Here is a 57671-nt window from a genome sequence, read left to right as displayed (position 1 = left end):
CAGAAATAGCCCGCCGCCCGCGGCGTAATTCATATTTGTCTCTCTTTTGTACCGATATTCCATGCTGTGCAATTGCCCGAAATATTTCTGGTCACCGGCAGAATATAATATTCACCAGGCGCCGATGTTGTCAGCATTTCGCCGCAAAACGGTAGCTGACATCCCTGATCCGCAGGGGTAGGGATGGGAATATCCGCATGTTATTAAAAAACATAATATTTTCCCTTTTGTTACGTTATGAGGGAGTAAAATGCTGGTTAAGCCTGTCCCGGTTTAGTGCTATCCTGTGTCGCCTGGACTATTCGTGCTATGTCCCAAAATTTTCCTCAGGCGCAGCGTGCAATATAATGATTTATCCTGTTCATTTTCAAATGAAAACATAGAGATATATCGTGATCGCGCCGTGAGACGAAGACCGCGCGCAGCGCGGTGGTCGTGAGATGGTCGCCTGCTGGATGAGATCCCGGGCGTGAATTTGAGAGATATCTTCTTCCTCTCGTAAGAGGAAGCATTGAGAATCAGGCTTTTACGCCTGACAGTTGCGGAGAAAAAGCATGGCGGGAGATGACCGCGAGCCTATCGGACGTAAGGGGAAACCCTCGCGTCCGGCGAAACAAAAAGTCACCCGTCGTCGGGTCCGGGATGAGGACTACGACGATGATTACGATGATGATTATGAGGATCAAGAGCCGATGCCGAAGAAAGCGAAAGGCAAAGGTAATAAACCTCGCCGGAAGCGTACCTGGCTGTGGCTGCTGATCAAGATAGGGATTGTCATTGCGGTGCTGGTTGCCGCTTACGGCGTCTATCTCGATCAGAAAATCCGTAGCCGCATTGACGGCAAAGTCTGGGAGCTCCCGGCGGCGGTGTATGGCCGGATGGTCAACCTCGAACCGGATATGCAGATCAGCAAAAACGAAATGGTGCGTCTGCTGAACGCCACGCAGTACCGTCAGGTGAGCGCGATGACGCGTCCGGGCGAGTATACCGTGCAGGCCAACAGCATTGAGATGATTCGCCGTCCGTTTGATTTCCCTGATAGTAAAGAGGGGCAGGTGCGCGCGCGTCTGACCTTCGACGGCGATCATCTGGAAACGATTGAGAATATGGAGAACAACCGTCAGTTCGGCTTCTTCCGTCTCGATCCGCGTCTGATCACCATGCTGCAGTCGGCAAACGGCGAACAGCGCCTGTTCGTTAAACGCAGCGGCTTCCCGGATCTGCTGGTGGATACGCTGCTGGCGACCGAAGACCGCCACTTCTATGAGCATGACGGCATTAGCCTGTACTCGATTGGTCGTGCGGTACTGGCGAACCTGACGGCAGGGCGCACGGTGCAGGGGGCCAGTACCCTGACCCAGCAGCTGGTGAAAAACCTGTTCCTCTCCAGCGAACGTTCTTACTGGCGTAAAGCGAACGAAGCCTATATGGCGCTGATCGTCGATGCTCGTTACAGCAAGGATCGCATCCTTGAGCTGTATATGAACGAGGTATACCTCGGCCAGAGCGGCGATAACGAAATTCGCGGCTTCCCGCTGGCGAGCCTCTATTACTTCGGTCGCCCGGTGGAAGAGCTGAGCCTCGACCAGCAGGCCCTGCTGGTGGGGATGGTGAAAGGCGCCTCGATTTACAACCCGTGGCGTAATCCGAAGCTGGCGCTGGAACGCCGCAATCTGGTCCTGCGCTTGCTGCAGCAGCAGAATGTGATCGACCAGGAGCTGTATGACATGCTGAGCGCGCGTCCGCTGGGCGTGCAGCCGCGTGGCGGAGTGATCTCTCCGCAGCCGGCGTTTATGCAGATGGTACGCCAGGAACTGCAGGCCCGGCTGGGCGACAAGGTGAAAGATCTCTCCGGCGTGAAGATCTTTACCACCTTTGACTCGGTCGCGCAGGAAGCCGCGGAAAAAGCGGCGACCGACGGTATTCCGGCGCTGAAAAAACAGCGTAAGCTGCCGGATCTGGAAACCGCGATGGTGGTGGTTGACCGCTTTACCGGTGAAGTGCGGGCGATGGTCGGCGGAGCGGAGCCGCAGTTTGCCGGCTATAACCGCGCCATGCAGGCCCGTCGTTCCATCGGTTCTCTGGCAAAACCGGCCACCTATCTGACCGCGCTGAGCCTGCCGAATCAGTATCGTCTGAACACCTCGATTGCCGATGCGCCCGTCACCATTCGTCTGTCGAACGGGCAAACCTGGTCTCCGCAGAACGACGATCGCCGCTTCAGCGGCCAGGTGATGCTGGTGGACGCGCTGACACGTTCGATGAACGTGCCGACCGTGAATCTTGGGATGGCGCTGGGCTTACCGGCGGTAACCGATACCTGGGGCAAACTGGGGGCGCCGAAAGATCAGCTGCACCCGGTGCCGGCCATGATCCTCGGGGCGTTGAACCTGACGCCGATTGAAGTCGCGCAGGCGTTCCAGACCATTGCCAGCGGCGGTAACCGCGCAACGCTGTCGGCGCTGCGTTCGGTGATTGCCGAAGATGGTACCGTGCTGTATCAGAGCTATCCGCAGGCAGAGCGTGCGGTACCGGCGCAGGCCGCTTATATGACGCTGTGGACCATGCAGCAGGTTGTGCAGCGCGGTACCGGCCGTCAGCTGGGCGCGAAGTATCCGGGTCTGCATCTGGCAGGGAAAACCGGGACCACCAACAATAACGTCGACACCTGGTTTGCCGGGATCGATGGTAGCCAGGTGACGATTACCTGGGTGGGCCGCGATAACAACCAGCCGACCAGGCTGTACGGCGCCAGCGGCGCGATGTCCATTTATCAGCGCTATCTGGCTAACCAGACGCCGACGCCGCTGGTTCTGACGCCGCCGGAAGACGTGGTGGATATGGGGGTGGACAGCAGCGGTAATTTCGTGTGCAGCGGCGGGATGCGTAGCCTTCCGGTATGGACCACCAACCCGGATGCGCTGTGTCGCCAGGGCGAACTGATGCAACAGCAGCAGCTGGAGCAGCAGCAGCAGAACAACCCGTTCAATCAGTCCGGGCAGCCGCCGCAACAGCAGCAGCCAGCGACACAGCAGCAACAGCCAGCGAAGCAGGAAAAGAGCGATGGCGTAGCGGGCTGGATTAAGGACATGTTCGGCGGTAACTAACCGCAGGCGATATCAAGCCCTCTGATGCGAATGTATCAGGGGGCTTTTTTATTTATGGTTATTAATTAACAGCAACTTAACCCCACAATAACTGACTGGTTATTATTTCATCCTTCGGTATTCGACGCGGGGCATATCGCTTGCCTTGTATTTAACGTTTCGCCTATTATGTCATTCGTCATAATAATAATTCTCGTTTACGTTATCATTCACTTCCATCAGAGATATACCCATGGCGCGTCCAAAAACTGCTCAGCCAAATCACTCACTGCGTAAAATCGCAGTTGTAGTAGCCACAGCGGTTAGCGGCATGTCTGTTTATGCACAGGCAGCAGTTGAACCGAAAAAAGAAGAAACTATTACCGTTGTTGCAGCACCTGCCGACCAGGAAAGTGCCTGGGGGCCGGCACCGACCATTGCGGCAAAACGTTCTGCTACTGCGACAAAAACCGATACTCCGATTGAAAAAACGCCGCAGTCTGTTTCGGTAGTGACTCGTGAAGAGATGGATGCTCGTCAACCGGTGACGGTCAAAGAGGCATTAATCTATACACCAGGTATTTTTGCGAGCCGCGGTAGCTCGAATACCTATGATTCCATCGCCATTCGCGGCTTTACCTCTGTGAATACTAACCAGTATCTGGATGGGATTAAGCTTCAGGGCGATAACTACAGTGAAGTCTCGATGGACCCGTACTTCCTTGAGCGCGTTGAAGTGCTGCGCGGTCCCTCTTCCGTACTGTACGGTAAGAGTAGTCCTGGCGGCATCGTGTCCATGGTCAGTAAACGCCCTACTACCGAACCTCTCAAAGAAATCCAGTTTAAAATGGGTAGCGACAATCTGTTCCAGACGGGATTCGATTTTAGCAATGCACTGGATGATCAGGGCGTCTATTCTTACCGGTTAACCGGAGTGGCGCATAGTCAGGATGCGCAGCAGCAGATGTCGAAAGAGACGCGCTACGGTATTGCGCCATCGTTTTCCTGGCGCCCGGATGATAAAACTAATTTCACCTTCCTGAGCGTTCTGCAAAACGATCCTTACACCGGTTTTTATGGCTGGCTGCCGCGCCAGGGGACCGTCGTGCCTTACTATGATGCTAATGGTAAAGCGCATAAATTGCCGACCAATTTTAATGAAGGCGAAGCAAGTAACAAGCAAGCGCGTAACACCAAAATGGTGGGTTACAGCTTTGAGCACGGCTTTGACGACACATGGACCCTACGTCAGAATCTGCGCTATACCAAAATCAGTACCCATGAAAAAGGGATCTACGGTACGGGTTATACCGCGCCCGGTATCATCAACCGTGCCTATGTGCAGTCAAGAGAAAGACTAAATAACTTTGACGTCGACACGCAGGCACAGGCGAAATTTGCCACGGGCGAGGTCGATCATACTCTGCTGGCCGGCGTGGATTACATGCGGATGAGCAATGACATTGATTCCGATTATGGCGATGCGCAACCGCTGAATATGCGGGACCCACAGTATGGTAACGATAATTCTAACCTTTATTTTGCCTATGATGTTCTGAACCGCCAGAAGCAGACCGGCCTGTATTTACAGGATCAGGTGGAGTGGAATAAGTGGGTACTGACGCTGGGCGGGCGTTACGATTTTGCGAAAACTTCGACGCTAACACGCGCCAGCAATAGCACTGACACAAAAAACGATGAGCAGTTCACCTGGCGTGGCGGGCTTAACTACTTATTCGATAACGGTATCTCTCCTTATTTCAGCTACAGTGAGTCCTTTGAACCCGTTTCTGGTGCAACGAAAGAAGGAACGCCTTTCGATCCATCGATGGGTAAACAGTATGAGGCTGGGGTCAAATATGTGCCGAAAAATCGCCCTATTGTGCTGACGGCGGCGGTCTATCAACTGACCAAAAATAATAACCTTACGGCCAACCCTGACGATGTGAATTTTTCGGTTCAAAGTGGTGAAATTCGTTCACGCGGCATTGAACTGGAAGCAAAAGCCGCACTGAATGCGAACGTTAACGTGACCGCGTCTTATACCTTTACTGATGCAAAATATACCCACGATACGCAACTGCAGGGCTTACGGCCGGTTGAAGTCCCTCGTAATATGGCATCACTGTGGGCGGACTACACCTTCAATGAAACGGCGCTTAGCGGGCTGACTATAGGTTCTGGCGTGCGTTATGTTGGTGCAACGACCAGCCTTTACACGACGGCGGAAAAAAATAATCAGCCGTTCAGTGTTGCCAGCTACACACTGGTTGATGCCATGGTGAAATACGATCTAGCCCGTTTTGGTATGCCTGGTTCATCTCTTGGGATCAACGTCAATAACATATTCGATCGTGAGTATGTCGCTAGCTGCTACCGTGACTATGCCTGCTACTGGGGTAAAGATCGTCAGGTCGTTGCGACCGCAACCTTCCGTTTCTAATCACTTAATGGGCGCGGTTCGCCGCGCCGTTCACCAGGCCGCCGCTATGCAGGAAAACTCTCCGCACTCCGATACCACCTTTACGTTGGACCGCGTTACCTTCCGCGTACCTGGACGTACGCTGCTGCACCCTCTCTCCTTAACCTTCCCGCCAGGAAAAGTGACCGGCCTGATTGGCCATAACGGTTCCGGTAAATCCACCTTGCTGAAAATGCTCGGTCGCCATCAGCCGCCGTCAGAAGGCGACGTTCTGCTGGACGGACAGCCGCTGGACAGCTGGAGCAGCAAAGCGTTTGCTCGCAAGGTGGCCTATCTGCCGCAGCAGCTGCCTGCGGCCGAAGGGATGACGGTGCGTGAGCTGGTGGCGATTGGCCGCTATCCGTGGCACGGCGCGCTGGGGCGATTCGGCGCGGCGGACCGGGAGAAAGTTGAAGAGGCGATTGCGCTGGTTGGCCTGAAGCCGCTGGCGCACCGGCTGGTCGACAGCCTGTCCGGCGGCGAACGTCAGCGCGCGTGGATTGCGATGCTGGTGGCGCAGGATAGCCGCTGTTTACTGCTGGATGAACCGACTTCGGCGCTGGATATTGCCCATCAGGTGGAGGTGCTGGCGCTGGTGCACCGTCTGAGTCAGCAGCGCGGACTGACGGTGATTGCCGTGCTGCACGATATCAACATGGCTGCCCGCTACTGTGACTATCTGGTCGCGTTGCGCGGCGGGGAGATGATTGCCCGGGGAACGCCGGCGGATCTGATGCGCAGCGATACGCTGGAGCAAATTTACGGTATCCCGATGGGAATTCTGCCGCATCCGGCGGGTAGCGCGCCGGTAAGCTTTGTCTATTGATGGAAAAGACCCATTTAATTAGCCGCCGCCGTCTGCTGACGGCGATGGTCCTCTCGCCGCTGCTGTGGCAATTGCGCGGTGCACAGGCTGCGACCATCGACCCACAGCGCATCGTGGCGCTGGAGTGGCTACCGGCAGAACTTCTGCTGGCGCTGGGGGTGACCCCTTACGGCGTTGCCGATATCCCGAACTATAACCTGTGGGTGAATGAACCGGCGCTACCGGCCTCGGTTATTGACGTCGGGCTGCGCACCGAGCCAAACCTTGAGCTGCTGACGCAGATGAAACCGTCGTTTATCGTCTGGTCGGCTGGATATGGGCCGTCGGCGGAGAAGCTGGCGCGGATTGCGCCGGGAAGAGGATTCACCTTCAGCGACGGTAAACGACCGCTGCGGATGGCGCAGCAATCCCTCAATGAAATGGCCGAACTTATTGGCCGGCAGCAGGCAGCGAAGCGCCATCTGGCGGAATTCGATGCGCTGATGGACAGTTTGCGCCCCCGTTTCGCCCGACGTGGCGATCGCCCGCTGTTGATGATCACCGTACTCGACCCGCGCCATGTCCTGGTGTTCGGCAATAACTGCCTGTTCCAGGAAGTACTCGATCGCTTTGATATCAAAAATGCCTGGCACGGCGAGACCGCATTCTGGGGCAGCGTCAGCGTGGGGATAGATCGGCTGGCCGCTTACCAGGATGTGGACGTGATCTGCTTTGACCACGGTAATCACGCCGAAATGACGCAACTGATGATGACGCCATTATGGCGGGCGATGCCGTTTATCCGCGAAGGACGTTTCCAGCGCGTGCCGGCGGTCTGGTTCTATGGCGCCACGCTGTCGGCGATGCATTTCGCGCGCGTACTGGCCGATGCCCAGGGAGGAGCAGCATGAGATCGCGAATTTCTCCTCTGGCGGTTCTGCTGCTGACGGCGCTGGTGATAACCGCTTTCGCCCTCAGCCTCTACAATCTGCGCGCTGCGCTGCCGCAGAACGAGTGGCGTCAGGCGCTGTGGCAGCCGGATATCGATAATATTGCCCAGATGCTGTTCCACTACAGCCTGCTGCCGAGGCTGGCGGTGTCGCTGCTGGTCGGGGGCGGGCTGGGTCTGGTTGGCGTGCTGTTCCAGCAGGTGCTGCGCAACCCGCTGGCGGAGCCGACCACCCTCGGGGTCGCCACCGGCGCACAGCTCGGGATGACGGTAACCACGCTGTGGGCGATTCCCGGCGTGCTGGCTTCGCAATTTGCCGCACTGGCGGGGGCCTGTCTGGTTGGGGGGCTGGTCTTCGGCGTCTCCTGGGGCAAGCGGCTGTCGCCGGTGACCCTGATCCTGGCAGGCCTGGTGGTCAGCCTTTACTGCGGAGCGCTGAACCAACTGATGGTCATTTTCCATCACGATCAGCTGCAAAGCATGTTCCTGTGGAGCACCGGTACCCTGACGCAAACCGACTGGAGCGTGGCGCAACGGCTGTGGCCGCAGCTGCTCGGCGGCGTTCTGTTAACGTTGCTGTTGCTGCGCCCGCTGACCTTGATGGGGCTGGATGACGGCGTGGCGCGTAACCTCGGGCTGGCGCTGTCGCTGGCGCGTCTGGCGACGCTGATGCTGGCTATCGTGATCAGCGCGATGCTGGTGAATGCGGTAGGGATTATCGGTTTTATCGGCCTGTTTGCTCCTCTGCTGGCGAAGATGCTTGGCGCCCGACGCCTGCTGTCGCGTCTGCTGCTGGCGGCGCTGATTGGCGCCCTGATTCTCTGGCTGTCTGACCAGATCATTCTGTGGCTGACCCGGGTATGGATGGAAGTATCAACCGGTTCGGTGACGGCGCTGATCGGCGCGCCGCTGCTGTTATGGCTGCTGCCGCGCCTGCGCAGTATTAGCGCGCCGGTGATGAATGCCGGAGATAAGGTGCCGGTCGAGCGGCACAACGTGCAGTGGTTTGCCCTCGGCGGCGGGCTGATTCTGCTGCTGGCGCTGACGGCGGCGCTGGCCTTTGGTCGCGACGCCCAGAGCTGGCACTGGGCCAGCGGCACGTTGCTGGACCAGCTGATGCCGTGGCGCTGGCCGCGGATTCTGGCGGCGCTGTTCGCCGGGGTGATGCTGGCGATCGCCGGCTGTATTATCCAGCGTTTGACCGGTAACCCGATGGCCAGCCCGGAAGTCCTGGGGATCAGCTCCGGCGCGGCGTTTGGCATTGTGCTGATGCTGTTCTTTGTCCCGGGCAACGCCTTTGGCTGGCTGCTGCCTGCCGGTAGCCTCGGCGCGGCGGCGACGCTGCTGGTTATCCTGGTCGCCGCCGGACGCGGCGGCTTCTCACCGCATCGGATGCTGCTGGCGGGGATGGCGCTCAGTACCGCCTTCACGATGCTGCTGATGATGCTACAGGCCAGCGGCGATCCGCGGATGGCGCAGATTCTGACGTGGATCTCGGGGTCGACTTACAGCGCTACGCCGGAGATGGTGGTGCGCAGCGGTATTGCGATGCTGGTGCTGCTGGCGCTGACGCCGCTGTGCCGTCGCTGGCTAACCATTTTACCGCTGGGCGGCGAGGCGGCGCGGGCGGTGGGCATGGCGCTGACGCCATCGCGAATCGGTCTGCTGCTGCTGGCCGCCTGTCTGACGGCAACCGCTACGTTGACGATCGGTCCGTTAAGTTTTGTCGGTCTGATGGCGCCGCATATCGCGCGAATGATGGGGTTCCGCCGAACGATGCCGCAGATGGTGATGTCCGGGCTGATTGGCGGCCTGCTGCTGGTCTTCGCCGACTGGTGCGGACGGATGATCATGTTCCCGTATCAGATCCCGGCCGGCCTGCTGTCGACCTTTATCGGCGCGCCGTACTTCATCTATTTACTGCGTAAACAGAGCCGCTAACGTCCGGGGCAAACCGCGGTAGCCCGGATGAGGCGTTTATGCGCCGACTCCGGGCCGTTCAGACTTACAGCTTCGCGAATGCCTTGCGGGCGGCGGCGATGGTAGCGTGGATATCGTCTTCGCTATGCGCCACGGACATAAAGCCGGCTTCAAACGCCGACGGCGCCAGATAGACGCCTTCTTCCAGCATCAGGTGGAAGAAGCGCTTAAAGCGCTCAACGTCGCACTTCAGCACATCCTGGTAGCAGGTGACGGTTTCGGCATCGGTAAAGAAGATGCCAAACATGCCGCCAACGTTATTCACCACCAGAGGAATCCCCGCATCGCGCGCCGCATCCAGCAGACCCTGGGCCAGTTGATTGGTGAGGTCGGTTAACGTTTCGTGGACCCCCGGCTGCGCCACTGCGGTTAAGCAGGCAAAACCGGCCGCCATGGCGATCGGGTTACCGGACAGGGTTCCGGCCTGATACACCGGGCCGGTCGGGGCCAGCGCGTCCATCACTTCACGACGGCCGCCAAAGGCGCCTACCGGCATCCCGCCGCCGATGATTTTGCCCAGGCAGGTCAGGTCGGGAACCACGTTGTAGTAAGACTGGGCGCCCGCCAGCGCAACGCGGAAGCCGGTCATCACTTCATCGATAATCAGCAGCGCGCCGAACTCGTCGCACAGCGCCCGCAGGCCCGGGAGGAACTCCGGCAGCGGCGGGATACAGTTCATGTTGCCGGCCACCGGCTCAACGATAATGCAGGCGATCTCTTGCGGGTACTGTTCGAACGCGGCGCGAACCGAAGCCAGGTCGTTATAGGTGCAGGTCAGGGTATGTTTGGCGAAATCAGCCGGTACGCCCGGGGAGTTCGGCTGGCCGAGGGTCAGGGCGCCGGAGCCCGCTTTCACCAGCAGACAGTCGGCGTGACCGTGATAGCAGCCTTCGAATTTGATGATTTTGTCGCGACCGGTAAAACCGCGCGCCAGACGAATGGCGCTCATGGTTGCTTCGGTCCCGGAGTTGACCATTCGCACCATATCCATGGTCGGGACCAGGTCGGTCACCAGCTCCGCCATTTTGACTTCCATTTCCGTCGGCGCGCCAAAGCTCAGGCCGCGCTCGGCGGCTTCAATCACCGCATTACGAATGGCCGGGTGGTTATGGCCTAATACCATCGGCCCCCAGGAGCCGACATAGTCGATATAAGCTTTACCGTCGACATCATACAGTCTGGCGCCGTCAGCACGTTCGATAAACAGCGGGGTTCCGCCAACGCCGGTGAAGGCGCGTACCGGCGAGTTTACGCCGCCGGGGATGAGTTCACGTGCGGCGTGATAGAGAGTTTCAGATTTGCTCATTGCCATGATCCTGGTTCGTGATAAATGTTTTGCTGGTTATTCTAAGTTATTCCAGGATAGTTATGAAAGTTTTGCCCAATTGAAACAAAGCGCAATGGGAGGATTTTTTTGGCGACGCAGGGCGTGTAGAAAGTTAAAATGTTCCCCCGCATATTTGTATGACTATTGACGATAAGAGTATGAAAGCCGAAGCCTCCTCTTTTGAAGCACAACAGATCGTGCGCTTGCGTCGCGGCGATGTCGTGCGCCGGTTGGTCCAGCGCGACAAAACGCCGCTGGCGGTGCTGCTGATGGCCGCGGTGGTCGGCACGCTGGCCGGGCTGGTGGGGGTCGCCTTTGAAAAGAGCGTCAGTTGGGTGCAGAACATGCGCATCGGTTCGCTGGTGCAGGTGGCGGATCACGGGTTCCTGATCTGGCCGCTGGCCTTTATTTTATCTGCGTTGCTGGCAATGGTGGGCTATTTTCTGGTACGGCGTTTCGCTCCGGAAGCGGGAGGGTCTGGCATACCCGAGATCGAAGGGGCGCTGGAAGAGCTGCGTCCGGTTCGCTGGTGGCGGGTTCTGCCGGTAAAATTTATCGGTGGGATGGGGACTCTGGGGGCCGGAATGGTGCTGGGCCGCGAAGGGCCAACGGTACAGCTTGGGGGCAACGTCGGGCGAATGGTGCTGGATATCTTCCGTATGCGCAGCCCCGAAGCGCGGCATACTTTGCTGGCGACCGGCGCGGCGGCGGGCCTCTCCGCGGCATTCAACGCGCCGCTGGCGGGGATTCTGTTCATTATCGAAGAGATGCGCCCGCAGTTTCGCTACAACCTGATTTCCATTAAAGCCGTTTTCACCGGCGTGATTATGTCGAGTATCGTGTTTCGCATTTTTAATGGCGAGTCGGCGATCGTTGAAGTCGGTAAGCTGAGCAATGCGCCGGTGAATACGCTGTGGCTGTATCTGCTGCTGGGGATGATTTTTGGCTGCATCGGCCCGCTGTTTAATCGTCTGGTGCTGCGTACTCAGGATCTGTTCCAGCGTATTCATGGCGGCGATACCAGGAAATGGGTGCTGATCGGCGGTGTCATCGGCGGGCTTTGCGGCATCCTCGGGCTGACTGAACCGGCGCTGGTGGGGGGCGGTTTTAACTTAATTCCCGTTGCCGCGGCGGGTAATTTTTCCGTGGGCCTGCTGCTGTTTATCTTTATCGCCCGGGTGATAACCACGTTGCTGTGTTTCTCCTCCGGCGCGCCTGGCGGCATTTTTGCGCCAATGCTGGCCCTCGGCACTCTGCTGGGCACCGCATTTGGCATGGCGGTGACGCCGCTGCTGCCAGCTTATCATCTGGATGCGGGCACCTTTGCGATTGCCGGAATGGGGGCGCTGCTGGCGGCCTCCATTCGCGCTCCACTGACCGGGATTGTGCTGGTGCTGGAGATGACCGATAACTATCAGCTCATTTTGCCAATGATTATTACCTGTCTTGGCGCAACACTACTGGCGCAATTCCTTGGTGGTAAGCCCTTGTATTCAACGATCCTTGAACGCACGCTGGCGAAGCAGGCCGCCGATCAGGCGGCAAAAGCGCAGCAGGTTGCCGGGGAGAATACTTGAACGATTTACCAGGGTATTAGATAATGGCTCAAAAGGTCGGGTTATTCTTTAACCGGCCAGAAGTATCAATGGGAGCATAAAATGAGTGATGACGTAGCGTTGCCGCTGGAGTTTACTGAAGCCGCAGCCAAAAAAGTAAAATTCCTGATTGCAGATGAAGAGAATCCAAACCTGAAACTGCGTGTCTACATCACCGGTGGCGGTTGCAGTGGTTTCCAGTACGGCTTCACCTTCGACGATCAGGTTAACGAAGGCGATATGACCATCGAAAAACAGGGCGTAGGCCTGGTGGTCGACCCGATGAGCCTGCAGTATCTGGTCGGCGGTGCCGTCGATTATACCGAGGGCCTCGAAGGTTCGCGCTTTATCGTGACCAACCCGAATGCGAAAAGCACCTGCGGCTGCGGATCCTCATTCAGCGTCTGATTCTCGCCCCGGCAGAGCGTACTCCGCCGGGGGAGATTTTTCTTTGCTACCGTCCGTGATCGTCGAGCGCAAACGTCGGCAGCTTCAGGTGCCAGCGGATTGCCGCGAGCCGAATCAGCAGCGTCACCACCATCCCCATCATCGCCGAATTCTGCAACGAAACGTGAAAGGTGTCATAGGCCGTAGCGTGTACGATACCGCCGATAATACAGGCCGTGGCATAGATTTCAGTGCGTAAAATCATCGGAATCTCGCGGGCCAGAACGTCGCGGATGATCCCGCCGCCCACGCCGGTGACGACGCCCATACAGATCGCGACCAGCGGTCCGCTGTGAGCCAGAAACGCTTTATTTACCCCAATGCCGACAAAGACCGCCAGGCCGACGGCATCCAGCACCGGCAGGATCCATTTAGGCAACCGGCGCGGCTGGCGCACTAACAGAATAGTCAGCATGCTGGTGACCATCGCCACCACCAGGTCGGTCGGATCTTTCACCCAGAATACCGGGCCGTTGGCGAGCGCCATGTCGCGAATGGTCCCGCCGCCGACGGCGGTGACAACGCCGAGCACCAGTACGCCAAAAGGGTCCATACGGAGTTTGCCGGCCAGCAATACGCCGGAGATAGCAAATACGGCGGTGCCAATAATATCCAGCCAATAGACAAGCATCGTCAGTTCTCGCTTAGCGCCCGGTTTCTTAGGCTATTTTCTTCACCACGTTGCATCCGCTCAGCGTTCGCCATTGGCATAGCGCTTCGGCTTTCGTCGCTGGGGATCGAATTATTGATTGTGCAAACAGCGCTTATTTGACCTGTTCGAGCGCAGTGCAGAGCTGTTTTGCGGCGAGGATAATACGCGGGCTTGCGCGCTCAAACCAGTCGCTATGCAACGCAATCAGCGAAATTTTTAACTGGTTATGCCAGTAGCGCTCAACGTCGGGAATTCTGCTGGCATCGCCGGTAATGACGATAGCCTGAGGCTCCCTGGCCAGTACCTGCTCGCGGCTCACCTGGGGCCAGGGAACCTTGCTGGCGGCGAAAATATTTTCACCGCCGCATAGCGTCAGCACCTGATCCTGAATGGAGCCCCGGCTGGTGGTAAAAAGGGGGCTGGTACCGAATTGCAGAAAGACGCGCTTTTTCGGCGTGCTGGCGTAGCGGGCTTTCAGGCGATCGTAGTCATCCTGCAGGCTCTGCGCGGCCTGGCGGGCTTTTTCCGGCTGCGGGCTCCACTGCGCCAGCTGCCGCAGGGTGGTAATAATCTCTTCGATGGTCGTCGTATCGACCCAGACCACCTTGATGCCCAGCGAACTCAGTTGGTTAACCTGCCGTTCGGCATTCCCGCCGCGCCACGCCAGAATCAGGTCCGGTTTTAGCGCCACGATACGCTCCAGGTTCATCCCTTGCCAGCTGGAGACCTGTTCGATTTTACTCGCCTGCGGCGGGTAATCAGAATAGCTGCTGACGCCAACCGGCGTGATGCCGGCGGCAAACGCCAGTTCGGTATTGGCCGGCGACAGCGTGATAACCCGCGGCGCGGCGAAGAGCCACGCCGGGGCCAGCAACAGCAGGGCGGTCAGCGCCCGTTTAAGCGACTTAGCCACGTGCCAGATTCTGCACCAGCTTTTCCACCATCAGCGTGGACTGCTTAGCGGCGACGGCGAGGAACTCGTCGAAGCTCAGATGGGACTGTTGGTCGGCCACGTCGGAAATCGCGCGGACCACGACAAACGGAACGCCGAAGTTATAGCAGACATGGGCAATCGCGGTGGCTTCCATCTCGACCGCAACGGCCTGCGGGAAGTTGTGACGAATTTTCGCCAGCCCGACGGAACCGTTGATGAACGCGTCGCCGCTGACGATCAGGCCGCGTACCGCGTTCAGATTCAGCGCTTCAATACAGCTTTGCGCGGCGGCAATCAGCTTGTCGTCGGCTTTGAAACCGGCCGGACAGCCCGGCAGCTGGCCATATTCGTAACCAAAGGCGGTCACGTCGGCATCGTGGTAGCGCGTTTCGTCGGAGATAACGATGTCGCCGACTTTCAGCGTTGGCGCCAGGCCGCCTGCGGAACCGGTGTTGATAATCACCTCCGGTTTGCACAGCTCCAGCAGCAGCGCGGCGCCCATGGCGGCCGCCACTTTGCCAATACCCGATTTCAGCAGAGCGACGTCGGTGCCGTTCAGCTGCCCGGTATAAATTTCGCTGCCGCCAAGGGTCAGCGTCTGACGGTTTTCGATTTTGTCGCGCAGAAGGGTAACTTCTTCTTCCATAGCGCCAATAATGCCGATTTTCATAGATTTACTCGCGATGTGTCAGGTTTAGTTGCATAGTCTATCATGCACTCAAAGGGAAACGTTATTGCTCGCGCGGGAGAGGCCATGGCAAAAATTGATTTTCGCAACAAGATTAACTGGCGTCGGCGCTATCGTTCGCCGCAAGGCGTCGAAACGGAACGTGAAATCCTGCGTATTTTCGAAAGCGACCGCGGGCGGATCATTAATTCGCCGGCGATTCGCCGTTTACAGCAGAAAACCCAGGTCTTCCCGCTGGAGCGTAACGCCGCAGTACGCACCCGCTTAACCCACTCCCTTGAAGTTCAGCAGGTGGGGCGCTATATCGCCAAAGAGGTCCTCAGCCGCCTGAAAGAACAGAATCTGCTGGAAACCTACGGGCTGGATGCGCTGAGCGGGCCGTTTGAGAGCGTGGTGGAAATGGCCTGCCTGATGCATGACATCGGTAACCCGCCATTTGGTCATTTTGGCGAGGCGGCGATCAATGACTGGTTTCGCCAGCGTCTGGCGCCTGACGACGCGGCCGGCGAGCCGGTAGCGCACGATCGTTGTACGGTTGAGGCGCTGCGTTTGCAGGCGGGACAGGCCGAGCTGAACGAGTTGCGACGCAAGGTACGCCAGGATCTGTGCTGGTTTGAAGGCAACGCGCAGGGCATCCGTTTAGTCCATACGCTGATGCGGATGAATCTGACCTGGGCGCAGGTTGGCTGTATTTTGAAATATACGCGTCCGGCGTGGTGGCGGGGAGCGCTGCCGGCGAGCCACAGTTATTTAATGAAAAAACCTGGTTATTATTTAGCCGAAGAGGGCTATATTGCGAGGTTGCGTAAAGAACTTGATCTGGCTCCTTACAATCGCTTTCCATTAACATGGATTATGGAGGCTGCGGACGATATCTCATATTGTGTGGCCGATCTTGAAGATGCGGTTGAAAAACGTATTTTCAGCGTCGAGCAGCTGTATCAGCTGCTGTATGAGGCGTGGGGACAGCATGAAAAAGGTTCGCTGTTTTCGCAGGTGGTAGAAAATGCGTGGGAGAAATCACGCTCTAATTCGCTTAGCCGGAGTACTGAAGATCAGTTCTTTATGTATTTGCGGGTCAATACGCTGAATAAACTGGTGCCGTATGCGGCGCGCCGGTTTATCGATAATTTACCGAAGATCTTTGCTGGCGATTTTAATCATGCGCTGCTTGAGGATGATAGCGACTGCAGTCAGTTGCTGGAGCTATATAAAAACGTAGCGATAAAACATGTGTTTAGCCATCCGGATGTTGAGCAGCTGGAATTACAAGGTTACCGGGTGATTAGCGGTCTTCTGGATATCTATGAGCCGCTATTAAAATTATCTCTGGAACAATTCAGCTTATTAGTTGAGAAAGATCGGGTGCGCAGTTTACCTATCGCTTCACGTTTGTTCCAGAAACTCTCAACGCGCCATCGGCTAGCCTATGTTGAAGCAATAAATAAAATCCCCGGCGAGGCTGAAGAATTTCCGGCGATGGAATATTATTATCGCTGCCGTCTGATTCAGGACTATATCAGCGGGATGACGGATTTATATGCATGGGATGAATATCGCCGCTTGATGGCGGTAGAATAAGTACAGGTTTTGTAAAGATGGACAATAAATTTTTACTTTTTCCAGTATCTTAATTCCGGAACTTAGCGCGATAAAATGACTCTGATAGTCACATACATAGCAATTTGCGTTATCAAAAATAGAGATTGAGACATCATGAAAAAAACCACGTTAGCAATGAGTGCACTGGCTCTGAGTTTAGGTCTGGCGTTATCCCCGCTCTCTGCGAGCGCGGCAGAAACGTCCTCTTCGGCCTCAAGTACGCAGCAAATGCCAAGTCTGGCTCCGATGCTGGAAAAGGTCATGCCATCGGTTGTCAGCATCAACGTTGAGGGCAGCACCACCGTTAACACGCCGCGGATGCCGCGTAACTTCCAGCAGTTCTTCGGTGATAACTCGCCGTTCTGCCAGGATGGTTCCCCGTTCCAGAGCTCTCCGTTCTGTCAGGGCGGTGGGCAAGGCGGCGGTGCGCCGGGTGACGGCGCTCAGCAGCAGAAGTTTATGGCGCTGGGTTCCGGGGTCATTATTGACGCCGCTAAAGGTTATGTTGTGACCAACAACCACGTGGTGGATAACGCCACGACGATCAAAGTACAGCTGAGCGATGGCCGTAAGTTTGACGCGAAAGTGGTCGGCAAAGATCCGCGTTCCGATATTGCCCTGATTCAGATTCAGGATCCGAAAAACCTGACGGCGATTAAGCTGGCGGACTCTGATGCCCTGCGCGTCGGTGATTATACCGTGGCGATCGGTAACCCGTTCGGCCTTGGGGAAACCGTCACCTCGGGGATTGTCTCCGCGCTTGGCCGTAGCGGCCTGAACGTAGAAAACTACGAAAACTTTATCCAGACCGATGCGGCGATCAACCGCGGTAACTCCGGCGGCGCGCTGGTCAATCTGAACGGTGAACTGATCGGTATCAATACCGCGATCCTCGCCCCGGACGGCGGCAACATCGGGATCGGTTTTGCCATCCCGAGCAACATGGTGAAAAACCTGACCGAGCAGATGGTTCAATACGGCCAGGTGAAACGCGGTGAGCTGGGCATCATGGGGACCGAGCTGAACTCCGAACTGGCGAAAGCGATGAAGGTTGACGCACAGCGCGGCGCCTTCGTGAGCCAGGTGATGCCGGGTTCGGCGGCGGCGAAAGCGGGTATCAAAGCCGGCGACGTGATCACCTCGCTGAACGGCAAACCGATCAGCAGCTTTGCCGCACTGCGTGCGCAGGTTGGTACGATGCCTATCGGCAGTAAAGTCCAGCTGGGCCTGGTGCGTGATGGCAAACCGGTGAATGTCACCGTCGAACTGCAGCAGAGCAACCAGACTCAGGTTGACTCCAGCACCATTTTCAACGGCATTGAAGGTGCTGAGATGAGTAATAAAGGCCAGGATAAAGGCGTTACGGTCAACAATGTGAAAGCGGGGACTCCGGCGGCGCAAATCGGTCTGAAAAAAGGCGACGTCATTGTGGGGGCTAACCAGCAGCCGGTGAAAAACATTGCCGATCTGCGCAAAATCTTTGATGCGAAACCGTCGGTGCTGGCGTTGAATATCCAGCGCGGTGATAGCACCATCTACCTGCTGATGCAGTAATCTCCACGGCTAAACCAGCCCCTTCTCCTCGCGGAGGGAAGGGGCTTTTTTTGATCCTGATTTCGGTTCTGTGATTCCCCCCACAACTCCATACTTCTCTGCGTTCCTTTGTGCATATGCACAATGCGACGTGCGCGTAACTCTTTTATGCTGGTGCCCTGTTCACGGGAGGGTTACATGGCTGGCTGGCATCTTGATACCAAAATGGCGCAGGATATCGTTGCGCGTACGATGCGCATCATTGATACCAATATCAACGTAATGGACGCCCGTGGGCGCATTATCGGCAGCGGCGACCGCGAGCGAATTGGTGAATTGCACGAAGGAGCGCTGCTGGTGCTCTCCCAGGGGCGGGTCGTGGATATCGACGATGCGGTCGCTCGCCATCTGCATGGCGTACGCCAGGGGATCAACCTGCCATTGCGGCTGGAGGGGGAGATCGTCGGCGTTATTGGCCTGACCGGTGAACCCGAAACGCTGCGTAAATATGGCGAGCTGGTGTGCATGACCGCTGAGATGATGCTGGAGCAGTCGCGATTGATGCATCTTCTGGCGCAGGATAGCCGCCTGCGTGAAGAGCTGGTGATGAACCTGATTCAGACGGAAGAGAATACGCCGGCGCTCACCGAGTGGGCGCAGCGGCTGGGGATCGATCTCAATCAGCCACGCGTTGTCGCCATGATTGAAGTCGATAGCGGCCAGCTTGGCGTGGACAGCGCCATGGCCGAGCTACAGCAGCTGCAGACCGCCCTGACCACGCCGGATCGCAACAATCTGGTGGCGATTGTCTCTCTGACCGAGATGGTGGTCCTCAAGCCCGCCCTGAACGCGTTTGGCCGCTGGGACGCGGAGGATCACTGCAAAAGGGTCGATCAGCTGATCGCCCGTATGAAAGAAAACGGCCAGCTGCGCTTTCGGGTGGCGCTGGGTAACTTTTTTACCGGCCCAGGGAGCATCGCCCGTTCGTACCGCACCGCGCGCACCACCATGATGGTCGGTAAGCAGCGGATGCCGGAGAGCCGTAGCTATTTTTATCAGGATTTGATGCTGCCGGTACTGCTCGATAGCCTGCGCGGCGGCTGGCAGGCCAATGAGCTGGCCCGTCCGCTGGTCAGGCTAAAGGCGATGGATAATAACGGTCTGCTGCGACGGACGCTGCAGGCGTGGTTTCGCCATAACGTGCAGCCGCTGGCGACGTCGAAGGCGCTGTTTATTCATCGTAATACGCTGGAGTATCGCCTGAATCGTATTTCAGAACTGACGGGGCTGAACCTCGGGAACTTTGATGACCGCCTGCTGCTGTATATCTCGTTGCAACTCGATGAGCAGCGGTAGACGATAATCCCGGATGACGGCACGCGCGCTTGATCCGGGCTATCGTCGGTGTTGCCCCGGCCGGCATCGCGCCTGCGGGGAGAAAACAGACTTATTTATTGCGCGTCAGTTTTTCCAGATCGGCTTCGATTTCACTGATCTTATGGGTGACGACGCTTTCCAGATGGCGCAGATCGTCAAGGATCTTGCGTTTAAGATCGACTTCGGTGCGATCGCGCTGGCAGATCTGGTCCAGTTCATCGATCACATAGCGCAGATTCGGGCTAATTTCCTGGACTTCTTTATATCCCTGACCGACGCCGTCAGCGACTACGGTTTTGCGCTGGCGTGGATATTTAAACTTGACGCTTTTGGCGAAAAACTCGCCTTTGTCCTTCTGAAAATAGATTTTCAGGATGTCGTTGTTAGCTTCCTGGCGCAGGCTATAGCGATCGATTTCATCAGGATTGGTAATGCCAAGACTTTTCAGATTATCGTACATAACGGTACCTTTGATATCATCATAACCTTTGAATAATTAACGAAAAGATCCATTTCCGCCAGCGTCAGATACAAAAAAAGCGGGATATCTTCCGCTTTTTATTCTGCTTAGTCGATGGTACGCAGCAGTTCGTTAATGCCGACTTTGCCGCGAGTTTTCGCATCCACTTTCTTCACGATGACCGCGCAGTACAGGCTATACGTGCCATCTTTCGACGGCAGGTTGCCGGAAACCACCACCGAGCCCGCCGGAACGCGGCCGTAGTGGACTTCGCCGGTTTCGCGATCGTAAATTTTGGTGCTTTGGCCGATGTACACGCCCATGGAGATAACCGCGCCTTCTTCGACGATAACGCCTTCAACGATTTCTGAACGCGCGCCGATGAAGCAGTTATCTTCGATGATGGTCGGGTTAGCCTGCAGCGGCTCCAGTACGCCACCGATGCCGACGCCGCCGGACAGGTGCACGTTTTTCCCGATCTGCGCGCAGGAACCGACGGTCGCCCAGGTATCAACCATGGTACCTTCGTCAACGAAGGCGCCGATGTTGACATAAGATGGCATCAGCACGGTGTTGCGGGCAATAAACGCGCCCTGACGCACCGCGGCCGGTGGAACCACGCGGAAGCCTTCTTTCTGGAAACGCGCTTCATCATAGTCCGCGAATTTCATCGGCACTTTATCGAAGTAGCGGCTTTCCGCACCGTCGATAACCTGGTTATCGTTAATACGGAAAGAGAGCAGAACCGCTTTCTTCAGCCATTGATGGGTGACCCACTGGCCATCGATCTTTTCAGCGACACGCAGCGCGCCGGAATCAAGCAGAGAAATCACCTGGTTAACCGCTTCGCGGGTTACGGTATCCACATTTGCCGGCGTGATGTCGGCGCGACGCTCAAAAGCGGACTCAATAACATTCTGTAATTGCTGCATTGTTTACTCTTTCTCTTTACACATAAAAGTTCGTTACCCTTTATCGTTTGGATTGAGGGCCTCTGTCAACCGTTGTTGTACTTCTTGTTGCAGCTCATTATTAAGCGCACGCCGGTCCGCCGTCGCGATTATAAATAAATCTTCTACTCGCTCCCCAATTGTCGTAATTCTCGCCCCGTGGAGCGAAATATTGAGGTCGGCGAACACCTGACCCACGCGAGCCAGCAGGCCCGGTTGATCGAGGGCAATCAGCTCAAGAAACGATTTTCTGTCGGTGTGCGTCGGCAGGAAATTGACCTCGGTGACAACGGAAAAATGGCGCAGTTTTGCCGCCTGGCGACGCGGAGCCGGCGGCTCCCAGCTGCGCTGGGTGATAGTCTGCTCCAGACCGTTACGGATCATCTCATGGCGATCGGCGGAGAGCGGACTGCCGTCCGGTTCCAGCACAATAAAGGTGTCCATCGCCATGCCGTCGCGGGTGGTAAAAATCTGGGCATCGTGGACGCTGAGGTTGCGCCGGTCCAGCTCACCGCAGACGGCGGCAAACAGGTAAGGCCGGTCCGGGCTCCAGATAAAGATCTCGGTCCCGCCGCGCGTGGCCTGCGAGCTGAGCAGGATCATCGGTTTGCTCAGGTCGTGTTTGAGTAAATTGCGGGCGTGCCAGGCGAGCTGATTGGGCGTATGGCGCACGAAGTAGTTGGCGCGGCAGCGGTTCCAGATCTGATGCAGCGCCTCTTCGTTAATATTCTCCATCCGCAGCAGCGCCAGCGCCTGCAGCTGATGATGACGCACCCGTTCGCGCATATCGGGGGTACTCTGCATACCGCGACGCAGCTGTTTTTCGGTAGCGAAATAGAGCTCGCGCAGCAGACTCTGCTTCCAGCTGTTCCACAGCGTTTCGTTGGTTGCGCAGATGTCGGCCACCGTCAGGCACACCAGATAGCGCAGGCGATTTTCCGTCTGCACTTCTTCCGCGAACTGTTTAATGACCTCAGGATCCTGAATATCACGGCGCTGGGCGGTGACGGACATCAGCAGATGATGGCGTACCAGCCAGGCGACCAGCTGGGTTTCGCGTGAGTTAAGGCCGTGCAGCTCGGCGAATTTCAGCACATCCTGGGCGCCGAGGACCGAGTGATCGCCGCCGCGACCTTTGGCGATGTCATGGAACAGGGCGGCAATCAGGATTAACTCCGGATGCGTCAGGCGCGGCCACAGCTCGACGCACAGCGGATGGTGGCTGCGGGTCTCTTCTTTGGCGAAGCTTTCCAGCTTCAGCAGCACGCGAATCGTATGTTCATCGACCGTATAGGCATGAAAGAGGTCAAACTGCATCTGGCCGACGATATGCGACCACTGTGGCATATAGGCCCACAAAACGCTGTGGCGATGCATCGGCAGCAGGCCGCGGCTCACCGCGCCCTGGTGGCGCAGCATGCTGAGAAAAATCGCGCGCGCTTCCGGGATATAGCATAGCGGCTGTGTCAGATGGCGGCGCGCGTGGCGCAAATGGCGCAGCGTCGTGGAGTAGATCCCGGTGATGTTGCTGTTACGCACCATAATATAGAACATACGCAGGATCGCCTGCGGTTCACGGATAAACAGCGTATCGTCACGCAGATCGATTAGCGTGCCGCGTAGCTGAAAATCATCATCAATGGGCCGCGGCTTTTCATCTTCGGTGAGGGCAAGAATGGCTTCATCAAACAGCTGGAGCAGCATGTGGTTCAGCTCGCTCACCCGGCGGGTGACGCGGAAGAAATCCTTCATCATATGCTCGATAGGCTGGTTGCCTTCACCCTCATAGCCTAAGCGACGGGCGACGCTGAGCTGGCGGTCGAACAGCAGACGGTTGTCGTAACGCGTCAGCTCCAGATGCAGAGCAAAGCGGATCCGCCAGAGCTGGTGCAGACATTCGTTGAGCTCGTTGCGCTCGGCTTCGGTGAGAAAACCGAAGCCGACCATTTCATCCATGGAGGTGGCGCCGAAGTGGCGGCGGGCTACCCACTGCAGGGTGTGGATATCGCGCAGGCCACCGGGGCTGCTTTTCACATCCGGCTCGAGGTTATAGCTGGTGCCGTGATAGCGCTGGTGGCGGACCTGTTGCTCTTCCACCTTAGCGGCAAAGAACTTCTCCGAGGGCCAGAAACCATCGCTGAAAATATGTTTTTGCAGCTCAAGGAATAGCGCGACATCGCCAATCAGCAGGCGTGATTCAATCAGGTTCGTGGCGACGCTCAGGTCGGATAGCCCTTCCAGCAGGCACTCTTCCAGCGTTCGCACGCTGTGGCCAACCTCAAGCTTGATGTCCCACAGCAGGGTCAGCAGTTCGCCGACTTTCTGCGCCTGCTCATCGGAGAGCTTCTTGCGGCTGAGGATCAGCAGGTCGACGTCGGAGAGCGGGTGTAACTCGCCGCGACCGTATCCGCCGACCGCGACCAGCGCCAGATCGCCGACTGCGCCAAAGCCGTAATCAATCCACAGACGCTGGAGCAGCTGGTCGATAAATTCGGTACGCGCTTCGATCAGCGCCTCGGCAGTCATACCGCTATCGAACGCTTCACCCAGCCAGCGCTGGAAGATATCAAGATGTGCCTTAATGGTGGCACAGTTCAGGTCACCCTGCGGCCAGCTACCTGGGTTATCAGGCTGGACGGAGAGGCCAGGGGAGACAGCGTCAGGTAAAGAGTTGCTCATCGCGTCACCATAAGAAAAAACTATCACCCATAAAAAAGCCGGCGGGCGCCGGCTTTTCGTTATGCTTCGTGCGAGATTATCGCCGGGATGGTGTCATCCTTGCGTAGCGTCAGAATTTCGCAGCCGTTATCTGTCACCACAATAGTATGCTCGTACTGCGCAGACAAGCTCCGGTCTTTGGTTTTCACCGTCCAGCCGTCTTTCATGCTGCGGATCTCTTTCCTGCCCGCATTGACCATCGGCTCGATGGTGAAGGTCATGCCCGGCTTGAGCACCACGTTGGTTTCCGGGGAGTCGTAGTGCAGCACCTGCGGCTCTTCATGGAAGCCGCGGCCGATGCCGTGGCCGCAGTATTCACGCACGACGGAGAAACCTTCCGCTTCCACGAATTTCTGAATCGCCGCGCCGATCGCGCGTAGGTTGATACCCGGCTTAACCATCTTCAGGGCCAGATACAGGCTTTCCTGCGTGATGCGGCACAGACGCTCGCCGAGGATCGTCGGTTTGCCGACGATAAACATCTTCGAGGTATCGCCGTGGAAATCATCTTTAATGACCGTAACATCAATGTTGACGATGTCGCCGTCTTTCAGCAGTTTTTCATCGTCAGGGATACCGTGACAGACGACTTCATTAATAGAGATGCACACGGATTTTGGAAAACCGTGGTAACCGAGGCAGGCGGAGACCGCTTTCTGCTCGTTAACGATATAGTCGTTGCAGATACGGTCCAGTTCGCCGGTGCTGACGCCCGGTTTAACGTAGGGTTCGATCATTTCCAGCACTTCGGCGGCCAGGCGGCCGGCAACGCGCATTTTTTCGATGTCTTCAGATGTTTTGATAGATATAGCCATGGAATGTGTCCAGCTGTGTCGATTTTTTCGACAATAATAAGAGTCAGTCCTGTCAATGTTAACAGTCCGGGTGACCTGCTGCCAAATTGAGAATCATTAAGCGCACTCAGCGTCAACAAGAGTTGGTTTCTGATCCTGTTTTGTGGTATAAAGCGCGCCGGACTTCCGTTCCATTTCGTACTACACAGGATGGACTGAAGCGACAAATCTCACTTTGTGTAAATAACACACACGTATCGGCACATATTCCGGGGTGCCCTTTGGGGTCGGTAATATGGGATACGTGGAGGCATAACCCCAACTTTATCTATAGAGGTTTTAAACATGGCAACTGTTTCCATGCGCGACATGCTCAAGGCTGGTGTTCACTTTGGTCACCAGACCCGTTACTGGAACCCGAAAATGAAGCCTTTCATCTTCGGCGCGCGTAACAAAGTTCACATCATCAACCTTGAGAAAACTGTACCGATGTTCAACGAAGCTCTGGCTGAACTGAACAAGATCTCTGCTCGTAAAGGTAAAATCCTTTTCGTTGGTACGAAACGCGCTGCAAGCGAAGCGGTAAAAGAAGCTGCTAACAGCTGCGACCAGTTCTTCGTGAACCATCGCTGGTTGGGCGGTATGCTGACTAACTGGAAAACCGTTCGTCAGTCCATCAAACGTCTGAAAGACCTGGAAACTCAGTCCCAGGACGGTACTTTCGAGAAGCTGACCAAGAAAGAAGCGCTGATGCGCACTCGTGAGCTGGACAAGCTGGAAAACAGCCTGGGCGGTATCAAAGACATGGGCGGCCTGCCGGACGCACTGTTCGTTATCGACGCTGACCACGAGCACATCGCTATCAAAGAAGCAAACAACCTGGGTATCCCGGTATTTGCTATCGTTGATACTAACTCCGATCCGGACGGCGTAGACTTCGTTATCCCGGGTAACGACGACGCAATCCGCGCTGTTAGCCTGTACCTGGGCGCTGTAGCGGCAACCGTGCGTGAAGGTCGTTCTCAGGATCTGGCTTCTCAGGCGGAAGAAAGCTTCGTAGAAGCTGAATAATAAGGTCTAGCCCTTATTTAGTACCGTGTATAAATAGGGGCCTATATTTGGCCCCTTTTTCACTTTTAAACCTGTTTGGTTCTTTGAACCGGGCAGGTCATCTCTCCCGAGGATTAAAGAATGGCTGAAATTACCGCATCCCTGGTAAAAGAGCTGCGCGAACGTACTGGCGCAGGCATGATGGATTGCAAAAAAGCGCTGACTGAAGCGAACGGCGACATCGAGCTGGCAATCGAAAACATGCGTAAATCCGGCGCGATCAAAGCGGCGAAAAAAGCAGGCAACGTTGCTGCTGACGGCGTGATCATCACCAAAATCGACGGCACCTACGGCATCATTCTGGAAGTTAACTGCCAGACTGACTTCGTCGCGAAAGACGGCGGTTTCCAGGCATTTGCTAACAAAGTTCTGGACGCAGCGGTTGCTGGCAAAATCACCGATGTTGAGGTGCTGAAGGCACAGTTCGAAGAAGAGCGTGTTGCGCTGGTTGCGAAAATCGGTGAGAACATCAACATCCGTCGCGTTGCTGCCCTGGAAGGCGAAGTTCTGGGTTCTTACCAGCACGGCGCACGTATCGGCGTTCTGGTTGCGGCTAAAGGCGCGGATCAGGAACTGGTTAAACAGCTGGCAATGCACATCGCTGCAAGCAAGCCGGAATTCGTTAAGCCGGAAGACGTTTCTGCTGAAGTCGTAGAGAAAGAGTACCAGGTTCAGCTGGACATCGCGATGCAGTCCGGTAAGCCGAAAGAAATCGCAGAGAAAATGGTTGAAGGCCGCATGAAGAAATTCACCGGCGAAGTTTCTCTGACTGGTCAGCCTTTCGTTATGGACCCGAGCAAATCTGTTGCTCAGCTGCTGAAAGAGCACAACGCCGACGTGACTGGCTTCATTCGCTTTGAAGTGGGCGAAGGCATCGAGAAAGTTGAGACTGACTTTGCAGCCGAAGTTGCTGCGATGTCCAAGCAGTCTTAATTTTTAAAAGGAGCCGCCTGAGGGCGGCTTCTTTTTGTGCCCATTTTGTAAATTCAGCCAACTGCTTATAGTGGCGGCGCTGAAAAGCGACATACAATGTCGCCAGTATTCATTCATCTCACTCGTTGACAGTCTCAGGAAAGAAACATGGCTACCAATGCAAAACCCGTCTACAAACGTATTCTGCTTAAGTTAAGTGGCGAAGCTCTGCAGGGTTCGGAAGGCTTCGGTATTGATGCAAGCATACTTGACCGTATGGCTCAGGAAATCAAAGAACTGGTTGAACTGGGTATTCAGGTTGGCGTAGTGATTGGTGGCGGTAACCTGTTCCGTGGTGCTGGGCTGGCGAAAGCGGGTATGAACCGCGTTGTGGGCGACCACATGGGCATGCTGGCAACGGTGATGAACGGCCTTGCAATGCGTGACTCTCTCCATCGCGCCTATGTGAACGCTCGCCTGATGTCGGCCATTCCGCTGAACGGCGTGTGCGATAACTACAGCTGGGCGGAAGCGATCAGCCTGCTGCGTAACAACCGCGTGGTGATTCTTTCCGCGGGCACCGGTAATCCCTTCTTCACCACCGACTCCGCAGCCTGCCTGCGCGGGATTGAAATTGAAGCGGATGTCGTGCTGAAGGCCACCAAAGTTGATGGCGTATTTACCGCCGACCCGGCCAAAGACCCGTCTGCCACCATGTACGATCAGCTGAGCTACAGCGAAGTTCTTGATAAAGAACTGAAAGTTATGGATTTGGCCGCCTTTACCCTGGCGCGTGACCATAAATTGCCGATTCGCGTCTTCAACATGAACAAACCCGGCGCGCTGCGTCGCGTGGTGATGGGCGAAAAAGAAGGCACATTAATTACGGAATAATTCCCGTCAGCGCCAAATCCGGGTAATATTCCGCCTTACTTTCGCGGGCCGATTGCCCGGTGATTTGCATTAAATCTGACTATACTTAGCTCACTTTTACGGTGAGCGACCGTCTGGTCTGTCTGAGACAAGTTTTCAAGGATTCGTAACGTGATTAGCGATATCAGAAAAGATGCTGAAGTACGCATGGAAAAATGCGTCGAAGCGTTCAAAACCCAAATCAGCAAAATACGCACGGGTCGTGCTTCTCCCAGCCTGCTGGATGGCATTGTCGTGGAATACTACGGCACGCCGACGCCGCTGCGTCAGCTGGCAAGCGTAACGGTAGAAGACTCCCGTACTCTGAAAATCAACGTGTTCGATCGCTCCATGAGCCCGGCGGTTGAGAAAGCGATCATGGCTTCTGACCTCGGTCTGAACCCAAGCTCTGCGGGTACCGACATCCGCGTTCCGCTGCCTCCGCTGACCGAAGAGCGTCGTAAAGATCTGACCAAGATCGTGCGCGCCGAAGCCGAGCAGGCTCGCGTGTCAGTACGTAACGTTCGTCGTGATGCCAACGACAAAGTGAAAGCGCTGCTGAAAGACAAAGAGATCAGCGAAGATGACGATCGCCGTTCTCAGGACGACGTGCAGAAAATGACTGACGCCGCCATTAAGAAAGTTGATGCGGCGCTGGCAGATAAAGAAGCTGAACTGATGCAGTTCTGATTCTCTGCTGATACGTTCGCCTCCCGTTGCTAGTGAAGGGCAGGGCGGGCGTAAAGTCTGAAACGCCGTACAGAAGACCGAACGCTCAATTGCTGGGATTGTGTTAAAACGGTCGGCCCTGTAGCCTCTGGCACGCTTGCCGAAGGTGATAGAGCGCCGACCTGCTCCCGGGTGATTGTGGTGCAAGGGCTTGCTGGCGGCGTTTTTCTTTTTATCCTGTCTCAATTCTTCTGGACATCTCATGAAGCAATTAACCGTTCTCGGTTCGACCGGTTCAATTGGCTGCAGCACGCTGGATGTGGTGCGCCATAACCCCGATCGCTTTTCCGTCGCCGCGCTGGTCGCGGGGAAAAATGTCGACCGTATGGTTGAACAATGTCTGGAATTCTCTCCCCGCTATGCGGTTATGGACGATGTGCAAAGCGCAGATGGGTTGCGTATCCGGTTACGCGAACACGGTAGCCGCACCGAAGTACTAAGCGGCCAGCAGGCTGCCGCCGATGTCGCGGCGCTGGACGATGTCGATCAGGTGATGGCGGCCATCGTCGGCGCTGCCGGGCTGGTGCCGACGCTGGCCGCCATTCGCGCCGGCAAAACGGTGCTGCTGGCGAACAAAGAGTCGCTGGTGACCTGCGGGCGCCTGTTTATGGATGCCGTGCAGCAGTCCGGCGCGCGCCTGCTGCCCGTCGACAGTGAACATAACGCCATTTTTCAGAGTTTGCCGGTAAATATTCAACATCATCTCGGATACGCTGACCTGACGCAGAACGGCGTTTCGTCGATTCTGCTGACCGGTTCCGGTGGTCCCTTCCGGGAAACGGCACTGGCGGAACTGGCGGCAATGACGCCGGATCAGGCCTGCCGTCACCCCAACTGGTCAATGGGACGCAAAATCTCTGTCGATTCCGCCACGATGATGAATAAGGGGCTGGAATATATCGAAGCCCGCTGGCTGTTCAACGCCTCGGCCCAACAGATGGAAGTGCTGATCCATCCGCAGTCCGTTATTCATTCTATGGTGCGCTACCTTGATGGCAGCGTCATTGCGCAGCTTGGCGCACCGGATATGCGCACGCCGATCGCCCATACGATGGGGTGGCCAGACCGTCTGCACTCCGGAGTGGAAGCGTTAGATTTCTGCCAACTGAGTCAGCTGAGCTTCTCTGCGCCGGATTACGCACGTTATCCGTGTCTGAAGCTGGCGATGGATGCCTTTGATCGGGGACAGGCGGCGACAACGGCGCTGAATGCGGCCAATGAAATTTCAGTCGCCGCCTTTCTGGCTGAGGAAATTCGCTTTACCGACATTGCGGCGGTTAACCTCGCGGTGCTGGAACAGCTGGCAGTGGATGAACCGCAAAGCATTGATGAAGTGCTGATTATCGACGCGCACGCCAGGGCTGCCGCACTGAAGCAGATAAAACATCTGACAACGCGCGGCTGAACCTCGCGACACGCTGTGATATTTGTGGGCGCTGGGCTTCAGTGATATAGTCTGCGCCACCCAATCGTTGCATTTTGTTGTCAAAGATTGCGGTGGCCGTGGCGAAACACGGCTTTTTTGCGTAAAGCTTTTGGTTGTTCTCTGCGATTAGCCGTAGCTTCGGCACGGGATAAAAATGCGTATACAGCGCTGACCGGTTGCTCGCGTTTAGTGGCTTGGCTAATCCTTATTATGGACTTAAAACGCGTTATGTTGTCTGCTAATCAAACTGTCAGCGAAGTGTCGCCTGCGCATGGCTGTCGCCATGTCGCCATCATTATGGATGGCAACGGTCGTTGGGCGAAACAGCAAGGAAAAATTCGCGCATTCGGCCATAAAGCCGGGGCGAAATCAGTTCGTCGCGCAGTTTCCTTCGCGGCGAACAATGGTATTGAAGCGCTGACGCTCTACGCATTCAGCAGTGAAAACTGGAACCGTCCGGCGCAGGAAGTCAGCGCCCTGATGGAGCTGTTTGTCTGGGCGCTGGATAGCGAAGTGAAAAGTCTGCATCGGCATAACGTCCGCCTGCGGATCATCGGCGAGACCACGCGTTTTAATGCCCGTCTGCAGGAACGGATCCGCAAAGCGGAAGCGTTAACTGAGAACAACACTGGCTTGACGCTGAATATTGCAGCGAACTACGGTGGGCGCTGGGATATTATTCAAGGTGTCCGCAATCTGGCCGAACAGGTACAGAACGGGTTACTTCAGCCCGCACAGATCACGGAAGACATGCTGAGTCAGCAGGTCTGCATGCATGAACTGGCACCTGTAGATTTAGTTATTAGGACCGGGGGAGAGCATCGCATCAGTAATTTTTTGATTTGGCAAATTGCCTATGCCGAACTTTACTTTACCGATGTTCTTTGGCCCGATTTTGCTGAACAGGACTTTGAAGGTGCACTCCATGCCTTTGTTAATCGAGAGCGTCGTTTTGGCGGCACTGAGCCGGGTGGCAATCATGCCTGATGGGGGTCGCTTTTGCTGAAGTATCGCCTGATATCGGCTTTCGTTTTAATCCCCGTGGTCATTGCGGCGCTTTTTTTGTTGCCGCCTGCGGGTTTTGCTATCGTCACCCTGGTCGTTTGCATGCTCGCTGCGTGGGAGTGGGGGCAATTAAGCGGTTTCACTTCAACCACACAACGCGTCTGGCTGGCCGTGCTTTGCGGTCTGCTGCTGGCGTTGATGCTGTTCCTGATGCCTGAATATCATTATGACGCCCATCAGCCGCTGGTTGAGGGTTCGCTATGGGCCTCGTTTGTCTGGTGGATTGCGGCGCTGCTGCTGGTGCTGTCTTACCCGGCCTCCGCCGCTTTCTGGCGGAACTCGAAAACGCTGCGTCTGATTTTTGGCATTCTGACCATCGTCCCGTTCTTCTGGGGCATGCTGTCGCTGCGCGCCTGGCATTATGCGGATAACCATTACAGCGGCGCCGTGTGGCTACTGTACGTGATGATTCTGGTCTGGGGCGCGGATTCTGGCGCCTATATGTTCGGCAAGCTGTTTGGCAAGCATAAGCTGGCGCCGAAAGTTTCTCCGGGTAAAACCTGGCAGGGTTTCTTCGGGGGCCTGCTGACGGCTGCGGTTATCTCCTGGGCCTACGGTCTGTGGGCGGATCTGGACGTCACCCCGACGGTCTTGCTGATTTGTTCCGTCGTCGCTGCTCTGGCGTCGGTGCTTGGCGATCTGACTGAGAGTATGTTTAAGCGAGAGGCCGGCATTAAGGATAGCGGTCATCTGATTCCCGGACACGGTGGAATACTGGATCGTATCGATAGCCTGACGGCGGCGGTACCGGTATTCGCGTGTCTGCTATTGTTGGTCTTCAGGACGATTTGACGGAAGGTTTTATGCTAAGCGTTCTCTGGAATTTGGCTGCCTTTATCATTGCGCTGGGCGTATTGATCACCGTGCATGAATTTGGCCATTTCTGGGTGGCTCGTCGCTGTGGCGTTCGCGTTGAACGCTTTTCCATCGGCTTTGGCAAAGCGTTATGGCGACGTTTTGACAAACAGGGAACGGAATTCGTCATCGCCCTGATTCCACTCGGCGGTTACGTCAAAATGCTCGACGAGCGCGTCGAGCCGGTGGCGCCAGAGATGCGCCACTACGCTTTCAATAACAAAACCGTCGGTCAACGCGCGGCTATCATCGCTGCCGGACCGATCGCCAACTTCATTTTTGCCATCTTTGCCTACTGGCTGGTGTTCATCATCGGTGTCCCTGGCGTGCGTCCGGTCGTTGGCGAAATAGTGCCCGATTCGATTGCCGCGCACGCACAAATTGCAAAAGGAACGGAACTTAAAGCGATAGATGGCATCGAAACGCCTGATTGGGATGCTGTGCGCATGGCGCTGGTCTCGAAGATCGGCGACGAGCAAACAATAGTTACGGTCGCCCCTTTCGGGACAGCTCAGCGTCAGGATAAAATCCTCGATCTGCGGCACTGGGCGTTCGAGCCGGATAAACAAGATCCGGTGACATCGTTGGGCATTCAGCCCCGCAGCGCGCAGATTGATACGGTACTGGCAGAAGTACAATCAAACTCGGCGGCGCAGAAGGCCGGTTTGCAAGCGGGCGACAGGATCGTTAAAGTCGATGGTCAACCGTTAACGCAGTGGATGATGTTTGTGAATCTGGTGCGTGATAATCCGGGTAGGGCGTTGGTATTGGACATCGAGCGACAGGGTAGTCCTTTGTCTGTTACGCTGACGCCAGATTCGAAACCCGGAAAAGGCAAAGCTGAAGGGTTTGCAGGGGTTGTGCCTAAGGTCATCCCGCTGCCTGATGAGTATAAGACAGTGCGTCAGTACGGGCCGTTTGCCGCCATTGCTGAAGCCACGGATAAGACCTGGCAACTGATGTCGTTAACGGTCAGGATGCTGGGTAAATTGATAACCGGTGATGTCAAACTGAACAACCTCAGCGGGCCGATTTCTATCGCCCAGGGGGCTGGAATGTCAGCGGAGTTTGGGTTGATTTACTATCTGATGTTCCTTGCGCTGATTAGCGTGAACCTCGGAATAATCAATCTGTTCCCGCTTCCCGTCCTGGACGGGGGGCACCTGCTGTTTTTGGCGATTGAAAAGCTGAAGGGCGGGCCGGTATCCGAGCGAGTTCAAGACTTTAGTTATCGCATTGGCTCAATACTGCTGGTGTTGTTAATGGGGCTTGCACTTTTCAATGATTTCTCTCGGTTGTAAGAGAGTTTGTTAGGAAGAACGCATAATAACGATGGCGATGAAAAAGTTGCTCATAGCGTCGCTGCTGTTTAGCAGCGCAACCGTATACGGTGCTGAAGGGTTCGTGGTGAAGGACATTCATTTCGAAGGCTTGCAGCGTGTCGCTGTTGGTGCGGCCCTCCTCAGTATGCCAGTGCGTCCTGGCGATACGGTGACCGATGATGATATCAGTAACACCATTCGCGCTCTGTTTGCCACTGGCAACTTTGAGGACGTTCGCGTCCTGCGCGATGGTGATACCCTGCTGGTGCAGGTGAAAGAGCGCCCAACGATTGCCAGCATCACTTTCTCCGGTAACAAGTCGGTGAAGGATGACATGCTCAAGCAAAACCTTGAGGCATCCGGCGTTCGTGTGGGTGAGTCTCTTGACCGCACGACGCTCGCTGATATTGAGAAAGGGCTGGAAGATTTCTACTACAGCGTCGGTAAGTACAGCGCCAGCGTAAAAGCTGTCGTCACTCCGCTGCCGCGTAACCGCGTTGACCTGAAACTGGTATTCCAGGAAGGCGTCTCGGCGAAAATCCAGCAGATCAATATCGTCGGTAACCATGCATTCAGCACCGATGAACTGATTTCAACATTCCAGCTGCGCGACGAAGTGCCGTGGTGGAACGTAGTCGGCGATCGCAAATATCAGAAACAGAAGCTCGCCGGGGATCTCGAAACCCTGCGCAGTTACTATCTGGATCGCGGTTACGCACGTTTCAACATCGACTCCACCCAGGTGAGCCTGACGCCGGATAAAAAAGGCATCTACATCACCGTAAACATCACCGAAGGCGATCAGTACAAGCTGTCCGGTGTGCAGGTGACGGGCGATCTGGCAGGACATTCGGCAGAAATCGAAGCCTTGACCAAAGTGGAGCCGGGCGAGCTGTATAACGGCGCCAAAGTGACCAAAATGGAGAATGATATTAAGAAACTCCTCGGTCGCTACGGTTACGCCTACCCGCGCGTCCAGTCGCAGCCGGAAATCAACGATACCGACAAGACCGTCAAGCTGCACGTCAACGTAGACGCGGGCAACCGTTACTACGTGCGTAAAATCCGCTTTGAAGGCAACGACACCTCGAAAGATGCCGTTCTGCGTCGCGAAATGCGTCAGATGGAAGGGGCATGGCTGGGTAGCGACCTGGTCGATCAGGGTAAGGATCGTCTGAATCGTCTCGGCTATTTCGAAACGGTTGATACCGATACGCAGCGCGTACCGGGCAGTCCGGATCAGGTAGACGTGGTCTATAAGGTCAAAGAACGTAACACCGGCAGCTTCAACTTCGGTATCGGTTACGGTACCGAAAGCGGTGTGAGCTTCCAGGCCGGCGTTCAGCAGGACAACTGGCTGGGTACCGGCTATTCCGTTGGAATTAACGGCACCAAAAACGATTACCAGACCTATACTGAACTGTCGGTAACCAACCCGTACTTTACCGTGGATGGCGTCAGTCTCGGTGGTCGTATCTTCTATAACGACTTCGATGCGAACGATGCGGATCTGTCTGACTATACCAACAAAAGCTATGGTACAGACGTAACGCTGGGCTTCCCGGTAAACGAATACAATACGCTGCGCGCGGGCTTAGGGTACGTCCATAACTCCCTGTCCAATATGCAGCCGCAGGTGTCGATGTGGCGTTATCTGAACTCAATGGGTCAATATCCGGATAACACCGATGATAGAAACTCATTTAGCGCCGACGACTTCACCTTCAACTACGGTTGGACCTATAACAGGCTCGACCGTGGCTTCTTCCCAACGGAAGGTTCGCGCGTCAACCTGAATGGTAAAGTGACCATTCCTGGCTCTGATAACGAATACTACAAAGCCACGCTCGATACGGCCACCTACGTACCGATCGATAACGATCACAAGTGGGTGGTTCTGGGACGTACCCGCTTTGGTTATGGTGACGGCCTCGGCGGTAAAGAGATGCCGTTCTATGAGAACTTCTACGCCGGTGGTTCAAGCACCGTGCGCGGGTTCCAGTCGAACACCATTGGTCCGAAAGCGGTTTATTTCCCGGCCAGCAGTCGTCACGATGATGATGACAGCTATGACAGTAACTGTAAGAGCACCGAATCTGCGCCGTGTAAATCGGATGATGCAGTGGGTGGTAACGCCATGGCCGTTGCCAGCCTGGAGATGATTACGCCGACGCCGTTTATCAGCGATAAGTATGCGAACTCGGTCCGTACTTCCTTCTTCTGGGATATGGGTACCGTGTGGGATACACACTGGGATTCGAGCGCTTACGCGGGTTATCCGGATTACGGTGATCCGAGCAACATCCGTATGTCTGCCGGTATTGCGGTACAGTGGATGTCGCCGTTGGGGCCGTTGGTATTCTCCTACGCCCAACCGTTTAAAAAGTACGAGGGAGACAAAGCCGAGCAGTTCCAGTTTAACATTGGTAAAACCTGGTAATTGCGGGCAACAACGGAATGTAAGTGCAGTATAGCGCTGACTTTAGGCGATAACCGCGGTTATCGCCTGGCCACGCAAATAACGGTACCCCTGGGTACTCATGGGATGGTAAGGAGTTAATTGTGAAAAAGTGGTTATTAGCTGCAGGTCTGGGTTTAGCAATGGTAACTTCCGCACAAGCGGCAGATAAAATTGCAATGGTTAACATGAACAGCCTGTTCCAACAGGTTGCCCAGAAAACTGGCGTTTCTAATACGCTGGAAAACGAGTTTAAAGGCCGCGCTAGCGAGCTGCAGCGTATGGAAGGCGATCTGCAGTCCAAAATGCAGCGTCTGCAGTCCATGAAACCAGGTGCCGATCGTACCAAGCTGGAAAAAGACGTTATGGCTCAGCGCCAGACCTTCTCTCAGAAGGCTCAGTCTTTTGAGCAGGATCGCGCCCGTCGTTCTAACGAAGAACGTGGCAAACTGGTTACCCGTATCCAGACTGCTGTGAAAAGCGTAGCGAGCAACCAGAGCATCGATCTGGTTGTTGATTCTAATGCCGTTGCATACAACAGCAGCGATGTGAAAGACATCACCGCTGATGTGCTGAAACAGGTTAAATAAGTAATGCCTTCAATTCGACTGGCTGATCTTGCGCAGCAGTTGGATGCAGAATTACACGGTGATGGCGATATCGTCATCACCGGCGTTGCGTCCATGCAGAGTGCAAAAGCAGGCCATATTACGTTCATGGTCAACCCTAAGTACCGTGAGCACCTGGCCGCTTGCCAGGCTTCTGCCGTTGTCATGACGCAGGATGATTTACCTTTTGCCCAAGGCGCCGCGCTGGTAGTGCGTAATCCCTACCTGACCTACGCGCGCATGGCTCAAATTCTTGATACCACGCCGCAGCCGGCGCAGAATATCGCGCCCAGCGCGGTTATTGATGCTACGGCGAAGCTGGGTAAAAACGTAGCGATTGGCCCGAATGCCGTTATCGAATCCGACGTTGTGCTGGGTGATAACGTGGTTATCGGCGCCGGGTGCTTCGTTGGGAAAAAGACGAAAATTGGTGCTGGCTCCCGTTTGTGGGCCAACGTGACCGTTTACCACGAGATTGAGATCGGTGAGAATTGCCTGATTCAATCCAGCACCGTCATTGGTGCCGATGGTTTCGGTTATGCCAACGATCGTGGCAACTGGGTGAAGATCCCGCAACTGGGTCGCGTCATTATTGGCGATCGCGTGGAGATCGGCGCCTGTACTACTATCGATCGTGGCGCACTGGATGATACCGTCATCGGCAATGGCGTCATCATTGATAACCAGTGCCAGATTGCGCATAACGTTGTGATTGGTGACAATACTGCCGTTGCTGGCGGAGTGATCATGGCAGGCAGCCTGAAAATTGGCCGTTACTGCATGATCGGTGGCGCCAGCGTGATCAACGGCCATATGGAAATCTGCGACAAAGTTACCGTTACCGGGATGGGTATGGTGATGCGTCCTATCACCGAGCCTGGGGTCTATTCTTCAGGTATCCCGCTGCAACCGAATAAGGTATGGCGTAAAACCGCAGCGTTGGTGATGAATATTGATGATCTCAGCAAGCGCCTCAAATCGATTGAGCGTAAGGTTAATCAGCAAGAGTAGCGCCTCTGGTGACACACAAAATCATTCACGGCGGCATTGAGGCGGCAGTCACTGCTGGCAAAGACGTCGCGTGAAAGATACGGTGTAAAAATTTTCGGCCTGTTGCATTCATAAGATTGCCGCAGGCCGTGTTATTATTGCCTTTTAGTATATTTAGACAGGAAGAGTATTTTGACTACTGACACTCATACTCTGCACATTGAAGAGATTCTGGAACTTCTGCCTCACCGTTACCCGTTCCTGCTGGTAGATCGCGTGCTGGATTTTGAAGAAGGTCGTTTTCTGCGCGCAGTAAAAAATGTTTCTGTTAACGAACCGTTTTTCCAGGGGCATTTCCCTGGTAAACCGATTTTACCAGGCGTATTGATTCTGGAAGCAATGGCGCAGGCCACCGGCATCCTGGCATTCAAAAGCGTCGGTAAGCTCGAACCGGGTGAACTCTATTACTTCGCCGGGATTGATGAAGCGCGTTTCAAACGTCCGGTAGTGCCAGGCGATCAGATGATTATGGAAGTCACTTTCGAGAAAACCCGCCGCGGTCTGACGCGCTTTAAAGGCGTCGCACTGGTTGACGGTAAAGTGGTTTGCGAAGCAACGATGATGTGTGCGCGTAGCCGGGAGGCCTGATACGTGATTGATAAAACCGCCTTTATTCATCCAACTGCCATTGTGGAAGAGGGCGCCGTTATCGGTGCTAACGCTCACATTGGCCCGTTTTGTATTGTTGGTGCTAACGTCGAAATAGGCGAAGGTACCGTACTGAAATCTCATGTTGTTGTTAACGGCCACACCAAAATTGGTCGCGATAATGAGATCTATCAGTTCGCTTCTATCGGTGAAGTTAACCAGGATCTGAAATATGCTGGCGAACCGACCCGTGTGGAAATTGGCGATCGCAACCGCATCCGCGAAAGCGTCACCATTCATCGCGGCACAGTACAGGGCGGTGGATTAACGAAGGTGGGCAGCGATAACCTGCTGATGATCAACGCGCACGTCGCGCATGATTGTACGGTCGGCAACCGCTGTATTCTGGCCAATAACGCCACCCTTGCCGGGCATGTCTCGCTGGATGATTTTGTCATCATCGGCGGCATGACCGCCGTGCACCAGTTCTGCATCATCGGCGCACACGTGATGGTGGGCGGCTGCTCCGGCGTTGCGCAGGACGTACCGCCGTTTGTTATTGCCCAGGGCAACCACGCGACGCCGTATGGCGTCAACATCGAAGGCCTGAAGCGCCGCGGCTTTAGCCGTGAAGCGATTACCGCGATTCGTAACGCGTATAAGCTGCTGTACCGCAGCGGAAAAACGCTGGACGAAGCCAAACCGGAAATCGCCGGGCTGGCGGCTCAGCATCCTGAAGTTCAGCCATTTGTCGATTTCTTTGCCCGCTCAACCCGCGGTCTGATTCGTTAATGGCTGAACCGCGTCCCCTGACGATTGCCCTGGTCGCCGGAGAAACCTCCGGCGATATTCTTGGCGCCGGTCTGATCCGCGCGCTCAAAGCGCGCATTCCCAATGCGCGCTTTGTCGGCGTGGCGGGGCCGCTGATGCAGGCCGAAGGGTGTGAAGCCTGGTATGAGATGGAAGAGCTGGCGGTCATGGGGATTGTTGAAGTGCTCGGCCGCTTACGTCGGCTGCTGCATATCCGCGCCGATCTTACCCGCCGTTTCAGCGAGCTGCGTCCCGACGTTTTTGTCGGCATCGACGCGCCTGATTTCAATATCACCCTCGAAGGCAATCTCAAAAAACAGGGTATTAAGACTATCCATTACGTCAGCCCCTCGGTATGGGCATGGCGGCAAAAACGCGTTTTCAAAATCGGCAGATCGACCAATCTGGTGCTGGCATTCCTGCCTTTCGAAAAAGCGTTTTACGACAAATTTAACGTTCCCTGCCGTTTTATCGGTCATACCATGGCGGATGCCATGCCGCTGGATCCGGATAAAGGCGCCGCGCGCGATCGTTTAGGGATCGCCCGGGACGTGCATTGCCTGGCGCTGCTGCCGGGGAGTCGCGGTGCGGAAGTGGAAATGCTCAGTGCGGATTTTCTGAAAACCGCGCAAATTCTGCGTGCAAGCTATCCCGATCTGCAGGTGCTGGTCCCGCTGGTCAATGCGAAACGGCGCGAACAGTTCGAGCGGATTAAAGCGGAAACGGCGGCGGATCTGCCGGTCCATCTGCTGGATGGTCAGGCGCGTGATGCGATGATCGCCAGCGATGCCGCGCTGCTGGCCTCCGGGACCGCGGCGCTGGAGTGTATGCTGGCCAAATGCCCGATGGTGGTTGGCTATCGCATGAAGCCGTTTACCTTCTGGCTGGCGAAACGGCTGGTGAAAACCGACTACGTTTCGTTACCGAATCTGCTGGCCGGACGCGAGCTGGTGAAAGAGCTGTTGCAGGACGAATGCCAGCCGCAGCGGCTTGCCGATGCGCTGCGACCGCTGCTGGCCGACGGCAAAACCAGCCACGAAATGCACGATACCTTCCGGGCGCTGCATCAACAAATTCGCTGCAATGCTGATGAGCAGGCGGCGGACGCAGTACTGGAGTTAGCGAAATGATTGAGTTTGTTTATCCGCATACCCATCTGGTGGCCGGCGTTGACGAAGTTGGCCGCGGGCCGTTGGTTGGCGCGGTGGTTACCGCGGCGGTAATCCTTGACCCTGGCCGGCCAATTGTCGGCCTGAACGATTCCAAGAAATTAAGCGAAAAGCGTCGTCTGACGCTGGTCGATGAAATCAAAGAGAAGGCGTTAGCCTGGAGTCTGGGTCGCGCGGAGCCACATGAAATTGATGAGCTGAATATTCTGCATGCGACCATGCTGGCGATGCAACGCGCGGTTGCCGGCTTAGCGATTGCGCCGGAGTTTGTGCTGATAGATGGCAACCGTTGCCCGTCGCTGCCCATGCCTGCACAGGCGGTGGTCAAAGGCGATAGCCGGGTGGCAGAAATCAGCGCAGCGTCTATTCTGGCTAAAGTCGCGCGCGATGCGGAAATGACTGAGCTGGACCTTGAATTTCCTCAATATGGCTTTGCGCAGCATAAAGGCTACCCTACCGCTTTCCATCTGGAAAAACTGATCGAACATGGCGCAACCGAGCATCATCGGCGCAGTTTTGGCCCGGTAAAACGCGCCCTGGGCCTTGCGTCCTGATTCTTGCGTAGGGAAATAAGTTAACCGGAATCTGAAGATGTCTGAACCACGTTTCGTCCACCTGCGGGTGCATAGCGACTATTCCATGATCGATGGGCTGGCGAAAACCGGGCCGCTGGTGAAAAAGGCGGCCGCGCTCGGCATGCCTGCGCTGGCGATCACCGATTTTACCAACCTCTGTGGGCTGGTGAAGTTCTACGGAGCGGGACATGGCGCCGGGATCAAACCGATCGTCGGGGCGGATTTTCATGTTCAGAGCGATCTGCTGGGCGATGAGCTGACGGAACTGACCGTGCTGGCGGCCAACAATACCGGATATCAGAACCTGACGATGTTGATTTCCCGGGCCTACCAGCGTGGCTACGGCGCGCAGGGGCCGTGGATCGACCGCGACTGGCTGGTCGAGCACCAGGAAGGGCTGATTCTGCTCTCCGGGGCGAGGAAAGGCGACGTCGGCGTCAGCCTGACCCGTGGCAATATGCCGCTGGTCGAACAATGCGTCTCTTTCTACGAACAACATTTCCCGAATCGCTACTATCTGGAGCTGATCCGTACCGGCCGCGCCGACGAAGAAGCTTATTTACATGCCGCGGTGCAGCTGGCGGAAGAGCGGGGTTTGCCGGTTGTTGCCACCAATGACGTGCGTTTTCTGGAAACAGGTGACTTCGATGCGCATGAGATCCGCGTAGCGATTCACGACGGCTTCACCCTTGACGATCCCAAACGCCCGCGTAAGTACTCGCCGCAGCAATATATGCGCAGCGAAGAAGAGATGTGCGAGCTGTTCTCCGATATTCCGGAGGCGCTGGAGAATAGCGTCGAAATCGCTAAGCGCTGCAACGTCACCGTGCGCCTGGGCGAATACTTCCTGCCGCAGTTCCCGACCGGGGATATGACGACGGAAGATTATCTGATTAAGAAATCGAAGGAAGGTCTGGAAGAGCGCCTCGAGTTCCTGTTTCCTGACCCCGAAGAGCGTGTCAGACGTCGCCCGGAGTACGATGAACGTCTGGATATCGAACTCCAGGTGATTAACCAGATGGGGTTCCCGGGCTACTTCCTGATCGTGATGGAATTTATCCAGTGGTCGAAGGATAACGGCGTGCCGGTCGGGCCTGGTCGTGGTTCCGGTGCCGGTTCGCTGGTGGCCTATGCTTTGAAAATCACCGATCTCGACCCGCTGGAGTTCGATCTGCTGTTTGAACGTTTCCTGAACCCGGAACGTGTATCGATGCCCGACTTTGACGTCGACTTCTGCATGGAGAAACGCGATCAGGTTATTGAGCACGTGGCGGAGATGTACGGTCGCGATGCGGTATCGCAGATTATCACCTTCGGTACGATGGCGGCGAAGGCGGTTATTCGCGACGTTGGCCGCGTACTGGGCCACCCGTACGGGTTCGTCGATCGGATCTCGAAGCTGGTGCCGCCCGACCCGGGGATGACGCTGGCAAAGGCGTTTGAAGCCGAGCCGCAGCTGCCGGAAATCTACGAAGCTGACGAAGAAGTTAAAGCCCTGATCGACATGGCGCGCAAGCTGGAGGGCGTCACGCGTAACGCCGGTAAGCATGCGGGGGGCGTGGTTATCGCCCCGACCAAAATTACCGATTTCGCCCCGCTATATTGCGATGAAGCCGGTCTGCATCCGGTTACCCAGTTTGACAAGAACGACGTAGAATACGCCGGGCTGGTGAAGTTCGACTTCCTTGGCCTGCGTACGCTGACCATCATCAACTGGGCGCTGGAGATGATCAACAAGCGGCGGGCGAAGAACGGCGAGCCGCCGCTGGATATCGCGGCGATCCCGCTGGACGATAAGAAAAGCTTCGATATGCTGCAACGCTCGGAAACCACCGCGGTTTTCCAGCTTGAATCGCGCGGCATGAAAGACCTCATTAAACGTCTTCAGCCCGACTGCTTCGAAGATATGATCGCTTTGGTGGCCCTGTTCCGACCGGGGCCGCTGCAATCGGGGATGGTAGATAACTTTATCGACCGTAAACACGGCCGCGAAGAGATCTCTTACCCGGACGTGCAGTGGCAGCATGAGTGCCTGAAACCGGTGCTTGAGCCGACGTATGGCATTATCCTTTATCAGGAGCAGGTCATGCAGATTGCCCAGGAGCTCTCAGGCTATACTCTCGGCGGCGCGGATATGCTGCGTCGTGCGATGGGTAAGAAAAAGCCGGAAGAGATGGCCAAGCAGCGCGGTACCTTCGAAGAAGGGGCGAGGAAAAACGGCATTGACGGCGAGCTGGCGATCAAAATCTTTGATCTGGTGGAGAAATTCGCCGGTTATGGGTTTAACAAATCGCACTCGGCGGCCTATGCGCTGGTCTCCTACCAGACGCTGTGGCTGAAAGCGCACTATCCCGCCGAGTTTATGGCGGCGGTGATGACCGCGGATATGGATAACACCGAAAAAGTGGTCGGGCTGGTAGACGAATGCTGGCGGATGGGGCTGAAAATTCTGCCGCCGGATATCAACTCCGGGCTGTACCATTTCCACGTTAACGACGACGGTGAAATCGTTTACGGTATCGGCGCGATTAAAGGGGTGGGTGAAGGCCCGATCGAAGCCATTATCGAAGCGCGTAACGACGGTGGCTATTTCCGCGAGTTGTTCGATCTTTGCGCCCGTACCGATACCAAAAAGCTCAACCGGCGGGTGCTGGAAAAACTGATTATGTCCGGGGCGTTTGACCGCCTCGGGCCGCATCGTGCAGCATTAATGAATTCGCTGGGCGATGCGCTGAAGGCCGCCGATCAACATGCGAAAGCCGAGGCGATTGGCCAGGCGGATATGTTCGGGGTGCTGGCGGAAGAGCCGGAACAGATCGAACAGTCCTATGCCAACTGCCAGCCGTGGCCGGAGCAGGTGGTGCTGGATGGCGAAAGGGAGACCCTGGGGCTGTATCTGACGGGCCACCCGATCAACCAGTATTTAAAAGAGATTGAACGCTATGTTGGCGGCGTGAGACTTAAAGATATGCATCCGACCGATCGTGGTAAAGTCACCACGGCGGCGGGGCTCGTTATTGCTGCGCGGGTAATGGTCACCAAGCGCGGTAATCGTATCGGCATCTGTACGCTGGATGACCGTTCCGGGCGTCTGGAGGTGATGTTATTCACCGACGCGCTGGATAAATATCAGCAATTGCTGGAAAAAGACCGCATACTTATCGTCAGCGGACAGGTCAGCTTTGATGACTTCAGCGGGGGGCTTAAAATGACCGCCCGTGAAGTCATGGACATTGACGAAGCCCGGGAAAAATATGCTCGCGGGCTTGCTATCTCGCTGACGGACAGGCAAATTGATGACCAGCTTTTAAACCGACTCCGTCAGTCTCTGGAACCCCACCGTTCGGGAACCATTCCAGTACACCTCTATTATCAGAGGGCGGATGCGCGCGCGCGGCTGCGTTTTGGCGCAACATGGCGCGTCTCTCCGAGCGATCGTTTACTCAACGATCTGCGTGGCCTGATCGGCTCGGAGCAGGTGGAACTGGAGTTTGACTAATACAGGAATACTATGAGTCTGAATTTCCTTGATTTTGAACAGCCGATTGCAGAGCTGGAAGCGAAAATCGATTCCCTGACTGCAGTAAGCCGTCAGGATGAGAAACTAGATATTAACATCGACGAAGAGGTGCATCGTCTGCGCGAAAAAAGCGTAGAGCTGACGCGCAAAATCTTCGCCGATCTGGGGGCATGGCAGGTTGCGCAACTGGCACGCCATCCACGTCGCCCATACACCCTGGATTATGTTCGCCTGGCATTCGACGAATTTGACGAGCTGGCCGGTGACCGCGCATATGCCGACGATAAAGCGATTGTCGGTGGTATTGCACGTCTGGACGGGCGGCCGGTGATGATTATCGGCCATCAGAAGGGGCGCGAAACGAAAGAAAAAATTCGTCGCAACTTCGGTATGCCGGCTCCGGAAGGCTACCGTAAGGCGCTGCGCCTGATGGAGATGGCTGAGCGCTTCAAAATGCCGATCATCACCTTTATCGACACCCCAGGAGCATATCCTGGCGTTGGTGCGGAAGAGCGTGGCCAGTCTGAAGCGATTGCCCGTAACCTGCGTGAAATGTCACGTCTGAGCGTACCGGTTATCTGCACCGTTATCGGTGAAGGTGGTTCCGGCGGCGCGCTGGCGATTGGCGTGGGCGACAAAGTGAACATGCTGCAGTACAGCACCTACTCGGTGATTTCCCCGGAAGGCTGCGCCTCCATCCTGTGGAAAAGTGCGGATAAAGCCCCGCTGGCGGCTGAAGCGATGGGCATCGTTGCGCCGCGTCTGAAAGAGCTGAAGCTGATTGACTCCATTATTCCGGAGCCATTAGGCGGCGCGCATCGTAATCCGGAAGCCATTGCGGCAAGCCTGAAAGCGCAGCTGCTGGCCGACCTGGCTGACCTCGACACCCTGAGCGAGGAAGAGCTGTTGAACCGTCGCTATCAGCGTCTGATGAGCTACGGCTACGCCTGATCGTTGCTCGCGTTAAGTATTCCAGGGGCCGGATTTTCCGGCCCTTTTTTTATGTGCGATACGCCAGCGCGATTGCTATGATGCCTGACTCAGGTCAATTCCAGGAGGAAAGCGTGAATATCATCGCCATCATGGGGCCCCACGGCGTCTATCATAAAGACGAGCCGATCAAAGAGCTGGAAGCGGCCCTGCAACGGCAGGGTTTCCAGACCATCTGGCCGCAAAACAGCGCCGACCTGCTGCAGTTTATCGAACACAATCCGCGGATCTGCGGGGTCATCTTCGACTGGGATGAGTACAACGTCGATCTGTGCAGCGAGATTAATCAGCTGAATGAATACCTCCCGCTGTATGCATTTATCAATGCGCATTCGACGATGGACGTCAGCAGCCAGGATCTGCGCATGACGCTGTGGTTCTTCGAATACGCGCTCGGCCTGGCGCAGGAGATCGCCACCCGTATCGCCCAGTACACCCGCGAATACCTCGACAACATTACGCCGCCGTTTACCAAAGCCTTGTTCAACTATGTACAGGAGGGGAAATATACCTTCTGTACCCCCGGGCACATGGGCGGCAGCGCGTATCAGAAAAGCCCGGTGGGCTGCCTGTTTTATGACTTCTTTGGCGGCAATACCTTAAAAGCCGACGTGTCGATTTCAGTCACCGAACTGGGGTCGCTGCTCGATCATACCGGTCCGCATCTCGAAGCCGAGGAGTATATCGCCCGCGCCTTCGGCGCCGAACAGAGCTACATGGTGACTAACGGAACCTCGACCTCGAATAAGATTGTTGGCATGTATTCCGCGCCGGCGGGCAGTACGCTGCTCATCGACCGTAACTGCCACAAATCTCTGGCGCACCTGCTGATGATGAGCGACGTGGTACCGCTGTGGCTGAAACCGACGCGTAATGCGTTGGGCATTCTGGGCGGCATCCCGAAACGCGAATTTACCCGCGATAGTATCCAGCAAAAGGTGAACGCGACGGGCGGGGCGGCGTGGCCGGTTCATGCGGTGATCACCAACTCCACCTACGACGGGCTGCTCTATAACACCACCTGGCTCAAAGAGACTCTGGATGTGCCTTCGATCCATTTTGACTCCGCCTGGGTGCCCTATACCCATTTCCATCCGATCTACCAGGGGAAAAGCGGGATGAGCGGCGAACGGATCCCCGGAAAGGTGATCTTCGAAACTCAATCGACGCACAAAATGCTGGCCGCGTTGTCGCAGGCATCGCTGATCCATATTAAAGGCAGCTACGACGAAGAGACCTTTAATGAAGCCTTTATGATGCATACCTCAACGTCGCCGAGCTACCCGATCGTTGCGTCGATCGAAACCGCGGCGGCAATGCTGCGCGGCAATTCAGGCAAGCGCCTGATTCAGCGTTCGATAGAGCGAGCGATGGATTTTCGCAAGGAGGTTCAGCGCTTACGGGAAGAGTCCGACGGCTGGTTCTTCGATATCTGGCAGCCGGAAGATATTGAGCAGGTGCAGTGCTGGCCGGTGGCAAGCGGCGAGGACTGGCACGGTTTTAAAGATGCCGATGATGACCATATGTTCCTCGATCCGGTGAAGGTAACGATCCTCACGCCGGGAATGGACGAACAGGGCCATATGGCGGAGGAAGGGATCCCGGCCGCGCTGGTGGCGAAGTTCCTGGATGAACGCGGGGTGGTGGTAGAGAAAACCGGCCCCTACAACCTGCTGTTTCTGTTCAGCATCGGCATTGATAAAACCCGGGCAATGGGGCTGCTGCGCGGCTTAACGGAGTTTAAGCGCGCCTACGATCTCAACCTGCGGGTGAAGAATATGCTGCCGGATCTGTATGCTGAAGATCCTGACTTCTACCGCAATATGCGCATTCAGGATCTGGCGCAGGGGATCCATCGCCTGATTCGCCAGCACCAGCTTTCGCAGCTGATGTTAAGCGCGTTTGATGTGCTGCCGGAAATGAAAATGACCCCTAATCAGGCCTGGCAGCGGCAAATTAAAGGCGAGGTGGAAACCATTGAACTGGAAAACCTCGTCGGGCGCATCTCTGCCAATATGATTCTACCGTACCCGCCGGGCGTACCGCTGCTGATGCCTGGCGAGATGATTACCGAAGAGAGCCGGACGGTACTCGATTTCCTGCTGATGCTGTGCTCGATTGGGCGCCATTACCCGGGGTTCGAGACGGACATCCACGGCGCGAAGCGCGGCGATGACGGCGTATACCGGGTACGAGTCTTAAAAAATGACTAACGGGCTTGCGCCGCGGCGAGCGCTGCGAGTAACCTGGTGAATATCAACAGGAGGAGTTTAACCATGCTGGGTTTAAAACGGGTTCACCATATCGCCATCATCGCCACCAACTATGCGCAGAGCAAAGCCTTTTACTGCGATATCCTCGGCTTTACGCTGCAGAGCGAGTTTTATCGTGAAGAGCGCGACTCGTGGAAGGGCGATCTGGCATTGAATGGCGAGTATGTCATTGAGCTGTTCTCTTTCCCGTTCCCTCCTGCTCGTCCCAGCCGCCCGGAAGCCTGCGGTTTGCGCCATCTGGCCTTTAGCGTGGATGATATTGACGCGGCGGTGGCTCATCTGGAAGCGCATGGCGTGGCCTGTGAGGGGATTCGTGTCGATCCCTTTACCGACAAGCGCTTTACCTTCTTTAACGATCCGGACGGCCTGCCGCTGGAGATTTATCAACAGTAACCCTTGCCAGCGAGAGTCCGGGCCGGTAACGTGCCGGGCTATCTCTTCTCAGCCAGCACTATCATCATGATGACTCCAGATATTGCGCCAAGCCTTCAACCCTATCGTCAGTTTTTGGTGGCCTTCAGCGGCGGCCTGGATTCGACGGTGCTTTTACATCAGCTGGTGTGCTGGCGCGAGCGTGATCCGACGGTGCAGCTGCGGGCCATCCATATTCACCACGGCCTGAGCGCTAACGCCGATAGCTGGGTTACGCACTGTCAGCAGATTTGTCAGCAATGGCAGCTTCCGCTGGTGGTGGAACGGGTGACCCTGGCGAATGAGGGGCTCGGCGTGGAGGCGCATGCCCGGCAGGCGCGTTATCAGGCTTTCCGCACGACGCTGATGCCGGGGGAAGTGCTGGTCACGGCGCAGCATCTTGACGATCAGTGTGAAACCTTTCTGCTGGCGCTTAAGCGCGGCAGCGGCCCGACCGGGCTGGCTGCCATGGCGGCGTGTTCTGATTTTGCCGCCACAAAGCTGCTCCGTCCGCTGCTGAACTGCCGTCGCCAGGCGTTACGTCAGTGGGCGCTGGCTCATCAGCTGCGCTGGATTGAGGATGAGAGCAATCAGGATGATACCTACGATCGCAACTTTCTCCGCCTGCGCGTTGTCCCGCGGCTGAACGCGCGTTGGCCGCACTTTAGCGAGGCGGTCGCCCGCAGCGCCAGCCTGTGTGGCGAGCAGGAACAGCTGCTGGATGAGCTGCTGGCGGAAGAGCTGGCAAAGCTGGTGGCGGCGGACGGGACGTTAGCCATTGAGCCGCTGATGGTTATGAGCGCGCCGCGCCGCGCCGCGCTGCTGCGGCGCTGGCTGGCGGGGCACAATGCGCCGATGCCTTCGCGCGAAATGACGGAGCGCATCTGGCGGGAAGTCGCGCTGGCTCGGGAGGATGCCTTCCCCTGTTTGCGCCTTGGCGACTTTACCGTGCGTCGTTACCAGCAGCGGCTGTGGTGGGTGAAATATTTCCCCGGCCAGGCGGAGGCGGTTGTGCCGTGGGCTGATTGTCGCCAACCGCTGTGTCTCCCGGACGGGCTTGGCGAGCTGACGCTGCTGGCTGGCGGGCCTTTACGCGCGCCGCGCGCCGATGAGGGGGTGACGGTGCGCTTTCGCGCCGGCGGCCATCTGCATATTGTCGGCCGTCATGGCGGCCGCAAGCTGAAAAAAATCTGGCAGGAGCTGGGGGTGGCGCCCTGGCGTCGCGATACCACACCGCTGCTGTTTTACGGTGAGACGCTGATTGCGGCGGCGGATTCCCTGTTTGTCACCCGCGAAGGGGAAGCGCTGGCAGGTGAGGGCATGCAGCTCAGATGGAGGAAAACGGGCGGCTGAGCCACCCGTTTTTATTCAGGACTCACTTACCACCACGGTACCGATTTCCGGGTGGCTGAAGCTGGCGATTTTATCCAGGCGTAGCTCGCGATTATTTCCGCTCAGCTCCACCACCAGATACTCGATATTTTTGCGCGAGATAAGATCGCTTGCTTTGGCCTGCAGCTGCTCACCGTCTTTGAGCGTCAGTACTAGCACCAGATGATGCTGGCAGGCAAGTTCGAGGTTGTCATAATCATCGCAGTTGATGGGTTGATAAGTATCATTCATTGACATAATCGCTCACCAGTAAGTTTGCTGCCGCACAGGCGGCCTTTTCCCTGACTGACTCCGAAAGGGCCTCATCCGCCGCAATTTCATTCAACACTTTCAACACGCAACCCAGCGCATCCGGAATATACCCTAGGTCTCCGCTGGCTATTTCCGCATACCGCTTGCGTATTAACTCACAATAGTGGTCCACATGCCCTCCTGTCAGTATTCTGACTCAACCGTGGGATGCAAGTTTAAGCCTACGAAGATACACTCTGTTTAGCAAGGTGACTATACCATAGTCATTTAAGCAATATCAGCAGGATGAAAAGGGAGGCGCGGATTGCCGGCAGCCTTTTGTCGCCAGTTTCGTTACAATGTCCGCCATTTATTTCAGGAGTTTATTCATGGCGCTGAAAGCGACAATTTATAAGGCCACGGTGAACGTTGCCGATCTGGATCGCAACCAGTTTCTCGACGCCAGCCTGACGCTGGCTCAGCATCCGTCGGAAACCCAGGAGCGCATGATGCTGCGGCTGCTGGCGTGGATCAAATACGCCGACGAGCGTCTGCAGTTTACCCGCGGCCTCTCTTCAGATGACGAGGCGGAGCTGTGGTTGCTCAACGATCACCTCGGCGTTGACCTGTGGATTGAGCTCGGTTTACCGGATGAGCGGCGGATTAAAAAAGCCTGCTCCCGGGCGCAAGAGGTGGCGCTGTTTGCCTACAATAGCCGGGCCGCTGAAATCTGGTGGCAGCAAAATAAGAGCAAGATGGCGCAGTTCAGCAAACTGACGGTCTGGTATCTGGATGATACGCAGCTTGCGCAGCTCAGCGCTTTTGCCGATCGGACGATGAACTTACAGGCCACGTTGCAGGACGGTAGCATCTGGTTATCTGATGCTAAGAATAATCTGGAAATTAATTTAACCGCCTGGCAGCCGCCGGCATGATTACGATTAGCCGCAGCGTCGCCATTCCGGATGACGAATTTACCCTTTCCGGGATCCGCGCCCAGGGCGCGGGCGGCCAGCACGTGAATAAAGCCTCAACCGCTATCCATTTGCGTTTTGATATCAAGGCGTCGAGCCTGCCTGAGTATTATAAGGAACGTTTACTTGCCGCCAGCCACCACTTAATTTCTGCCGACGGTGTGGTTATCATTAAAGCTCAGGAATATCGCAGCCAGGAGATGAATCGCGAAGCGGCTATCTCTCGTCTGGTGGCCTTAATCAAAGAATTAACCGCAGTGCAAAAAAGCCGCCGGGAAACGCGGCCGACCCGGGCCTCAAAAGAGCGCCGGCTGGCCTCGAAGGCACAAAAGTCCTCGGTAAAAGCGCTGCGTGGGAAAGTTCGTCAGTAGACGCCCATGGCGAACGGGTGGAATGGATGATAAGGAATGAACAGTGAAGAAAATTGTATTTTCAGCGGTGGTAGCGGGCTCGCTTTTTGCGCTGTTTGGCTGTAACCATCGTTCAGAGGTGGAGACGCTACAGCCAGCGCCGATGGAAGAACTGAAGCCTATGCAGCAAAGCTGGCGCGGCATCTTACCGTGCGCCGATTGCGAGGGCATTGAAACCTCGCTGTTCCTCGAAAAAGATGGCAGCTGGATAATGAATGAACGCTATCAGGGCGTCAGCCGTGAGCCGTCATCGTTCGCGTCGTACGGCACCTGGGCGCGTACTGCGGATAAGCTGGTATTGACCGATAGCAAAGGTGAGAAGTCCTGGTTCCGGGCGAAGGGCGAGACGCTGGAAATGCTCGATCGGGAAGGAAATCCGCTTGAATCAACGCTGAACTATAGCCTGAAATCGGTAAAAGCCAGTCTGCCGACCACGCCGATGGCCATGCGCGGAATGTACTTCTATATGGCGGATGCGGCGACCTTTACCGACTGTGCGACCGGTCAACGCGTTGCGGTCGCCAATAATGCCCAGCTTGAACGCGATTATGCCGCCGCCCGCGGGACGCAAACGCGCCCGGTGCTGCTGGTGGTAGAAGGGCACTTCACGCTGGAAGCCAACCCGGACAGTGGGGAAATGGTCAAAACGCTGATGGCGGATAAAGACATTCAATTCGTCCCGGGCAAAGACTGCAACCCGTAACCGCTTGTCGCGGTAGAAAAGAAAAGGCCTCGCATCCGCGAGGCCTTTTTGTTTTTCGTCGCGATCTGCGGAATTAGCCTTTAATGGCGCCAACCAGGTAATTGACGATATCGCCGGTTTTGATCAGCTGCTTCTCGCCGTTACGACGATATTTGTATTCGATATCGTCGTTGTCGAGGTTGCGATCGCCGAGAACGATAGTATGCGGGATACCAATCAGCTCCATATCGGCAAACATCACACCCGGACGCTCTTTACGGTCATCCATCAGCACTTCGATGCCCTGCGCGCGCAGTTCACCATACAGCTTCTCAGCCAGCTCCTGCACACGGTAGGACTTGTGCATGTTCATCGGCAGGATCGCGACCTGGAAAGGCGCAATGGCGTCCGGCCAGACGATGCCGCGCTCATCATGATTCTGCTCGATGGCAGCGGCCACCACGCGGGTCACCCCGATACCGTAGCAGCCCATGGTCAGCACCTGGTTGCGCCCGTCTTCGCCCTGGACGGAGGCGTTCATCGCCTGCGAGTACTTGGTACCCAGCTGGAAGATGTGGCCCACTTCGATACCGCGTTTAATCAGCAGCGTACCCTGACCGTCCGGGCTCGGATCGCCGGCGACGACGTTACGGATATCGGCGACTTCCGGCGTGGCGACATCGCGATCCCAGTTAATGCCGAAGTAGTGTTTGCCATCAATATTGGCGCCGGCAGCAAAATCGCTCATTGCGGCCACGGTCCGGTCAATCACCACCGGAACCGGCATGTTGACCGGACCCAGAGAACCCGGACCGGCGCTGACGATGGCGCGAATCTCTGCTTCGGTGGCAAAGGTCAGCGGGCTGGCAACCTGCGGCAGCTTCTCCGCTTTCACTTCGTTCAGCTCATGGTCGCCGCGAACCAGCAGGGCGACCAGCGGATACGCGCTGTCTTCTACCGCTTTAACCAGCAGCGTTTTGACGGTTTTCTCCACCGGCAGGTTGAACTGCTCAACCAGCTCGGCGATGGTTTTGGCCTGCGGCGTATCGACCAGGGTCATCTCCTGGGTTGCCGCTGCGCGCGGCGTTTGCGGCGCTAACGCTTCTGCGAACTCGATATTGGCTGCGAAATCAGAGCTGTCAGAGAAGATAACGTCATCTTCGCCGCTCTGTGCCAGCACCTGGAACTCATGCGATGCGCTACCGCCGATAGAACCGGTGTCAGCCTGTACCGCGCGGAAATCCAGACCCATGCGGGTGAAGATTTTGCTGTAGGCGGCATACATTGCATCGTAGGTTTCCTGTAGCGATTCCTGAGTGGTATGGAAAGAGTAAGCATCTTTCATCAGGAATTCGCGAGAACGCATTACGCCAAAGCGCGGGCGAACTTCGTCGCGGAACTTGGTCTGAATCTGGAAGAAGTTCAGCGGCAGCTGCTTATAAGAGTTCAGCTCGTTGCGGATCAGGTCGGTGATCACTTCTTCATGCGTCGGCCCGAGGACAAACGGCCGGTCGCCGCGGTCAACGAAGCGCAGTAGCTCCGGACCGTATTGCTCCCAGCGACCGCTCTCCTGCCATAAGTCCGCTGGCTGCACCACCGGCATGGACACCTCGATAGCACCGGCGTTGTTCATCTCTTCACGCACGATGTTTTCGACTTTTTTTAGGACGCGCAGGCCGGTCGGCAGCCAGGTGTATAACCCGGAGGCCAGCTTACGGATCATCCCGGCGCGCAGCATCAACTGATGGCTGATGACTTCGGCGTCGGCAGGTGTCTCCTTTTGAGTGGAGAGCAGGTATTGGCTAGTACGCATGTTGTTACGGTTCCATGTGGACGATCGGAACAGGCTGGCGGACCAGCCTGAAACAAAAAAAGTGGTTTAGTTTACCAGTGTGGCAAAGATGCCAAAAGAGAGGAAAATAAAATTAGCGCGCTTCAAGGGAAAAGACTTCAAAACCGGACGGAATCACGCGCCAGCGCACGTTAAAATCAAGCAGCCAGACGGCATAGGTTTTCCCCGCTTCTTCCTCTTTTCGATAGGCCGGACGGGGATCCTGCGCCAGCACTTCGCAAATGAATGCTTTCAGGCGCGGGTAGCGTTTCTCCAGGGCCAGTAGCTGCGTTTCCATTTCAGGCGTAAAGCTGACCGCCATCTCCGCCAGCGGCGCCTGCTGGGCGTAGCTGGCGCTGGCATCCGGCAACGCTTCGGCAAAGGGCAGATACGGTTTGATATCGACCACCGGAGTACCATCGACCAGATCCAGACTGCCAAGCTGCAGTATTACCTGCTCCTTATGGCAGCGAACGCCCTTGAGCTCAACCAGCGACATGCCGATAGGGTTTGGGCGAAAGGTCGAGCGGGTGGCGAAAACCCCCATCCGCGCATTACCGCCGAGGCGGGGAGGGCGCACGGTAGGCCGCCATCCGCCTTCCATCGTCTGATGGAAAACAAACAACACCCACAGATGGCTGAAGGCTTCCAGGCCGCGCACGGCGTCAGCCTGGTTATAGGGTGGCAGGAGGTGCAGTTCGCCGCCGCCGTTTTTGACCAGCCCCGGCTGGCGCGGCACGGCAAATTTTTCTTTATACGGCGAGCGAATAACGCCTATCTGCGCGAACTGAAATGCGCTCATTGCGCCGAAACGTTCAGCGCTGAACCCAGGCAAACGGCCTGGCGATAGCATCCTGGTGTCCCGCTGGTGACTTCGCAGCTGTGCAGCAGCACCGCGTTGGCTTTCATTTTGGCCGCGTTGATCTGCAGACGCTTGCGCGCGGTTGGGATATTCGGCGGCGAATCCTGGTTACTCGCCTGGCATGATTCACCGCTCACTTCACCGAGATCGCGGAAAGGCTTGCCGACCAGTGCGGATGCATCGGTATAAATGCGTACCGGCGCCGGGCGCGTAACTTTCGGTTTTGCCGGTTCCGTTCTGGCGGGGGCGGTTGCGGTGCTTTGTACAGGTTCGACGGGAGATCTGCTTAGCATGGAACAGCCGCTTAACATGAGTGCTAACAAACAGACCGGTAAAGCACGCATAGTATTTCCTCAATAAATAATCAAACAGGGCGCTATTGAATCAGGTGCTTGCATAAATGACAAGACGGGCATAAAGCCCGTCCTGAATGATATTACGGTGAAAAAAGATTACCAGCCTTTCACCGCACCGCCGTTAAAGATTTTATTCGCGGCTTCGTACACTTCGTCGCTCTGGTACGCCTGAACAAATTTCTTAACATTTTCCGCGTCTTTGTTGTCTTCGCGAGCCACAATCAGGTTAACGTACGGAGAATCTTTACCTTCGACGAAAATACCATCTTTCGCTGGAGTCAGGCCGATCTGGCTGGCGTAGGTGGTGTTGATCACCGCCAGAGCGATCTGCGCATCGTCGAGGGAACGCGGCAGCTGCGGCGCTTCCAGTTCAACAATTTTTACGTTTTTCGGGTTTTCAATGATATCCAGGGAGGTTGGCAGCAGACCTACGCCTTCTTTCAGTTTGATCAGGCCAACTTGCTGCAGCAGCAGCAGGGAGCGGCCGAGGTTGGTCGGATCGTTCGGAATGGCAATCTGGGAGCCCGGCTGTAGCTCGTCGAGGGATTTAATTTTCTTGGAGTAGCCGGCAATCGGGTAGACAAAGGAGTTGCCAACGGCAACCAGTTTGTAACCACGGTCTTTAATTTGCTGATCGAGATACGGTTTGTGCTGGAAGGCGTTAACGTCGATGTCGCCTTTGCTCAGCGCTTCGTTCGGCAGCACGTAATCGTTGAAGGTCACCAGTTCAACGTCGAGACCGTATTTCTCTTTCGCCACTTTCTGTGCCACCTCAGCAACCTGCTGCTCTGCACCAACGATGACGCCGACTTTGATATGGTTCGGATCTTTTTCATCCTGACCGCAACCCACCAGAGCCAGAGAACCGATCAACGCGCCGACTGCCGCAAAGGTTTTGAAATTAAAGGCCATGTTATTTCCTTCTTGTAAGAGTCTGTGTACACGCGTCATTCAGGCCGCCCTGAGGCGGCTGAATGATGTTGTGTCGATAATGTTATTTGTGAGTCACAGCCCGGACGATACGATCGCCAGAGAATTGAATTAAATAAACCAGAATAACCAGTAATACCAGCACGGTATTCATAACCGTGGCGTTGTAGCCGATATAGCCGTACTGATAGCCAATCTGCCCCAGACCACCGGCACCGACCGCGCCGCCCATGGCGGAATAACCGACCAGGGTAATAAGGGTGATGGTTGCCGCGTTGACCAGACCCGGCAGCGCTTCCGGCAGCAGTACTTTACGCACGATCTGCATCGGCGTGGCGCCCATCGCGCGCGAAGCTTCGATAAGCCCGGTTGGAATTTCCAGCAGCGCGTTTTCCACCATCCGGGCGATAAACGGCGCGGCGCCGACCGTCAGCGGCACAATCGCCGCCTGCAGACCAATCGAGGTTCCGACAATCACCCGGGTAAACGGAATCATCCACACCAGCAGGATAATAAAAGGAATCGAACGGAAAATGTTAACCACCGCGGACAGCGTTCGGTATAGCTTCGCGTTAGCCGCAATCTGCCCCGGACGGGTGACGTACAGCAGCACACCCACCGGCAGGCCGAGGACAAAACCGAAAAAGCCGGAGACGAAGGTCATGGCCAGCGTTTCCCACACGCCGCGCAACAGCAGCCAAATCATTGCCTCAGACATATCCCAGTACCTCTATTTTTACATGATTTTCCTGCAGCCAGGCGATAGCGGCCTGGGTATCCTCCGTGGTGCCGTGCATCTCGGTCAGCATAATGCCGAACTTCACGCCGCCGGCGTAGTCCATCTGCGCGCTAATAATGTTGTTGTTCACATTAAAGCGGCGAGCGGTTTCAGAGAGCAGCGGGGCATCGACGGAATGGCCGGTAAACTCCATGCGCAGCATCGGAACGCTATCGGGAAGCGCATTCGGCTTCAGTCGAACCTGATAGTCATCCGGGATATCCAGGTGCAGCGTCGATTGAATAAACTGCTGCGCCAGCGGGGTTTTCGGGTGAGAGAAGACTTCGCTCACCGTATCCTGCTCAATCAACTGGCCATTGCTGATAACCGCCACGCAGTCGCAGATGCGTTTAACGACGTCCATCTCATGGGTAATCAGCAAAATCGTCAGACCGAGACGACGGTTGATATCTTTCAGCAGCTCGAGAATGGAGCGCGTGGTTGCCGGGTCGAGGGCGCTGGTGGCTTCATCGCACAGCAGAACCTTGGGATTACTGGCCAGAGCGCGGGCGATCGCTACGCGCTGCTTCTGGCCGCCGGAGAGATTTGCCGGGTAGCTGTCATGCTTATCGGCAAGACCGACCAGCTCCAGCAGTTCGCTCACACGGCGTTTAATTTCCGCCTGCGGCGTATTGTCCAGCTCCAGCGGTAGCGCCACGTTGCCGAAAACGGTACGTGAAGAGAGCAGATTAAAGTGCTGGAAAATCATGCCAATCTGGCGACGTGCGCGAGTCAGCTCTTTTTCAGAAAGCGCGGTCAGTTCCTGGCCGCCAACCTGGACACTGCCCTCGGTCGGACGTTCAAGCAGGTTGACGCAGCGGATTAAGGTACTTTTACCCGCGCCTGAGGCGCCGATAACGCCATAAATTTGCCCGGCGGGGACATGCAGGCTGACATCATTCAGCGCCTGTATGGTGCGATTCCCCTGCTGGAACACTTTGGTGATATGCGAAAGTTTAATCATCAGTTATTTATTATCGTTTAGCCGTTTGCCGTGGCATTTTCTTCTGCCGTGTTCAGGCGATGCCTGTCAATGAAATGGATGTTAAGGCATCCAGACGTCTAAATCAATGTGCCTCTGTATAATAGGCACTTTCTTGCATGGCGAAACATGCGATACTAATCAGACTAGCCTTTATCAGGAGCACACCGGTGGCAAAGTCAGTACCCGCAATTTTTCTCGACCGTGACGGTACCATTAATGTCGATCATGGTTATGTCCACGAAATCGACAACTTTGAATTTATCGATGGCGTTATTGATGCCATGCGGCAATTAAAGGAGATGGGGTTCGCCCTGGTGGTGGTCACCAATCAGTCCGGTATCGCCCGAGGTAAGTTTACTGAAGCGCAGTTTGAAACCCTGACCGAATGGATGGACTGGTCCCTTGCCGATCGCGGCGTTGATCTGGACGGTATCTACTATTGTCCGCATCACCCGCAGGGTACCGTTGAAGAGTACCGCCAGACCTGTGATTGCCGTAAGCCGCATCCAGGGATGCTAATCTCCGCACGCGACTACCTCCATATCGATATGGCCGCTTCTTATATGGTTGGCGACAAAGTAGAAGATATGCAGGCAGCGGCAGCCGCAGATATTGGAACCAAAGTTCTGGTCCGCACCGGTAAGCCGGTTACGCCTGAAGCGGAGAATGCCGCCGATTGGGTGCTGAATAGCCTGGCCGAGCTGCCGGAAGCCATCAAAAAGCAGCAAAAATAAGCGTTGCGTATAAAAGATGAGCGGTTGAAATAAAAATGTATTTTTCCGCTTGTCATTCCCGTTCGGCTCCCTATAATGCGCCTCCATCGACACGGCGCTGATGAGAAACATCCCACAGCGACGGTGAGTCGGAAAGAGAAAAATCCTGAAAAATGGGGTTGACTCTGAATGAGGAAAACGTATTATACGGGACCTCGCGACAGAGCGCTAAAGCGCGTCGCAACTGCTCTTTAACAATTTATCAGACAATCTGTGTGGGCACTCAAAGTAACATGGATTCTTAACGTCTTCGGACGAAAAATGAATACCAAGTCTCTGAGTGAACATACGTAATTCATTACGAAGTTTAATTCACGAGCATCAAA

Annotated in this window: 50 protein-coding genes; 34 read left to right on the top strand and 16 right to left on the bottom strand. The window is 55.9% G+C overall.

Going from position 1 to position 57671, the window contains the following annotated elements; translation table 11 throughout:
- Positions 1-554 precede the first annotated feature (554 nt).
- The 5 genes from mrcB to fhuB all read left to right on the top strand — a co-directional run bounded on the left by mrcB (position 555) and on the right by fhuB (position 9242).
- The gene (gene mrcB / locus EDF73_RS14745) at positions 555-3107 is read left to right on the top strand and encodes a bifunctional glycosyl transferase/transpeptidase (protein WP_132729859.1); all 2553 of its coding nucleotides are present in this window, start codon (positions 555-557) and stop codon (positions 3105-3107) included.
- 232 nt (positions 3108-3339) lie between these two features.
- Positions 3340-5529, top strand: coding sequence for a ferrichrome porin FhuA (gene fhuA / locus EDF73_RS14740; protein ID WP_132729858.1), 2190 nt, complete (start codon positions 3340-3342; stop codon positions 5527-5529).
- A gap of 46 nt (positions 5530-5575) precedes the next feature.
- Positions 5576-6373, top strand: a complete 798-nt coding sequence (gene fhuC, locus EDF73_RS14735; RefSeq protein WP_132729857.1) for a Fe3+-hydroxamate ABC transporter ATP-binding protein FhuC — start codon at positions 5576-5578, stop codon at positions 6371-6373.
- Positions 6373-7263 (top strand): Fe(3+)-hydroxamate ABC transporter substrate-binding protein FhuD, encoded by an 891-nt coding sequence (fhuD, locus tag EDF73_RS14730; RefSeq protein ID WP_132729856.1) that lies wholly within the window; start codon positions 6373-6375, stop codon positions 7261-7263. Before fhuC ends, fhuD begins: the two co-directional genes overlap by 1 nt.
- Positions 7260-9242, top strand: coding sequence for a Fe(3+)-hydroxamate ABC transporter permease FhuB (fhuB, locus tag EDF73_RS14725; protein WP_132729855.1), 1983 nt, complete (start codon positions 7260-7262; stop codon positions 9240-9242). The genes fhuD and fhuB overlap by 4 nt, the downstream gene beginning before the upstream one ends.
- Before the next feature lie 64 nt (positions 9243-9306).
- On the opposite strand, the gene hemL is transcribed toward fhuB, so the two are convergent.
- Positions 9307-10587, bottom strand: coding sequence for a glutamate-1-semialdehyde 2,1-aminomutase (gene hemL / locus EDF73_RS14720; RefSeq protein ID WP_132729854.1), 1281 nt, complete (start codon positions 10585-10587; stop codon positions 9307-9309).
- Between the two features lie 179 nt (positions 10588-10766).
- Here hemL and clcA point away from each other — a divergent pair, with 179 nt between their 5' ends.
- Together clcA and erpA are read left to right on the top strand one after the other, a co-directional pair.
- Complete coding sequence (clcA, locus tag EDF73_RS14715) at positions 10767-12185, top strand: H(+)/Cl(-) exchange transporter ClcA (protein WP_132730081.1); 1419 nt, start codon at positions 10767-10769, stop codon at positions 12183-12185.
- 81 nt (positions 12186-12266) lie between these two features.
- Positions 12267-12611 carry an iron-sulfur cluster insertion protein ErpA gene (gene erpA / locus EDF73_RS14710; protein ID WP_132729853.1) on the top strand — a complete coding sequence of 115 codons (345 nt, stop codon included), beginning with the start codon at positions 12267-12269 and terminating at the stop codon, positions 12609-12611.
- Positions 12612-12657: 46 nt separating this feature from the next.
- On the opposite strand, the gene EDF73_RS14705 is transcribed toward erpA, so the two are convergent.
- The 3 genes from EDF73_RS14705 to mtnN form a co-directional block, all read right to left on the bottom strand.
- Positions 12658-13281, bottom strand: a complete 624-nt coding sequence (locus tag EDF73_RS14705) for a TRIC cation channel family protein (protein WP_132729852.1) — start codon at positions 13279-13281, stop codon at positions 12658-12660.
- Between the two features lie 133 nt (positions 13282-13414).
- Positions 13415-14215, bottom strand: a complete 801-nt coding sequence (gene btuF / locus EDF73_RS14700; protein ID WP_132729851.1) for a vitamin B12 ABC transporter substrate-binding protein BtuF — start codon at positions 14213-14215, stop codon at positions 13415-13417.
- Positions 14208-14906: a 5'-methylthioadenosine/S-adenosylhomocysteine nucleosidase gene (gene mtnN / locus EDF73_RS14695; protein ID WP_132729850.1), complete on the bottom strand. Its 699-nt coding sequence runs from the start codon at positions 14904-14906 to the stop codon at positions 14208-14210. The genes btuF and mtnN overlap by 8 nt, the downstream gene beginning before the upstream one ends.
- A gap of 84 nt (positions 14907-14990) precedes the next feature.
- Between mtnN and dgt the strand changes: the two genes are divergently transcribed.
- The 3 genes from dgt to EDF73_RS14680 all read left to right on the top strand — a co-directional run bounded on the left by dgt (position 14991) and on the right by EDF73_RS14680 (position 19415).
- On the top strand, positions 14991-16505 hold the full coding sequence (gene dgt, locus EDF73_RS14690; protein WP_132729849.1) for a dGTPase: 1515 nt from the start codon (positions 14991-14993) through the stop codon (positions 16503-16505).
- A 135-nt stretch (positions 16506-16640) separates the two neighbouring features.
- The gene (degP, locus tag EDF73_RS14685) at positions 16641-18080 is read left to right on the top strand and encodes a serine endoprotease DegP (protein ID WP_132729848.1); all 1440 of its coding nucleotides are present in this window, start codon (positions 16641-16643) and stop codon (positions 18078-18080) included.
- Between the two features lie 177 nt (positions 18081-18257).
- Positions 18258-19415 (top strand): CdaR family transcriptional regulator, encoded by a 1158-nt coding sequence (locus tag EDF73_RS14680; RefSeq protein WP_132729847.1) that lies wholly within the window; start codon positions 18258-18260, stop codon positions 19413-19415.
- Positions 19416-19506: 91 nt separating this feature from the next.
- On the opposite strand, the gene EDF73_RS14675 is transcribed toward EDF73_RS14680, so the two are convergent.
- The 4 genes from EDF73_RS14675 to map all read right to left on the bottom strand — a co-directional run bounded on the left by EDF73_RS14675 (position 19507) and on the right by map (position 24379).
- On the bottom strand, positions 19507-19896 hold the full coding sequence (locus EDF73_RS14675) for a DUF3461 family protein (RefSeq protein ID WP_004858100.1): 390 nt from the start codon (positions 19894-19896) through the stop codon (positions 19507-19509).
- 107 nt (positions 19897-20003) lie between these two features.
- Positions 20004-20828, bottom strand: a complete 825-nt coding sequence (gene dapD / locus EDF73_RS14670; RefSeq protein WP_132729846.1) for a 2,3,4,5-tetrahydropyridine-2,6-dicarboxylate N-succinyltransferase — start codon at positions 20826-20828, stop codon at positions 20004-20006.
- Positions 20829-20861: 33 nt separating this feature from the next.
- Positions 20862-23525 (bottom strand): bifunctional uridylyltransferase/uridylyl-removing protein GlnD, encoded by a 2664-nt coding sequence (glnD, locus tag EDF73_RS14665; RefSeq protein WP_132729845.1) that lies wholly within the window; start codon positions 23523-23525, stop codon positions 20862-20864.
- 59 nt (positions 23526-23584) lie between these two features.
- Complete coding sequence (gene map / locus EDF73_RS14660) at positions 23585-24379, bottom strand: type I methionyl aminopeptidase (RefSeq protein WP_132729844.1); 795 nt, start codon at positions 24377-24379, stop codon at positions 23585-23587.
- A gap of 324 nt (positions 24380-24703) precedes the next feature.
- Between map and rpsB the strand changes: the two genes are divergently transcribed.
- The 20 genes from rpsB to tilS all read left to right on the top strand — a co-directional run bounded on the left by rpsB (position 24704) and on the right by tilS (position 48494).
- A complete protein-coding gene (rpsB, locus tag EDF73_RS14655; protein ID WP_004858107.1) occupies positions 24704-25429 on the top strand; it encodes a 30S ribosomal protein S2 in 726 nt (241 codons plus the stop codon).
- Between the two features lie 120 nt (positions 25430-25549).
- On the top strand, positions 25550-26401 hold the full coding sequence (tsf, locus tag EDF73_RS14650) for a translation elongation factor Ts (RefSeq protein ID WP_095103655.1): 852 nt from the start codon (positions 25550-25552) through the stop codon (positions 26399-26401).
- Between the two features lie 147 nt (positions 26402-26548).
- Complete coding sequence (gene pyrH, locus EDF73_RS14645) at positions 26549-27274, top strand: UMP kinase (RefSeq protein WP_132729843.1); 726 nt, start codon at positions 26549-26551, stop codon at positions 27272-27274.
- A gap of 150 nt (positions 27275-27424) precedes the next feature.
- On the top strand, positions 27425-27982 hold the full coding sequence (gene frr, locus EDF73_RS14640) for a ribosome recycling factor (RefSeq protein WP_004858114.1): 558 nt from the start codon (positions 27425-27427) through the stop codon (positions 27980-27982).
- Between the two features lie 241 nt (positions 27983-28223).
- Positions 28224-29426 carry a 1-deoxy-D-xylulose-5-phosphate reductoisomerase gene (gene ispC, locus EDF73_RS14635; RefSeq protein WP_132729842.1) on the top strand — a complete coding sequence of 401 codons (1203 nt, stop codon included), beginning with the start codon at positions 28224-28226 and terminating at the stop codon, positions 29424-29426.
- A 249-nt stretch (positions 29427-29675) separates the two neighbouring features.
- Positions 29676-30434 carry a (2E,6E)-farnesyl-diphosphate-specific ditrans,polycis-undecaprenyl-diphosphate synthase gene (gene ispU, locus EDF73_RS14625; protein WP_132730080.1) on the top strand — a complete coding sequence of 253 codons (759 nt, stop codon included), beginning with the start codon at positions 29676-29678 and terminating at the stop codon, positions 30432-30434.
- Positions 30435-30446: 12 nt separating this feature from the next.
- Positions 30447-31304, top strand: coding sequence for a phosphatidate cytidylyltransferase (cdsA, locus tag EDF73_RS14620; protein ID WP_132729841.1), 858 nt, complete (start codon positions 30447-30449; stop codon positions 31302-31304).
- Positions 31305-31315: 11 nt separating this feature from the next.
- Positions 31316-32668, top strand: a complete 1353-nt coding sequence (gene rseP / locus EDF73_RS14615; protein WP_132730079.1) for a sigma E protease regulator RseP — start codon at positions 31316-31318, stop codon at positions 32666-32668.
- Positions 32669-32699: 31 nt separating this feature from the next.
- Positions 32700-35129, top strand: coding sequence for an outer membrane protein assembly factor BamA (gene bamA, locus EDF73_RS14610; RefSeq protein WP_132729840.1), 2430 nt, complete (start codon positions 32700-32702; stop codon positions 35127-35129).
- Positions 35130-35251: 122 nt separating this feature from the next.
- Positions 35252-35737 (top strand): molecular chaperone Skp, encoded by a 486-nt coding sequence (gene skp, locus EDF73_RS14605; RefSeq protein WP_132729839.1) that lies wholly within the window; start codon positions 35252-35254, stop codon positions 35735-35737.
- A 3-nt stretch (positions 35738-35740) separates the two neighbouring features.
- Positions 35741-36766 (top strand): UDP-3-O-(3-hydroxymyristoyl)glucosamine N-acyltransferase, encoded by a 1026-nt coding sequence (lpxD, locus tag EDF73_RS14600; RefSeq protein WP_132729838.1) that lies wholly within the window; start codon positions 35741-35743, stop codon positions 36764-36766.
- Between the two features lie 171 nt (positions 36767-36937).
- A complete protein-coding gene (fabZ, locus tag EDF73_RS14595) occupies positions 36938-37393 on the top strand; it encodes a 3-hydroxyacyl-ACP dehydratase FabZ (protein WP_004145858.1) in 456 nt (151 codons plus the stop codon).
- Between the two features lie 3 nt (positions 37394-37396).
- Complete coding sequence (lpxA, locus tag EDF73_RS14590; protein WP_132729837.1) at positions 37397-38185, top strand: acyl-ACP--UDP-N-acetylglucosamine O-acyltransferase; 789 nt, start codon at positions 37397-37399, stop codon at positions 38183-38185.
- The gene (gene lpxB, locus EDF73_RS14585; RefSeq protein ID WP_132729836.1) at positions 38185-39333 is read left to right on the top strand and encodes a lipid-A-disaccharide synthase; all 1149 of its coding nucleotides are present in this window, start codon (positions 38185-38187) and stop codon (positions 39331-39333) included. The genes lpxA and lpxB overlap by 1 nt, the downstream gene beginning before the upstream one ends.
- On the top strand, positions 39330-39926 hold the full coding sequence (rnhB, locus tag EDF73_RS14580) for a ribonuclease HII (protein WP_132729835.1): 597 nt from the start codon (positions 39330-39332) through the stop codon (positions 39924-39926). Before lpxB ends, rnhB begins: the two co-directional genes overlap by 4 nt.
- Positions 39927-39963: 37 nt before the next feature.
- Complete coding sequence (gene dnaE / locus EDF73_RS14575) at positions 39964-43446, top strand: DNA polymerase III subunit alpha (protein WP_132729834.1); 3483 nt, start codon at positions 39964-39966, stop codon at positions 43444-43446.
- 12 nt (positions 43447-43458) lie between these two features.
- On the top strand, positions 43459-44418 hold the full coding sequence (gene accA, locus EDF73_RS14570) for an acetyl-CoA carboxylase carboxyl transferase subunit alpha (protein ID WP_045859732.1): 960 nt from the start codon (positions 43459-43461) through the stop codon (positions 44416-44418).
- A 113-nt stretch (positions 44419-44531) separates the two neighbouring features.
- On the top strand, positions 44532-46670 hold the full coding sequence (locus tag EDF73_RS14565) for a lysine decarboxylase LdcC (RefSeq protein ID WP_132729833.1): 2139 nt from the start codon (positions 44532-44534) through the stop codon (positions 46668-46670).
- Positions 46671-46733: 63 nt separating this feature from the next.
- A complete protein-coding gene (locus tag EDF73_RS14560) occupies positions 46734-47123 on the top strand; it encodes a VOC family protein (protein ID WP_132729832.1) in 390 nt (129 codons plus the stop codon).
- A 69-nt stretch (positions 47124-47192) separates the two neighbouring features.
- Positions 47193-48494: a tRNA lysidine(34) synthetase TilS gene (gene tilS, locus EDF73_RS14555; RefSeq protein WP_132730078.1), complete on the top strand. Its 1302-nt coding sequence runs from the start codon at positions 47193-47195 to the stop codon at positions 48492-48494.
- Positions 48495-48509: 15 nt separating this feature from the next.
- Here tilS and rof read toward each other — a convergent pair whose 3' ends face one another.
- Both rof and EDF73_RS14545 read right to left on the bottom strand, forming a co-directional pair.
- On the bottom strand, positions 48510-48770 hold the full coding sequence (rof, locus tag EDF73_RS14550; RefSeq protein WP_132729831.1) for a Rho-binding antiterminator: 261 nt from the start codon (positions 48768-48770) through the stop codon (positions 48510-48512).
- Entirely contained in the window at positions 48757-48957 is a 201-nt protein-coding gene (locus EDF73_RS14545; RefSeq protein WP_132729830.1) for a YaeP family protein, read from the bottom strand. The genes rof and EDF73_RS14545 overlap by 14 nt, the downstream gene beginning before the upstream one ends.
- 196 nt (positions 48958-49153) lie before the next feature.
- Here EDF73_RS14545 and EDF73_RS14540 point away from each other — a divergent pair, with 196 nt between their 5' ends.
- From EDF73_RS14540 to nlpE, 3 genes are read left to right on the top strand one after another with little or no spacing between them, the layout of a single operon-like run.
- On the top strand, positions 49154-49699 hold the full coding sequence (locus EDF73_RS14540; RefSeq protein ID WP_132729829.1) for a YaeQ family protein: 546 nt from the start codon (positions 49154-49156) through the stop codon (positions 49697-49699).
- On the top strand, positions 49696-50109 hold the full coding sequence (gene arfB / locus EDF73_RS14535) for an alternative ribosome rescue aminoacyl-tRNA hydrolase ArfB (RefSeq protein WP_132729828.1): 414 nt from the start codon (positions 49696-49698) through the stop codon (positions 50107-50109). The genes EDF73_RS14540 and arfB overlap by 4 nt, the downstream gene beginning before the upstream one ends.
- Before the next feature lie 43 nt (positions 50110-50152).
- On the top strand, positions 50153-50851 hold the full coding sequence (nlpE, locus tag EDF73_RS14530; protein WP_132729827.1) for an envelope stress response activation lipoprotein NlpE: 699 nt from the start codon (positions 50153-50155) through the stop codon (positions 50849-50851).
- A 73-nt stretch (positions 50852-50924) separates the two neighbouring features.
- On the opposite strand, the gene proS is transcribed toward nlpE, so the two are convergent.
- The 6 genes from proS to metN all read right to left on the bottom strand — a co-directional run bounded on the left by proS (position 50925) and on the right by metN (position 56551).
- The gene (proS, locus tag EDF73_RS14525; protein ID WP_132729826.1) at positions 50925-52643 is read right to left on the bottom strand and encodes a proline--tRNA ligase; all 1719 of its coding nucleotides are present in this window, start codon (positions 52641-52643) and stop codon (positions 50925-50927) included.
- A gap of 112 nt (positions 52644-52755) precedes the next feature.
- Positions 52756-53463 carry a tRNA (N6-threonylcarbamoyladenosine(37)-N6)-methyltransferase TrmO gene (gene tsaA, locus EDF73_RS14520; RefSeq protein WP_132729825.1) on the bottom strand — a complete coding sequence of 236 codons (708 nt, stop codon included), beginning with the start codon at positions 53461-53463 and terminating at the stop codon, positions 52756-52758.
- Positions 53460-53867 carry an Rcs stress response system protein RcsF gene (gene rcsF / locus EDF73_RS14515; protein ID WP_132729824.1) on the bottom strand — a complete coding sequence of 136 codons (408 nt, stop codon included), beginning with the start codon at positions 53865-53867 and terminating at the stop codon, positions 53460-53462. Before rcsF ends, tsaA begins: the two co-directional genes overlap by 4 nt.
- A gap of 108 nt (positions 53868-53975) precedes the next feature.
- Positions 53976-54791 carry a MetQ/NlpA family lipoprotein gene (locus EDF73_RS14510; protein ID WP_132729823.1) on the bottom strand — a complete coding sequence of 272 codons (816 nt, stop codon included), beginning with the start codon at positions 54789-54791 and terminating at the stop codon, positions 53976-53978.
- 82 nt (positions 54792-54873) lie between these two features.
- The gene (locus EDF73_RS14505; protein ID WP_132729822.1) at positions 54874-55527 is read right to left on the bottom strand and encodes a methionine ABC transporter permease MetI; all 654 of its coding nucleotides are present in this window, start codon (positions 55525-55527) and stop codon (positions 54874-54876) included.
- Entirely contained in the window at positions 55520-56551 is a 1032-nt protein-coding gene (gene metN / locus EDF73_RS14500; RefSeq protein ID WP_132729821.1) for a methionine ABC transporter ATP-binding protein MetN, read from the bottom strand. The genes EDF73_RS14505 and metN overlap by 8 nt, the downstream gene beginning before the upstream one ends.
- 188 nt (positions 56552-56739) lie before the next feature.
- Here metN and gmhB point away from each other — a divergent pair, with 188 nt between their 5' ends.
- Positions 56740-57306 carry a D-glycero-beta-D-manno-heptose 1,7-bisphosphate 7-phosphatase gene (gene gmhB, locus EDF73_RS14495; RefSeq protein WP_132729820.1) on the top strand — a complete coding sequence of 189 codons (567 nt, stop codon included), beginning with the start codon at positions 56740-56742 and terminating at the stop codon, positions 57304-57306.
- Positions 57307-57671: the final 365 nt, after the last annotated feature.

It is taken from the genome of Klebsiella sp. BIGb0138, assembly GCF_004342285.1.
Lineage (GTDB): Bacteria > Pseudomonadota > Gammaproteobacteria > Enterobacterales > Enterobacteriaceae > Klebsiella.
The sequence above is the reverse complement of the archived record's forward strand: the minus strand, read 5'-3'. Positions and strand labels throughout refer to the sequence as shown.

Coding starts and splice junctions, on each gene's coding strand:
- mrcB (WP_132729859.1), top strand. CDS start 555: ATGGCGGGAGATGACCGCGAGCCTATCGGACGTAAGGGGAAACCCTCG.
- fhuA (WP_132729858.1), top strand. CDS start 3,340: ATGGCGCGTCCAAAAACTGCTCAGCCAAATCACTCACTGCGTAAAATC.
- fhuC (WP_132729857.1), top strand. CDS start 5,576: ATGCAGGAAAACTCTCCGCACTCCGATACCACCTTTACGTTGGACCGC.
- fhuD (WP_132729856.1), top strand. CDS start 6,373: ATGGAAAAGACCCATTTAATTAGCCGCCGCCGTCTGCTGACGGCGATG.
- fhuB (WP_132729855.1), top strand. CDS start 7,260: ATGAGATCGCGAATTTCTCCTCTGGCGGTTCTGCTGCTGACGGCGCTG.
- hemL (WP_132729854.1), bottom strand. CDS start 10,587: ATGAGCAAATCTGAAACTCTCTATCACGCCGCACGTGAACTCATCCCC.
- clcA (WP_132730081.1), top strand. CDS start 10,767: ATGAAAGCCGAAGCCTCCTCTTTTGAAGCACAACAGATCGTGCGCTTG.
- erpA (WP_132729853.1), top strand. CDS start 12,267: ATGAGTGATGACGTAGCGTTGCCGCTGGAGTTTACTGAAGCCGCAGCC.
- EDF73_RS14705 (WP_132729852.1), bottom strand. CDS start 13,281: ATGCTTGTCTATTGGCTGGATATTATTGGCACCGCCGTATTTGCTATC.
- mtnN (WP_132729850.1), bottom strand. CDS start 14,906: ATGAAAATCGGCATTATTGGCGCTATGGAAGAAGAAGTTACCCTTCTG.
- dgt (WP_132729849.1), top strand. CDS start 14,991: ATGGCAAAAATTGATTTTCGCAACAAGATTAACTGGCGTCGGCGCTAT.
- degP (WP_132729848.1), top strand. CDS start 16,641: ATGAAAAAAACCACGTTAGCAATGAGTGCACTGGCTCTGAGTTTAGGT.
- EDF73_RS14680 (WP_132729847.1), top strand. CDS start 18,258: ATGGCTGGCTGGCATCTTGATACCAAAATGGCGCAGGATATCGTTGCG.
- EDF73_RS14675 (WP_004858100.1), bottom strand. CDS start 19,896: ATGTACGATAATCTGAAAAGTCTTGGCATTACCAATCCTGATGAAATC.
- dapD (WP_132729846.1), bottom strand. CDS start 20,828: ATGCAGCAATTACAGAATGTTATTGAGTCCGCTTTTGAGCGTCGCGCC.
- glnD (WP_132729845.1), bottom strand. CDS start 23,525: ATGAGCAACTCTTTACCTGACGCTGTCTCCCCTGGCCTCTCCGTCCAG.
- map (WP_132729844.1), bottom strand. CDS start 24,379: ATGGCTATATCTATCAAAACATCTGAAGACATCGAAAAAATGCGCGTT.
- rpsB (WP_004858107.1), top strand. CDS start 24,704: ATGGCAACTGTTTCCATGCGCGACATGCTCAAGGCTGGTGTTCACTTT.
- tsf (WP_095103655.1), top strand. CDS start 25,550: ATGGCTGAAATTACCGCATCCCTGGTAAAAGAGCTGCGCGAACGTACT.
- pyrH (WP_132729843.1), top strand. CDS start 26,549: ATGGCTACCAATGCAAAACCCGTCTACAAACGTATTCTGCTTAAGTTA.
- ispC (WP_132729842.1), top strand. CDS start 28,224: ATGAAGCAATTAACCGTTCTCGGTTCGACCGGTTCAATTGGCTGCAGC.
- ispU (WP_132730080.1), top strand. CDS start 29,676: ATGTTGTCTGCTAATCAAACTGTCAGCGAAGTGTCGCCTGCGCATGGC.
- rseP (WP_132730079.1), top strand. CDS start 31,316: ATGCTAAGCGTTCTCTGGAATTTGGCTGCCTTTATCATTGCGCTGGGC.
- bamA (WP_132729840.1), top strand. CDS start 32,700: ATGGCGATGAAAAAGTTGCTCATAGCGTCGCTGCTGTTTAGCAGCGCA.
- lpxD (WP_132729838.1), top strand. CDS start 35,741: ATGCCTTCAATTCGACTGGCTGATCTTGCGCAGCAGTTGGATGCAGAA.
- lpxB (WP_132729836.1), top strand. CDS start 38,185: ATGGCTGAACCGCGTCCCCTGACGATTGCCCTGGTCGCCGGAGAAACC.
- rnhB (WP_132729835.1), top strand. CDS start 39,330: ATGATTGAGTTTGTTTATCCGCATACCCATCTGGTGGCCGGCGTTGAC.
- dnaE (WP_132729834.1), top strand. CDS start 39,964: ATGTCTGAACCACGTTTCGTCCACCTGCGGGTGCATAGCGACTATTCC.
- accA (WP_045859732.1), top strand. CDS start 43,459: ATGAGTCTGAATTTCCTTGATTTTGAACAGCCGATTGCAGAGCTGGAA.
- EDF73_RS14560 (WP_132729832.1), top strand. CDS start 46,734: ATGCTGGGTTTAAAACGGGTTCACCATATCGCCATCATCGCCACCAAC.
- tilS (WP_132730078.1), top strand. CDS start 47,193: ATGACTCCAGATATTGCGCCAAGCCTTCAACCCTATCGTCAGTTTTTG.
- rof (WP_132729831.1), bottom strand. CDS start 48,770: ATGTCAATGAATGATACTTATCAACCCATCAACTGCGATGATTATGAC.
- EDF73_RS14540 (WP_132729829.1), top strand. CDS start 49,154: ATGGCGCTGAAAGCGACAATTTATAAGGCCACGGTGAACGTTGCCGAT.
- arfB (WP_132729828.1), top strand. CDS start 49,696: ATGATTACGATTAGCCGCAGCGTCGCCATTCCGGATGACGAATTTACC.
- proS (WP_132729826.1), bottom strand. CDS start 52,643: ATGCGTACTAGCCAATACCTGCTCTCCACTCAAAAGGAGACACCTGCC.
- tsaA (WP_132729825.1), bottom strand. CDS start 53,463: ATGAGCGCATTTCAGTTCGCGCAGATAGGCGTTATTCGCTCGCCGTAT.
- rcsF (WP_132729824.1), bottom strand. CDS start 53,867: ATGCGTGCTTTACCGGTCTGTTTGTTAGCACTCATGTTAAGCGGCTGT.
- EDF73_RS14510 (WP_132729823.1), bottom strand. CDS start 54,791: ATGGCCTTTAATTTCAAAACCTTTGCGGCAGTCGGCGCGTTGATCGGT.
- EDF73_RS14505 (WP_132729822.1), bottom strand. CDS start 55,527: ATGTCTGAGGCAATGATTTGGCTGCTGTTGCGCGGCGTGTGGGAAACG.
- metN (WP_132729821.1), bottom strand. CDS start 56,551: ATGATTAAACTTTCGCATATCACCAAAGTGTTCCAGCAGGGGAATCGC.